At 68.6% G+C, this 55,570-nt stretch carries 52 protein-coding genes and 2 rRNA genes (2 of these 54 cut by a window edge); 23 read left to right on the forward strand and 31 right to left on the reverse strand.

Going from position 1 to position 55,570, the window contains the following annotated elements:
- Window positions 1-640, reverse strand: the 5' portion of a protein-coding gene (locus ICG51_RS04805; protein ID WP_190281886.1) for an AMP nucleosidase. It extends 137 nt beyond the left edge of the window; only the first 640 of its 777 coding nucleotides appear in the window; the start codon lies at window positions 638-640; the stop codon falls past the left edge of the window.
- Window positions 641-760: 120 nt separating this feature from the next.
- Between ICG51_RS04805 and ICG51_RS04810 the strand changes: the two genes are divergently transcribed.
- The 6 genes from ICG51_RS04810 to ICG51_RS04835 all read left to right on the forward strand — a co-directional run bounded on the left by ICG51_RS04810 (window position 761) and on the right by ICG51_RS04835 (window position 6,086).
- Complete coding sequence (locus ICG51_RS04810; RefSeq protein ID WP_190281887.1) at window positions 761-2,143, forward strand: amidohydrolase; 1,383 nt, start codon at window positions 761-763, stop codon at window positions 2,141-2,143.
- On the forward strand, window positions 2,140-3,450 hold the full coding sequence (locus ICG51_RS04815) for an amidohydrolase family protein (protein ID WP_190281888.1): 1,311 nt from the start codon (window positions 2,140-2,142) through the stop codon (window positions 3,448-3,450). Before ICG51_RS04810 ends, ICG51_RS04815 begins: the two co-directional genes overlap by 4 nt.
- Before the next feature lie 54 nt (window positions 3,451-3,504).
- Window positions 3,505-3,915, forward strand: coding sequence for a DUF1761 domain-containing protein (locus ICG51_RS04820; protein ID WP_190281889.1), 411 nt, complete (start codon window positions 3,505-3,507; stop codon window positions 3,913-3,915).
- A gap of 137 nt (window positions 3,916-4,052) precedes the next feature.
- On the forward strand, window positions 4,053-4,994 hold the full coding sequence (locus tag ICG51_RS04825; protein WP_190281890.1) for a DegV family protein: 942 nt from the start codon (window positions 4,053-4,055) through the stop codon (window positions 4,992-4,994).
- A 62-nt stretch (window positions 4,995-5,056) separates the two neighbouring features.
- Window positions 5,057-5,401, forward strand: a complete 345-nt coding sequence (locus ICG51_RS04830; RefSeq protein WP_190281891.1) for a hypothetical protein — start codon at window positions 5,057-5,059, stop codon at window positions 5,399-5,401.
- A 13-nt stretch (window positions 5,402-5,414) separates the two neighbouring features.
- Window positions 5,415-6,086, forward strand: coding sequence for an adenine nucleotide alpha hydrolase (locus tag ICG51_RS04835; RefSeq protein WP_190281892.1), 672 nt, complete (start codon window positions 5,415-5,417; stop codon window positions 6,084-6,086).
- A 31-nt stretch (window positions 6,087-6,117) separates the two neighbouring features.
- Here the strand turns inward: ICG51_RS04835 and fghA are convergent, their stop codons facing one another.
- The 4 genes from fghA to ppc form a co-directional block, all read right to left on the reverse strand.
- The gene (gene fghA, locus ICG51_RS04840; RefSeq protein WP_190281893.1) at window positions 6,118-6,948 is read right to left on the reverse strand and encodes an S-formylglutathione hydrolase; all 831 of its coding nucleotides are present in this window, start codon (window positions 6,946-6,948) and stop codon (window positions 6,118-6,120) included.
- 14 nt (window positions 6,949-6,962) lie between these two features.
- Complete coding sequence (locus tag ICG51_RS04845; RefSeq protein WP_190281894.1) at window positions 6,963-8,072, reverse strand: S-(hydroxymethyl)glutathione dehydrogenase/class III alcohol dehydrogenase; 1,110 nt, start codon at window positions 8,070-8,072, stop codon at window positions 6,963-6,965.
- Between the two features lie 18 nt (window positions 8,073-8,090).
- Window positions 8,091-8,375 carry a formaldehyde-responsive transcriptional repressor FrmR gene (frmR, locus tag ICG51_RS04850; protein WP_190281895.1) on the reverse strand — a complete coding sequence of 95 codons (285 nt, stop codon included), beginning with the start codon at window positions 8,373-8,375 and terminating at the stop codon, window positions 8,091-8,093.
- Between the two features lie 77 nt (window positions 8,376-8,452).
- Window positions 8,453-11,167, reverse strand: coding sequence for a phosphoenolpyruvate carboxylase (gene ppc, locus ICG51_RS04855; RefSeq protein ID WP_190281896.1), 2,715 nt, complete (start codon window positions 11,165-11,167; stop codon window positions 8,453-8,455).
- Window positions 11,168-11,276: 109 nt separating this feature from the next.
- On the opposite strand from ppc, the gene ICG51_RS04860 reads away from it, so the two are divergent.
- Entirely contained in the window at window positions 11,277-12,236 is a 960-nt protein-coding gene (locus tag ICG51_RS04860; protein ID WP_190281897.1) for a hypothetical protein, read from the forward strand.
- A 3-nt stretch (window positions 12,237-12,239) separates the two neighbouring features.
- Here ICG51_RS04860 and ICG51_RS04865 read toward each other — a convergent pair whose 3' ends face one another.
- Together ICG51_RS04865 and yihA are read right to left on the reverse strand one after the other, a co-directional pair.
- Window positions 12,240-13,604 (reverse strand): glutamate--cysteine ligase, encoded by a 1,365-nt coding sequence (locus tag ICG51_RS04865; protein WP_190281898.1) that lies wholly within the window; start codon window positions 13,602-13,604, stop codon window positions 12,240-12,242.
- Window positions 13,605-13,705: 101 nt separating this feature from the next.
- Window positions 13,706-14,317: a ribosome biogenesis GTP-binding protein YihA/YsxC gene (gene yihA, locus ICG51_RS04870; RefSeq protein ID WP_190281899.1), complete on the reverse strand. Its 612-nt coding sequence runs from the start codon at window positions 14,315-14,317 to the stop codon at window positions 13,706-13,708.
- A gap of 118 nt (window positions 14,318-14,435) precedes the next feature.
- On the opposite strand from yihA, the gene ICG51_RS04875 reads away from it, so the two are divergent.
- From ICG51_RS04875 to ICG51_RS04890, 4 genes are all read left to right on the forward strand, one after another.
- Window positions 14,436-15,203: a c-type cytochrome gene (locus tag ICG51_RS04875; RefSeq protein ID WP_190281900.1), complete on the forward strand. Its 768-nt coding sequence runs from the start codon at window positions 14,436-14,438 to the stop codon at window positions 15,201-15,203.
- Window positions 15,204-15,281: 78 nt separating this feature from the next.
- Window positions 15,282-15,980 carry a thioredoxin domain-containing protein gene (locus tag ICG51_RS04880; protein ID WP_190281901.1) on the forward strand — a complete coding sequence of 233 codons (699 nt, stop codon included), beginning with the start codon at window positions 15,282-15,284 and terminating at the stop codon, window positions 15,978-15,980.
- Window positions 15,981-15,998: 18 nt separating this feature from the next.
- Window positions 15,999-16,847 carry a thiol:disulfide interchange protein DsbA/DsbL gene (locus tag ICG51_RS04885; RefSeq protein ID WP_190281902.1) on the forward strand — a complete coding sequence of 283 codons (849 nt, stop codon included), beginning with the start codon at window positions 15,999-16,001 and terminating at the stop codon, window positions 16,845-16,847.
- A gap of 10 nt (window positions 16,848-16,857) precedes the next feature.
- On the forward strand, window positions 16,858-17,616 hold the full coding sequence (locus tag ICG51_RS04890; RefSeq protein WP_190281903.1) for an endonuclease/exonuclease/phosphatase family protein: 759 nt from the start codon (window positions 16,858-16,860) through the stop codon (window positions 17,614-17,616).
- Between the two features lie 7 nt (window positions 17,617-17,623).
- On the opposite strand, the gene ICG51_RS04895 is transcribed toward ICG51_RS04890, so the two are convergent.
- Window positions 17,624-18,424 (reverse strand): sulfite exporter TauE/SafE family protein, encoded by an 801-nt coding sequence (locus ICG51_RS04895; RefSeq protein WP_190281904.1) that lies wholly within the window; start codon window positions 18,422-18,424, stop codon window positions 17,624-17,626.
- A gap of 49 nt (window positions 18,425-18,473) precedes the next feature.
- Between ICG51_RS04895 and ICG51_RS04900 the strand changes: the two genes are divergently transcribed.
- Window positions 18,474-20,543 carry a lytic transglycosylase domain-containing protein gene (locus ICG51_RS04900; RefSeq protein ID WP_190281905.1) on the forward strand — a complete coding sequence of 690 codons (2,070 nt, stop codon included), beginning with the start codon at window positions 18,474-18,476 and terminating at the stop codon, window positions 20,541-20,543.
- A 42-nt stretch (window positions 20,544-20,585) separates the two neighbouring features.
- The gene (locus tag ICG51_RS04905; RefSeq protein ID WP_190282360.1) at window positions 20,586-21,815 is read left to right on the forward strand and encodes a multifunctional CCA addition/repair protein; all 1,230 of its coding nucleotides are present in this window, start codon (window positions 20,586-20,588) and stop codon (window positions 21,813-21,815) included.
- A gap of 53 nt (window positions 21,816-21,868) precedes the next feature.
- On the opposite strand, the gene ICG51_RS04910 is transcribed toward ICG51_RS04905, so the two are convergent.
- The 6 genes from ICG51_RS04910 to tsaD form a co-directional block, all read right to left on the reverse strand.
- Entirely contained in the window at window positions 21,869-22,204 is a 336-nt protein-coding gene (locus ICG51_RS04910; RefSeq protein ID WP_223809563.1) for a VanZ family protein, read from the reverse strand.
- Between the two features lie 82 nt (window positions 22,205-22,286).
- Complete coding sequence (locus ICG51_RS04915) at window positions 22,287-23,477, reverse strand: SAM-dependent methyltransferase (RefSeq protein ID WP_223809517.1); 1,191 nt, start codon at window positions 23,475-23,477, stop codon at window positions 22,287-22,289.
- Window positions 23,477-23,968 carry a 6-carboxytetrahydropterin synthase gene (locus ICG51_RS04920; RefSeq protein WP_190281906.1) on the reverse strand — a complete coding sequence of 164 codons (492 nt, stop codon included), beginning with the start codon at window positions 23,966-23,968 and terminating at the stop codon, window positions 23,477-23,479. The genes ICG51_RS04915 and ICG51_RS04920 overlap by 1 nt, the downstream gene beginning before the upstream one ends.
- Complete coding sequence (locus tag ICG51_RS04925; RefSeq protein ID WP_190281907.1) at window positions 23,965-24,669, reverse strand: SDR family oxidoreductase; 705 nt, start codon at window positions 24,667-24,669, stop codon at window positions 23,965-23,967. Before ICG51_RS04925 ends, ICG51_RS04920 begins: the two co-directional genes overlap by 4 nt.
- Entirely contained in the window at window positions 24,666-25,025 is a 360-nt protein-coding gene (gene folB, locus ICG51_RS04930; RefSeq protein ID WP_028840256.1) for a dihydroneopterin aldolase, read from the reverse strand. Before folB ends, ICG51_RS04925 begins: the two co-directional genes overlap by 4 nt.
- Window positions 25,026-25,136: 111 nt before the next feature.
- Window positions 25,137-26,153 carry a tRNA (adenosine(37)-N6)-threonylcarbamoyltransferase complex transferase subunit TsaD gene (tsaD, locus tag ICG51_RS04935; RefSeq protein ID WP_190281908.1) on the reverse strand — a complete coding sequence of 339 codons (1,017 nt, stop codon included), beginning with the start codon at window positions 26,151-26,153 and terminating at the stop codon, window positions 25,137-25,139.
- A 90-nt stretch (window positions 26,154-26,243) separates the two neighbouring features.
- On the opposite strand from tsaD, the gene rpsU reads away from it, so the two are divergent.
- The 4 genes from rpsU (at window position 26,244) to dnaG (ending at window position 29,330) form a co-directional block, all read left to right on the forward strand.
- Window positions 26,244-26,459, forward strand: coding sequence for a 30S ribosomal protein S21 (rpsU, locus tag ICG51_RS04940; protein WP_056134345.1), 216 nt, complete (start codon window positions 26,244-26,246; stop codon window positions 26,457-26,459).
- Window positions 26,460-26,559: 100 nt separating this feature from the next.
- Window positions 26,560-27,003: a GatB/YqeY domain-containing protein gene (locus tag ICG51_RS04945; RefSeq protein WP_190281909.1), complete on the forward strand. Its 444-nt coding sequence runs from the start codon at window positions 26,560-26,562 to the stop codon at window positions 27,001-27,003.
- Window positions 27,004-27,080: 77 nt separating this feature from the next.
- Window positions 27,081-27,584 (forward strand): GNAT family N-acetyltransferase, encoded by a 504-nt coding sequence (locus ICG51_RS04950; protein ID WP_190281910.1) that lies wholly within the window; start codon window positions 27,081-27,083, stop codon window positions 27,582-27,584.
- A gap of 21 nt (window positions 27,585-27,605) precedes the next feature.
- A complete protein-coding gene (gene dnaG / locus ICG51_RS04955; protein ID WP_190281911.1) occupies window positions 27,606-29,330 on the forward strand; it encodes a DNA primase in 1,725 nt (574 codons plus the stop codon).
- Window positions 29,331-29,333: 3 nt separating this feature from the next.
- On the opposite strand, the gene ada is transcribed toward dnaG, so the two are convergent.
- The 6 genes from ada to ICG51_RS04985 all read right to left on the reverse strand — a co-directional run bounded on the left by ada (window position 29,334) and on the right by ICG51_RS04985 (window position 34,323).
- Complete coding sequence (ada, locus tag ICG51_RS04960; protein ID WP_190281912.1) at window positions 29,334-30,185, reverse strand: bifunctional DNA-binding transcriptional regulator/O6-methylguanine-DNA methyltransferase Ada; 852 nt, start codon at window positions 30,183-30,185, stop codon at window positions 29,334-29,336.
- A 61-nt stretch (window positions 30,186-30,246) separates the two neighbouring features.
- Window positions 30,247-30,891: a DNA oxidative demethylase AlkB gene (alkB, locus tag ICG51_RS04965; RefSeq protein ID WP_190281913.1), complete on the reverse strand. Its 645-nt coding sequence runs from the start codon at window positions 30,889-30,891 to the stop codon at window positions 30,247-30,249.
- A complete protein-coding gene (gene cyoE / locus ICG51_RS04970; RefSeq protein ID WP_190281914.1) occupies window positions 30,888-31,817 on the reverse strand; it encodes a heme o synthase in 930 nt (309 codons plus the stop codon). The genes alkB and cyoE overlap by 4 nt, the downstream gene beginning before the upstream one ends.
- Window positions 31,818-31,819: 2 nt before the next feature.
- On the reverse strand, window positions 31,820-32,968 hold the full coding sequence (locus ICG51_RS04975; protein WP_223809518.1) for a COX15/CtaA family protein: 1,149 nt from the start codon (window positions 32,966-32,968) through the stop codon (window positions 31,820-31,822).
- A gap of 12 nt (window positions 32,969-32,980) precedes the next feature.
- Window positions 32,981-33,568, reverse strand: coding sequence for a hypothetical protein (locus ICG51_RS04980; RefSeq protein ID WP_190281916.1), 588 nt, complete (start codon window positions 33,566-33,568; stop codon window positions 32,981-32,983).
- Window positions 33,565-34,323: an SURF1 family protein gene (locus ICG51_RS04985; protein ID WP_190281917.1), complete on the reverse strand. Its 759-nt coding sequence runs from the start codon at window positions 34,321-34,323 to the stop codon at window positions 33,565-33,567. Before ICG51_RS04985 ends, ICG51_RS04980 begins: the two co-directional genes overlap by 4 nt.
- Window positions 34,324-34,389: 66 nt before the next feature.
- On the opposite strand from ICG51_RS04985, the gene ICG51_RS04990 reads away from it, so the two are divergent.
- Window positions 34,390-34,617 (forward strand): twin transmembrane helix small protein, encoded by a 228-nt coding sequence (locus ICG51_RS04990; protein ID WP_190281918.1) that lies wholly within the window; start codon window positions 34,390-34,392, stop codon window positions 34,615-34,617.
- 163 nt (window positions 34,618-34,780) lie between these two features.
- On the opposite strand, the gene ICG51_RS04995 is transcribed toward ICG51_RS04990, so the two are convergent.
- The 5 genes from ICG51_RS04995 to coxB are packed head-to-tail and all read right to left on the reverse strand — an operon-like array spanning window position 34,781 to window position 39,004.
- Complete coding sequence (locus ICG51_RS04995) at window positions 34,781-35,671, reverse strand: cytochrome c oxidase subunit 3 (protein ID WP_190281919.1); 891 nt, start codon at window positions 35,669-35,671, stop codon at window positions 34,781-34,783.
- 31 nt (window positions 35,672-35,702) lie between these two features.
- The gene (locus ICG51_RS05000) at window positions 35,703-36,281 is read right to left on the reverse strand and encodes a cytochrome c oxidase assembly protein (RefSeq protein WP_190281920.1); all 579 of its coding nucleotides are present in this window, start codon (window positions 36,279-36,281) and stop codon (window positions 35,703-35,705) included.
- Complete coding sequence (locus ICG51_RS05005; protein WP_190281921.1) at window positions 36,278-36,415, reverse strand: hypothetical protein; 138 nt, start codon at window positions 36,413-36,415, stop codon at window positions 36,278-36,280. Before ICG51_RS05005 ends, ICG51_RS05000 begins: the two co-directional genes overlap by 4 nt.
- 19 nt (window positions 36,416-36,434) lie before the next feature.
- Window positions 36,435-38,057, reverse strand: a complete 1,623-nt coding sequence (gene ctaD / locus ICG51_RS05010) for a cytochrome c oxidase subunit I (protein ID WP_190281922.1) — start codon at window positions 38,055-38,057, stop codon at window positions 36,435-36,437.
- Window positions 38,058-38,086: 29 nt separating this feature from the next.
- Window positions 38,087-39,004: a cytochrome c oxidase subunit II gene (gene coxB, locus ICG51_RS05015; RefSeq protein ID WP_223809564.1), complete on the reverse strand. Its 918-nt coding sequence runs from the start codon at window positions 39,002-39,004 to the stop codon at window positions 38,087-38,089.
- 317 nt (window positions 39,005-39,321) lie between these two features.
- Between coxB and putA the strand changes: the two genes are divergently transcribed.
- A complete protein-coding gene (gene putA, locus ICG51_RS05020) occupies window positions 39,322-42,537 on the forward strand; it encodes a bifunctional proline dehydrogenase/L-glutamate gamma-semialdehyde dehydrogenase PutA (RefSeq protein ID WP_190281924.1) in 3,216 nt (1,071 codons plus the stop codon).
- A 156-nt stretch (window positions 42,538-42,693) separates the two neighbouring features.
- Here putA and ICG51_RS05025 read toward each other — a convergent pair whose 3' ends face one another.
- Complete coding sequence (locus tag ICG51_RS05025; protein WP_190281925.1) at window positions 42,694-44,148, reverse strand: outer membrane protein transport protein; 1,455 nt, start codon at window positions 44,146-44,148, stop codon at window positions 42,694-42,696.
- Between the two features lie 180 nt (window positions 44,149-44,328).
- Here ICG51_RS05025 and ICG51_RS05030 point away from each other — a divergent pair, with 180 nt between their 5' ends.
- A complete protein-coding gene (locus tag ICG51_RS05030) occupies window positions 44,329-45,021 on the forward strand; it encodes a rhomboid family intramembrane serine protease (protein ID WP_190281926.1) in 693 nt (230 codons plus the stop codon).
- Between the two features lie 21 nt (window positions 45,022-45,042).
- Here ICG51_RS05030 and ICG51_RS05035 read toward each other — a convergent pair whose 3' ends face one another.
- The 3 genes from ICG51_RS05035 to gpmI all read right to left on the reverse strand — a co-directional run bounded on the left by ICG51_RS05035 (window position 45,043) and on the right by gpmI (window position 49,262).
- Complete coding sequence (locus ICG51_RS05035; RefSeq protein ID WP_190281927.1) at window positions 45,043-46,395, reverse strand: S41 family peptidase; 1,353 nt, start codon at window positions 46,393-46,395, stop codon at window positions 45,043-45,045.
- Window positions 46,396-46,497: 102 nt separating this feature from the next.
- Window positions 46,498-47,703 (reverse strand): peptidoglycan DD-metalloendopeptidase family protein, encoded by a 1,206-nt coding sequence (locus ICG51_RS05040; RefSeq protein ID WP_190281928.1) that lies wholly within the window; start codon window positions 47,701-47,703, stop codon window positions 46,498-46,500.
- Entirely contained in the window at window positions 47,703-49,262 is a 1,560-nt protein-coding gene (gene gpmI, locus ICG51_RS05045) for a 2,3-bisphosphoglycerate-independent phosphoglycerate mutase (RefSeq protein WP_223809519.1), read from the reverse strand. Before gpmI ends, ICG51_RS05040 begins: the two co-directional genes overlap by 1 nt.
- A gap of 112 nt (window positions 49,263-49,374) precedes the next feature.
- Between gpmI and ICG51_RS05050 the strand changes: the two genes are divergently transcribed.
- From ICG51_RS05050 to ICG51_RS05060, 3 genes are all read left to right on the forward strand, one after another.
- Window positions 49,375-50,058, forward strand: coding sequence for a hypothetical protein (locus tag ICG51_RS05050; protein ID WP_223809520.1), 684 nt, complete (start codon window positions 49,375-49,377; stop codon window positions 50,056-50,058).
- Between the two features lie 64 nt (window positions 50,059-50,122).
- Window positions 50,123-51,847 carry a M28 family metallopeptidase gene (locus tag ICG51_RS05055; RefSeq protein WP_190281930.1) on the forward strand — a complete coding sequence of 575 codons (1,725 nt, stop codon included), beginning with the start codon at window positions 50,123-50,125 and terminating at the stop codon, window positions 51,845-51,847.
- 69 nt (window positions 51,848-51,916) lie between these two features.
- Window positions 51,917-52,309 (forward strand): MAPEG family protein, encoded by a 393-nt coding sequence (locus ICG51_RS05060; RefSeq protein ID WP_190281931.1) that lies wholly within the window; start codon window positions 51,917-51,919, stop codon window positions 52,307-52,309.
- 167 nt (window positions 52,310-52,476) lie between these two features.
- Here ICG51_RS05060 and rrf read toward each other — a convergent pair.
- Both rrf and ICG51_RS05070 read right to left on the reverse strand, forming a co-directional pair.
- Window positions 52,477-52,589, reverse strand: a 5S ribosomal RNA gene (gene rrf / locus ICG51_RS05065).
- A gap of 142 nt (window positions 52,590-52,731) precedes the next feature.
- Window positions 52,732-55,570 (reverse strand): 23S ribosomal RNA (locus ICG51_RS05070); it runs 19 nt beyond the window's last position.

Here is a 55,570-nt window from a genome sequence, read left to right on the forward strand (position 1 = left end):
CCGGGATCATCGGCTGGTCCGACACCAGCAGCAGCGCGCCGCAGGGGATGCGGTTGGCGAAACCGGCGGCGAAGATGGTCGCGGTCTCCATGTCGATGGCCATGCAGCGCATCGCCCGCAGCCGGTCCTTGAACTCGTCGTCGTGCTCCCAGACCCGGCGGTTGGTGGTGAACACGGTGCCGGTCCAGTAGTCCAGCTCCATGTCGCGGATGCTGGTGGAGATCACCCGCTGCAGGGCGAACGCGGGCAGCGCCGGCACCTGCGGCGGCAGGTAGTCGTCGCTGGTGCCTTCGCCGCGGATCGCGGCGATCGGCAGCACCAGGTCGCCCAGCTGGTTCTTCTTCTTCAGCCCGCCGCACTTGCCCAGGAACAGCACCGCCTTCGGGCAGATGGCCGACAGCAGGTCCATGACCGTGGCGGCGTTCGGGCTGCCCATGCCGAAATTGATCAGGGTGATGCCGTCGGCGGTGGCGCTGGGCATCGGCCGGTCGACGCCGACCACCGGCGCGCCGGTCATTTCCGAGAAGTGCGACAGATAGCCGCCGAAATTGGTCAGCAGGATGTGCTGCCCGAAGCTCTCCAGCGGCACCCCGGTGTAGCGCGGCAGCCAGTTGTCGACGATTTCCTGTTTGCTCTTCATCGCGGTCCTTTTCCGTTTCCCGGATTCTAAGCCCGGCCCCATGACCTCGGTCATGTGGCGGCCCGGGCGCGATGACGCTAGGGTGCGTGCATCGTTTTTCCGCACCAGGGGAACCACCGCATGAAACCGTTGACCGCCGCCGTGCTGGCGGCGCTGCTGGCCGGCTGCGCCAGTGCGCCGCAGAAGCCGGCATCGCCCGCCAAGCCCTACGACTTCGCCGCCGACCCGTATCCCAGTACCTACCAGCGGATCGCCTCGCCGCCGGTGCTGCTGCAGGGCGCTACGGTGCTCATCGGCAACGGCCAGCGACTGGACAATGCGGACGTGCTGATGCGCGACGGCAAAATCGTCGCGGTCGGCAACGGACTTGAAACCACTGCCGACGCACTTCGCGTCGATGCCAGCGGCAAGTGGATCACGCCCGGCATCATCGACATCCATTCGCACCTGGGCGTGTACGCCAGCCCGGGCGCCAGCGCGCACAGCGACGGCAACGAGGCCACCGCGCCGGTGACCGCGCAGGTCTGGGCCGAACACTCGGTCTGGCCGCAGGATCCGGGGTTCCACGCCGCGCTGGCCGGCGGCGTGACCGCGCTGCAGATCCTGCCCGGCAGCGCCAACCTGATCGGCGGCCGCGGCGTCACCCTGAAGAACGTCTCCGCCACCACCTACCAGGGCATGAAGTTCCCCGGCGCGCCCTGGGGCCTGAAGATGGCCTGCGGCGAGAACCCCAAGCGCGTCTACGGCCAGCGCGGCGGCCCGTCCACCCGCATGGGCAACGTGGCCGGCTACCGCGCGGCGTTCGCCGATGCCGCCGACTACATGAAGAAGCGCAAGGCCGGCGGCAAGGACGCGGAGGCCAAGCGCGACCTGAAGCTGGACACCCTGGCCGGCGCCATCAACGGCGACATCCGGGTCAACATCCACTGCTACCGCGCCGACGAGATGGCGATCATGCTCGACCTCGCCAAGGAATTCGGCTTCAAGATCGCCGCCTTCCACCACGGCGTGGAGGCCTACAAGATCGCCGACCGGCTGGCCGCGGAAGGCGTCTGCGGCGCGCTGTGGGCGGACTGGTGGGGCTTCAAGATGGAAAGCTTCGACGGCATCCAGGAGAACATCGCGCTGGTCGACCGCGTGCCCGGCGGCTGCGCGATCGTGCATTCCGATTCCGCCGAAGGCATCCAGCGGCTCAACCAGGAGGCGGCCAAGGTGATCGCCAACGCCGGCCGCGTGGGCATCCGCATCAGCCCCGAACACGCGATCCAGTGGCTCACCCGCAACCCCGCCAAGGCGATGGGCATCGACGACCAGACCGGCACCCTGGAGTCCGGCAAGATGGCCGACGTGGTGGTGTGGAACGGCAATCCGTTCAGCAGCTTCGCGCAGGCCGAGCAGGTCTACGTGGACGGCGCGCGGCTGTACGACCGCCGCGATCCGGCGCGGCAGCCGACCTCGGACTTCCTGCTCGGGCAGGAGATCGTGTCGGGAGGTGTGCGATGAATGCCCGCATCATCAAGCGCCTCGCGCTGGCGTCGGCGCTGTTCGCCGCCTGCGGCCTGGCGCAGGCCCAGGACCTGCTGATCCGCAACGCCACCGTGCATACCGCCAGCGCGCGCGGCACCCTGCGCAACACCGACGTGCTGGTGAAGCAGGGCCGCATCGCCGCCATCGGCAGTGGCCTCGTCGCCGGCAACGCGCCGGTGGTGGATGCCCAAGGCCAGTCGCTGACGCCGGCGCTGTTCGGCGGCATCACCGACATCGGCGTGGAGGAGGTGTCCGGCGAATCAGGTACCGTCGACGCCACCCTGGCCCTGGGCGCCAACGCCGCCGACATGCAGGTGCGGCCTGAGTTCGACGTCACCCTGGCCTACAACCCGGAATCGGTGCTGGTGCCGGTGGCGCGGGTGGAAGGCATCGGCTGGACGCTGCTGGCGGCCGGCACTCGCCCCGGCGGCTCGCTGATCGGCGGCCAAGGCGGCCTGGTGCGGCTGGACGGCAGCCTCGACGCGGTCGGTCCGCGCGCGCTGTTCGTCACCCTCGGCAGCGCCGGTGCCAACCTAAGCGGCAGCTCGCGCGCGGCGCAGTGGATGCTGCTCGACCAGCTGATCGACGAGGCGCGCGGCCGCATCCCGGCCGACTCGCAGTTCGCCCTGCTCACCCCCGCCGGCCGCACTACCCTGGCGAAATACCTGGGCGGTGGCGGTCCGGTGCTGGCGCGGGTGCAGCGCGCGGCCGACATCGTCCGGCTGCTGCGCTGGGCCAGGCAGCGCGGCGTGCGGGTGGCGCTGGTGGGGGCGGCGGAAGGCTGGAAGGTGGCGCCGCAGATCGCCGCGGCCGGCGTGCCGGTGTTCGTCGACGTGCTGGCCAACCTGCCCGGCGACTTCGATGAAATCGGCGCGACCCTGGACAACGCCGCGCGCCTGCACGCGGCCGGGGTCAAAGTCTCTTTCTTCCAGGGCGGTGACGCTTCGCACAATGCACGCAAGCTGCGCCAGCTGGCCGGCAACGCGGTGGCCAACGGCCTGCCGTGGGAAGCGGGCCTGGCGGGCCTGACCTCGGTGCCGGCAGCAGCGCTGGGCGCAGGTGCGGACATCGGCGCGACCATCGCCGTCGGCCAGCGCGCCGACCTGGTGCTGTGGAGCGGCGACCCGCTGGACGTGGCCAGCGTCGCCCGGCAGCTTTGGCTGGACGGCCGCGCGATCCCGATGCGCAGCCGCCAGACGGAGTTGCGCGACCGTTACCTGCGCGCCGCGGGCACGCCCGAAGAAGGCCAGCTGCCGCGCGCCTATCCGGCCGACGCACGCTGACGCAGACTGGTCGCCGCGCCCGGGGCCACCGGGCGCGGATGCCACGAGGGAGAGATGACCATGGCGATGTTCGAAGGCATCAACTGGCTGGCCGTCCTGGCTGCGGCGCTGTCCGCCTTCCTGCTGGGCGGCCTCTGGTACGGCCCGCTGTTCCGGCGCGCCTGGTGCCGGGAAAACGGCATCGACCCGGATGCACCGCCCAGCGGGCATCCGGCGAGAGTGTTCGGGACCGCCTTTGTCGCGGCACTGGTCGCAGCGGCGGCGTTCGCCGTCCTGCTGCGGCCGGAGCCGCCGCTGCCGGTCGCCCTGCACGCAGGGTTCGTGGCCGGGCTGGCCTATGTCGCGATGGGCTTCGCCATCAACTACGCATTTGCCGGCCGCAGCTTGCGGCTGTGGCTGATCGACGGCGGCTACCACACGCTGCAGTTCACCCCGTACGGGCTGATCCTCGGCGCCTGGCACTGAATCCATCCAGCGCGCCGGCGCCCGCAGGCGGATGAACGGCGCCGCTCTCGGCGCGCGTCGTTGCCGCCCCGCCACATGCAAGCGCGTCCGACTTGCGGTACGGTCTTCGACAACTGAACGGGGGGCTGGAGGACAACATGCGCATCGGAATCATCGCGGATTCGGCCTGCGACCTGCCAACCGACTTCATCGAGCGCGAGAACATCACCATCCTGCCGGTAACCGTGCAGATCGGACAGGCGGTGCTGGCCGACGTGCGCAACGAGGAAGCGACGATGAACTTCCTCAGCGGCGAAACCGCCGCGCGGGCGTTCGAGGCGGAGACCACGCCATTCACCGTGCAGCAGGTGCACGACCTGTTCCTGGGCAAGCTGGTGCACGACTACGACTACGTGTTCTGCATCACCACCACCCGTACCCGCAGCGGCATCCACGACAACGCGCAGCAGGCCAGCTTCACCATCCTCAACGAATACAAGGCGGTGCGGGCCGCCTCCGGCAACAACACCCCGTTCTCGCTGCGGGTCATCGACAGCCAGAACGTGTTCGCCGGGGTCGGCGTGCCGGTGATCGAGGCGGTGCGCATGCGCGCCGCCGGCGAGTCGCCGCCGCGGATCCGCGCGCACCTGGAGTTCATCGCCAGCAAGACCCACGCCTACATGGTGGCCCCGGACCTGAACTACCTGCGCAACCGCATCAAGAAGCGTGGCGACAAGAGCGTCAGCTTCCTCAGCGCGACGCTGGGCACGGCACTGGACATCAAGCCGATCCTGCACTGCAACCAGGGCGAAACCGGCCCGGTGGCGAAGGTGAAGGGTTTTGCCGCGGCCAGCCGCAAGCTGTTCGATTTCACCGCCGAACGCGTGGCCTCCGGTCTGCTGACCCCCACCGTGAACCTCTGCTACGGCGGTGCGCTGGAGGAGATGCGCGCGCTGCCGGGCTACCAGCACCTGCGCGACGTGTGCAAGGACCGCGGCGTCGAGGTGTTCGAGAGCTTCATGGGCCTGTCAGGCCTCGTCAACGTCGGCCGCGGCGCGCTGGTAGTGGCGTTCGCGGCGCCGCCGCACCGCTTCGGCTGAGCAGTGACGGCGCCTCCACGGCCAGGCCACTAGCCTCTGGACTCATCTTTCCGGGATCGACCATGACCACTCGCTACTACATCCGCCTGCCCAATCCCGACGAGGCACGAGGCAACGACCCTGAACTGAGCTTCCGTTCGCGCGGCGCGGAAGGATTCGCCGAGGAGTTGCAGCAGGCACTGCGCGATGACGCCCTGTTCTTGCGCTGGCAGGCCAGGCAGGAAGAGCCTGACGATGTCGATCCGGCGCTGGCCGCCACCGACCCGGCCGCCCGCGTCACTGGCCAGCAGGACGACCTGCACATCGACCTGATCGTGGATACCCGCCTGTCCTCGGCGCTGCTGCGCCAGCGAATGGCGCTGCTGGCCGGCAGTCACTGGCAGCTGCGCGACGTCACCGCGGTCTGAGTTTTCCCACCGCATGATCCCGGCGCTGCTGTCATGGAGCGGCGGCAAGGACGCCGCATGGGCCCTGCACGCCCTGCGCAGGCACGGCGAAGTCGAGGTGGTCGGCTTGCTCACCACCCTCACCGAAGGCTTCGATCGTGTGTCGATGCAGGGCATCCGCCGCGACGTCCTGCACGCGCAGGCCCGCGCCGCCGGACTACCACTGATCGAAGCATGGATCCCGCAGGCCGCCGACAACGCGACCTACGTCACCAGCTTCACCGACGCACTGGCACGGGCGCAGGGGCAATGGCCGGGACTCGCCCATATCGCCTATGGCGACCTGCTGCTCGCCGACATCCGCAGCTGGCGGGAAGCGCTGTGCACGCGGCTGGGCTGGACGCCGCTGTTCCCGCTGTTCGACAGCGACACCGCACGGCTGGCGCGGGAGATGATCGAAGGCGGCCTGCGCGCGCACCTGTGCTGCGTGGATACCACCCAGCTCGATGCCGCATTCGCCGGCCGCGCCTTCGATGCCGCGCTGCTGGCCGAACTGCCGCCGGGTGTCGACCGCTGCGGCGAACACGGTGAATTCCACACCTGCGTGTCCGCCGGGCCGATGTTCGCCGCGCCGCTGGCGCTGCAGGCTGGCGACACCGTGCTGCGCGACGGACGCTTCGCCTATACCGACTTCAGGCTGGCCTGACTGGAGGCGCCCCGCAGCGTCGCGGACGATGCTATGCCTTCAACGCCGTGGCGTGATGGGCGATGTGCTCACCGATGAAGCTGGCGATGAAGTAATAGCTGTGGTCATACCCCGGCTGCATGCGCAGATACACCGGGTACCCGGCCGCATCGGCGGCGTCCTTCAGCCGCCACGGCTGCAGCTGGGCATCGAGGAACTCGTCGGCCTGGCCCTGGTCGACCAGCACCGGCAGCTTTTCCGCTGCCGTCCGGATCAGCTGGCTGGCGTCGTACTGCGCCCATGCCGCATGGTCCTCGCCAAGATAGGCGGCGAACGCCTTCTGCCCCCACGGCACTTGCGAGGGCGCAACGATCGGCGAGAACGCCGACACGCTGCGATAGCGCCCGGGATTGCGCAGTGCCACCACCAGCGCACCATGGCCGCCCATCGAATGCCCGCTGATCGCACGCGCGTCCGTCACCGGAAAATGCGCTTCCACCAATGCCGGCAGCTCGTCCGCCACGTAGTCGAACATGCGGTAATGCGCTGCCCACGGCGCCTGCGTGGCGTTGACGTAGAAGCCGGCGCCCTTGCCGAGGTCGTAGCCCTCGGCATCGGCCACGCCGTCGCCGCGCGGGCTGGTATCGGGGCAGACGATCGCGATGCCGTGCTCCGCCGCGTAGCGCTGCGCGCCGGCCTTGGTGATGAAGTTCTGTTCGCTGCAGGTCAGGCCCGACAGCCAGTACAGCACCGGCACCGGTCCGTCCTGCGCCTGCGGCGGCAGGTAGATCGCGAATGTCATGTCGCAGCCCAGCACCGCCGAGCGGTGCCGGTACACGTCCTGCCAGCCGCCGAAGCAGGCGCGGTGTTCGATGCGTTCCATCAGGCCATCCCCCTTTAGAAGCGCACCACCGAGCGGATCGACTTGCCTTCGTGCATCAGCTCGAAGGCTTCGTTGATCCCCTCCAGCCCCATGGTGTGGGTCACGAACGGCGCAAGCTGGATCTCGCCGGCCATCGCCTCCTCCACCATGCCCGGCAGCTGGCTGCGGCCCTTCACGCCACCAAAGGCGGTGCCCATCCACTTGCGGCCGGTCACCAGCTGGAACGGGCGGGTGGAGATCTCCTGCCCCGCACCGGCCACCCCGATGATCACGCTCTGGCCCCAGCCGCGGTGCGCGCATTCCAGCGCCGCGCGCATCACGTTGACGTTGCCGATGCACTCGAAGCTGTGGTCCACGCCCCAGCCGGTCATCTCCACGATCACCTGCTGGATGGGTTTATCGAAATCCTTCGGGTTCACGCAGTCGGTGGCACCCATATCGCGGGCCATGTCGAACTTCGAGGGATTGGTGTCGATGGCGATGATCCGCCCCGCCTTCGCCCGCCTTGCCCCCTGGATCACCGCCAGCCCGATGCCGCCCAAGCCGAACACCGCGACCGAATCGCCTTCGGCCACCTTCGCCGTGTTCTTCACCGCGCCAAGGCCGGTGGTGACGCCGCAGCCCAGCAGGCAGGCCTGCTCGTGGTTGGCCTCGGGGTTGATCTTCGCCAGCGAGACTTCGGCCACCACGGTGTACTCGCTGAAGGTGCTGCAGCCCATGTAGTGGTACAGCGGCTGGCCGTTGTAGGAGAAGCGGGTGGTGCCATCCGGCATCACGCCCTTGCCCTGGGTGGCGCGCACCGAGGTGCACAGATTGGTCTTGCCGCTCTTGCAGAACAGGCATTCGCCGCATTCGGCGGTGTACAGCGGGATCACGTGGTCGCCCGGCTGCACGCTGGTCACGCCCTCGCCCACTTCGACCACCACGCCCGCGCCCTCGTGGCCCAGCACGCAGGGGAACAGGCCTTCCGGGTCATCGCCGGACAGGGTGAACGCATCGGTGTGGCAGACGCCGGTGTGGGTGATCTTCACCAGCACCTCGCCGGCCCTGGGCGGGGCAACGTCGATCTCGACGATCTGCAGCGGCTGGCCAGCGGCGAAGGCAACGGCGGCGCGGGATTTCATGGCATGGCTCCGGTGGGTCTACTTGAGATAGGAACGCACCAGCGCGATCACCTGGTCGATGCTCTGCTGGTGCTGCTTGCGGATTTTCGGGTCGCTGGCGAGCTGAATGAATTCCCCGCGCAGATGGCTGTCCAGGATCTCTGCCATCAGCCCGTTCACCGCACCGCGCAGCGCGGCCAGCTGCTGCAGGATCGGCGCGCAGTCGGCGCCGGCCTCCACCGCGCGCTCCAGCGCATCCACCTGGCCGCGGATGCGGCGCAGGCGGGTGGTGGCGCGCTTCTTGTCTTCCGGGGAATGCGGCACGGCGGCACCCATCGATACTGCAGGGGAGTATAGGCGAAGCCGGCCCGGCACACACCCCGCGATGCCCGCAACGCCCCCTAACCGGTGTTCTGGATGCCCGCGGCGATGCCGTTGACGGTGGACACCAGCGTGCGCAGCAGGGCTTCGTCCTCGCGCCCGCCTTCGCGCCATCGCCGCAGCAGGTCCACCTGCAGCAGGCTGATCGGATCGACGTAGGGATTGCGCAGCCGGATCGACAGGCGCAGCCGGTAATCGTCGGCCAGCAGCGCGTCGCGCTGCTTGATCGCGAGGATCGCCTCGCGGGTGCGATCGAACTCCCCTGCGATGGGCGGGAAGAACACCGGATGCAGCCCGCCGGCCAGCGCGGAATAGCGTTCGAAGATGTCGATGTCGGACTTCGCCATCGCCATTTCCACGTCGTCGATCATCGCGGCGAAGAACGGCCAGTCGCGGGCCATGGCCGCCATCGCGTCCAGTCCGTGCACATCAATGCCGTGGCGCAGGGCGGTTCCGATGCCGTACCAACCGGTCAGGCCGGAACGGCTCTGCGCCCACGAAAACACCCACGGGATCGCGCGCAGGTTGGCGATGCCGCCATCGCGGCGGCGCGAGGGCCGCGAACTGATGTGCAGGCGCTCGATCACGTCCACCGGCGTGGCCGCACGGAAGTAGGCCGGGAAGTCCGGATGCTCGTGCACAAGCGCGCGGTAGTGCGCGCGCGAGACCTGTGCAAGCTCGGTGGCAAGCGCGCGCCAGCGGTCCTCGCGCGGCTCGGGTGGGCGCGGCCGCAGCGATGCGCGCAGCACCGCGCCGGTCATCTGCTCGAGGTTTCGCAACGCCAGCGCGCGGATACCGTACTTGCGGTGGATCACTTCGCCCTGCTCGGTGACGCGCATGCGCCCGGCCACGCTGCCGCGCGGCGCCGCCATGATCGCCCGTTCGGTCTTGCCGCCGCCGCGGCTGACAGAACCGCCGCGGCCATGGAAGAACACCAGCTGCAGGCCGGCCGAGCGCGCCACTTCCAGCAGCTCGACCTGCGCGCGCTGCAGCGCCCAGCGTGATGCCAGCAGCCCGCCATCCTTGGCGCTGTCGCTGTAGCCCAGCATCACCACCTGCCGCCCGCCGCGCGCGGCCAGGTGGCGGCGGTACAGCGGGTCGGCGAACAGCGCCCGCATCGTCGCCGGCGCCGCCGCCAGGTCGTCCACCGTCTCGAACAGCGGCGCCACGTCCAGCGGCACTTCGGCATCGACGACGCAGCCGGCGATGCGCGCCAGCGCCAGCACGGCCAGCGCATCGGCGGCATTGCGCGCCATGCTGATGATGTACGGCCCGAAGGCATGTTCGCCCAGCGCCGCGCGCAGTTCGCGCACGGTGCGGAACACCTCCAGCGTCGCCGTGGCGTCGGCTGCGCCCGCGTCGGCCGGTGCAGCGCCCGAGATCAGCGCATGCAAGCGCTCGATCCGCGCCGGCAGCGGGCGCGCGGCCCACTCGGCATCCGCTTCCAGCGCGGCCAGCGCCTGCTCGTGCACGGCGGAATCCTGGCGCAGGTCCAGCGCGGCCATGTGGAAGCCGAAGGTGCGCGCACGCCAGAGGATGCGCCGCAACGCGAAGCGGCCGGCATGGTCGCCGCGGTGCCGGGCCAGGCTTGCATCGATCAGCACCAGGTCGTCGATGAAGGCCGCTGCATCGGCATAGCCACCCGTCGCGCCTTCGCCGGTGGCCTGCAGGCGCGCGCGCATCGCCCACAGCAACTGCCGGTAGGGCATGTCGGCCAACCGTGGCCGGTTGCGCACCATGCCCTCCGGCAGCAGCGCCCGGTGTGCGGCGGCACGCGCCTCGATTTCCGCGTCGATGCCGGCATTGCCATGGCTCTGGGTGAGGATGTCGCCCAGCGCGCGCAGGTCGGCCAGGTAGCAGTCCAGCGCCAGCGCGCGCTGCGCGGCCAGCGCGTCGCGCACGCTGGCCGCGCCGACGTTGGGATTGCCGTCCATGTCGCCGCCCACCCAGCTGCCGAAGCGCAGCAGCGGCGGCAGCGCGATGCGTTCGCCGTAGGCGGCTTCCACCGCCTCGGAAAATGTCTCGTAGAACACCGGCAGCACGCGATACAGGACGCTGCCAAGGTAGAAGCCGACATGCTCGACCTCGTCGGCCACGCTGGGACGCTGCAGCGGCGCTTCGTTGGTCTGCCAGGCGGTGGTCAACGACTGGCGGATGCGGGCGTCGTCGGCGCGCCGCTCCGGCTGCGTGCGGGTGCGGTCGACATCGGCGATCAGCCGTTCGACCACGGTCTTTTCCTTCAGCAGCAGCGCGCGCCGCACCGCCTCGGTGGGATGCGCGGTGAACACTGGCTCCACGCACAGCCCGGCCAGCTGCGCCTGCAGTTCGGCCAGCGTCACGCCTTCGTCGCGCAGGCCGCGCAGCACCGCTTCCAGTCCACCCGGCTGCGGCGCCTCGCCCAACCGCTGGTAGTCGCGGCGCCGGCGGATGCGATGCACGCGCTCGGCCACGTTGGTGGCGCTGAAATAGGCCGCGAACGCGCGCACCAACGGCTCCGCCTGCGCCAACGGCACCTGCGCCAGCCGCTGCGCCAGCGCGTCCACGGGCTCGCCCTGCTCGCGCCGGGCAATCGCGATCCGCCGCAGCGTCTCGACCTGTTCCAGGAACACCGGCGCCACCTGCTCGGCCAGCATGTCGCCGACCATCGCGCCAAGGCGGCGCACATCGTCGCGCAGGGGGGTATCGGTGTCGGCGAATTCGAGCTGCTCGCGCAGCGGCGTGTCGGCGGACGTCATGGCCGCAGGCTAGCGCGATTCTTGCTGCATCGCGTCAACGGTTGCAGGTGCTACCGTTCCGGTCAATACCGTCATCCATGCACGATCGCCCACGCAGGGAGAGGCCTTGATGAAGCGATGGAAATGGTTCCTGGCAGCTTGCCTGCTGCCCACCGCGTCCGCTCTTGCCGGCGCTCCGGAAGCTGCCCGGCCGGATGCCGGCTGCGAGGCCGCCTATGCCGCCCTGCCCGAGGGCACGCTGCTCGACCTGCTTGACCCTGCCGCGCCTGAGCCGCGACGGCACGAGGCCCTGGCGGCGTACAGGCGCTTGTCCACGATGGCCGACTGCCCTGAATTCGGATACACCCTGGGCCAGCTCTATCGCCACGGTGAATATCTGCCGGGCAACTTGCTGCCGCAGGATCTGGACAAGGCGCGCGCACTCATCCAGCCGATGGCCGAGGCCGGCTACCTGCCCGCTTTCGCCGATCTGGCGGAAATGGAGATGCGCCATGCCAACGCGCGCGAAGCGATGCGCTGGACCCAGGTCTACCTGCACTACGTTGACCGGTTCCGCGACCCCGGCATGAGCGCCGACGACGCGCAGTACCAACGTTCGGCTTACAACGGCAATCTGCTCAACCGCGTGTCGCTGATCTGGCAACACGCCCCGGTCTACCTCCCGCGCAAACTGGTGGACCAGGACCTGCAGGCCTATCTGGACGCGAACGACAACCGGGTCGCGCGTCGGATCGACGAATATCGGCAGGGCCTGCACCGGCGGGCATCCGCGCAGGATGGCGGGCCGATCCGGGTCGCATCGCGACCGCAGCGCTGTTACGTGCAGCAGATCGACCGGCTCGGTGCCGCTGCCGCCACCTGGATCGTGGAGGTTCAGCCTTCGGGCCAGATGGGGAGGATCGTGTTGGAAAACTTCGTGCCCAGGCCGGAGGTGGCCGATGCGATGGTCGACTGCCTGCGGCAATACGTCTTCGAGCCATTTCCCGGCACGCAGCCGGCAACGATCCGCATCCCGATGGTGATGGGCTCCACTGAAGGCGCCAGCATCAGCCGCAAGCGAAGGCGCTGAGGGTCAGTAGGAAAACTCGCAGAACACCGGGTCGACACTGCCGCGCCATTCGCCGTGGAACAGCGCCAGCTTGCGCTCGGCCGGGGTCTTGCAGGACTCCACGATCTCCACCAGCGGATCGAGGAAGCCGGTCTCATCGGCGCCGCAGCGGTCCTGCACGGCGCGCCGGCGCAGGCCGGCGGCGGAAATCTCCAGCGCGCGGCGGGCCAGGTCGCGCAGCGTGCCGCCGCGGAACGGCAGCCCCAGCGCATGCTTCGGCACGCCATCGCGCAGGGCGTGGCGTTCGACCATGCTGAAATCCTTGACCAGGTCCCAGGCGGCATCCAGCGCCGCGTCGTCGTACAGCAGGCCCACCCAGAAGGCCGGCAGCGCGCACAGCCGGCCCCACGGGCCGCCGTCGGCACCACGCATCTCCAGGAACTTCTTCAACCGCACTTCCGGGAAGGCGGTGGTCATGTGATCGTTCCAGTCGCGCAGGGTCGGCAGCGCGCCGGGCAGCACGTCCAGGCGGCCCTGCATGAAGTCGCGGAACGATTTGCCGCTGGCATCGTGGTAGATGCCGTCGCGATAACTGAAGTACATCGGCACGTCGAGCAGGTAATCGACGTAGCGCTCGTAGCCGAAGCCATCCTCGAACACGAAGTCGAGCATGCCGGTGCGGTCGGCGTCGGTGTCGGTCCAGATGTGCGAGCGGTAGCTGAGGTAGCCGTTGGGCTTGCCCTCGGTGAACGGCGAGTCGGCGAACAGCGCTGTTGCTATCGGCTGCAGCGCCAGCGAGACGCGGAACTTCTTCACCATGTCCGCTTCGGACGCATAGTCCAGGTTGACCTGCACCGTGCAGGTGCGGGTCATCATGTCCAAGCCCAGGCTGCCGACTTTGGGCATGTAGTCGCGCATGATCTTGTAGCGGCCTTTCGGCATCCACGGCATTTCGTCGCGCCGCCACTTGGGCTGGAACCCCATGCCGAGGAAGCCGAGCTTGAGCTCGTCGGCCACTTCACGCACTTCGCGCAGGTGGCTGCCGACCTCCCTGCAGGTCTGGTGGATGGACTCCAGCGGCGCGCCCGACAGCTCCAGCTGCCCGGCCGGCTCCAGCGTCACCGACGCGCCATCGCGGGTCAGCGCGATCACCCGGCCGTTTTCCTCGTAAGGCGCCCAGCCGAACCGGACCAGCCCCTTCAGCAGCGCCTCGATGCCACGCTCGCCATCGAAGGTGGGCGGACGCAGGTCATCCAGCCGGAAGCCGAATTTCTCGTGCTCGGTGCCGATCCGCCACGCGTCGCGCGGTTTCTCGCCCGAAGCCAGCACCTCGGCCAGCTGGTTGCGGCCGGTGATCGGCGTGTCGCTGGCTGTGCTGGGTCCGGACATCGGCATCGCCTATCGGTTTGGCGAAGCAGGATAGCCGGCCCGCGGCGGCACCGCAGCAACGCCGTTGTGGCATCAGCGTTCCGTGATTGCGCGCAATTGGGCTATATCGCCAGCCAGCCGGCGACCACCGCGCGCAGTTCGTCAACGCCCTGCTTCGATTCGCCGGAGAACAGCTGCACGCTGACGCTGTCGGCGAACGACCGCGCCAGTTCCATCCGCACCGCCTGCAGGGTGTTGCCGGCGGCGCCGCGGCCAAGCTTGTCGGCCTTGGTCAGGATCACGTGCGCAGGCAACCCGCGGCGCATGGCGTATCCCAGCATCTGCCGGTCGTATTCCTTCAGCGGGTGGCGCACGTCCATCACCACCACCAGCCCGCGCAGGGCGTCGCGGCTGCCGAAATAGCCCTCGAGGAAGGCCTGCCAGTGCGCCTGCAGGTCCTGCGGCACCTTGGCGTAGCCATAGCCCGGCAGGTCGACCAGGTATTTGTTCTCGTGCGGCGGCAGGCCGAAGAACACCAGCTGCTGGGTGCGGCCGGGGGTCTTGGATACGCGCGCGAGCGCGTTCTGCTGGCAGAGCGCGTTGAGGGCGGAGGATTTGCCGGCGTTGGAGCGGCCGGCGAAGGCCACTTCGAAGCCGCCATCGGGCGGCAATTGCCGGTAATTGTGGGCGGCCAGCAGGTACTGGGCGCGCGCGAACGGATTGGGTGCAGCCATGGGCATAGCATGGCATGTCCGCGCGGATGTCGGTCCAGTTTGACCGCTCCGGGCGCGCCGACCATAATTTGCAGGTTGCGCGGCACCTGCCCGCGTCCTTATGCCAGTGGAGTTTCGCATGCGTCCTGTCCATGCCCTTGCCGGTGTTGCCTGTCTTGCTCTTGCCGCCGCTGCTTGGGCCCAGAGCGAAGCCGTCGCCGCACCCGACAATGCCCCGGTGCAGACCGCGCCGCTGGCCGAGAAGCCCGCCACCTGGGGTGATGCCAAGGCCGGACAGGCCAAGGCCGGCGCCTGCGCGGCCTGCCACGGTCTCGACGGCAACGCGATGCAGCAGAACGCGCCGCGCATCGCCGGCATGCCGGAGCGCTACATCGCCGACCAGCTGCACCTGTTCAAGAGCGGCCAGCGCACCAGCGGCATGGCCGCGATCATGGCCCCGTTCGCCGGCATCCTCAGCGCGCAGGATATGCGCGACGTCGGCGCCTGGTACGCCAGCCAGAAGGCCGGCACCGGCGTGGCCGATGACACCACGATTGCCGAAGGCCCCAATCAGGGCATGAAGTTCTACCAGGTCGGCGAGCGCCTTTTCCGCAGTGGCGACCCGGCCCGCGGCCTGCCGGCCTGCATGGCCTGCCACGGCCCGTCGGGTGCCGGCAACCCCGGTCCGGCCTATCCGACCCTGCACGGCCAGGACTCGGCATACGTGACGCGCCGGCTGGAGGAATACCGCACCGGCACCACCACCTACACCGCGCCGGCGCATTTCAACCTCATGGCCGCGGTCAGCAAGTCGCTGAGCGACGAGGAAATCCGTTCGCTGGCCAGCTACGTGCAGGGCCTGCATACCCGCGCCCCCGGCACCACCAAGGAAAGCATCGCCCGCTGAGCGATGCTTCACCATGCGTTGGCCCTGGCCCGTGCATGCTCGTCCGGGCCCACTGCTTGAACACCGGAGCCTGATTCGATGCGCGGACTGCTGTTGACGTTCGTCCTGCTTGCCGCCACCGCGTTTGCGCCCGCACAGGCGCAGCGCGCCCTGCCCGGCCTTGCCGAAGGCTTGCAGTACCGCTACATCGACAACGGGCAGCCCTACCGCGCGCTGCCGCCCGGCATGGTGGAAGTGGCCGAGGTCTTCGCCTACACCTGCCCGCACTGCGCGCACTTCTCGCCGATGCTGGAAGCCTGGGCCAAGCAGCTGCCCGCGCATGCCCGGCTGGTGCTGGTGCCTGGCGTGTTCAGCCGTGACGACCCGTGGTCGCGGGTGTTCTTCGCCGCGCAGGCCGCCAAGTCGTTGCAGGTCCTGCACCCGCGCCTGTTCGCCGCCGTCCACGAGACCGGCGAACTGCCGCGCAATGCCGATGCCGGCCAGATCCTCGCCTTCGCCGGCGGGGTCCAGGGCAGCAATGCCGCGGCACTGAAAGCGGCGATGGCGGACGACGCCGCGCTGCTGCCCAAGCTGAAGCAGGCCTACGATTTCGGCGTGCGCAGCCAGCTCGAGGGAACGCCATCGCTGGTGATCGCCGGCCGTTACCTGGTCCTCGGCAACAGTTACGAAAGCCTGCTGGCCAATGCGCGTGCGGTCGTCGACGCGCTGGCACCGAAGAAAAAGCCGGCCCCCCCGCGGGCCGCACCGGCGGCCAAACCCGCCGCCCCCCGATCCTGACCGACTGACGGAACCGCCATGACCGCATTGCGCCACGCCCTGCTCCTGCTCGTCCTGCTGCCGCTGGCCGCCTGCAAGAACGACGCGCCCGCGCCGGTCGCGGCCGGCGACGCCGCCCCGGCGGCTACGCAGGCCGCCACCAAGGCCGCCAGCGCCGAGGATCCGCAGCGCGCCGCACAGGCCGCAGCGGCGGTGCAGGCCGCGGCCGAGGCTGCCGCCAAGGCACCGCCGCCGGTGGAAGGCACCGACTACGTGACCATTCCCAACGGCCAGCCGTTCGACACCGCGCCTGGCCGCATCGAGGTGGTCGAGTTCTTCGGCTACGTCTGCCCGTTCTGCGCCGCCGTGCAGCCGCAGGTCTCGGCGATGAAGTCCAAGCTGCCGCCGGACGTGCATTTCGTCTACGTGCCGGCCGCGTTCGGCGCGATGTGGGACAACTACGCCAAGGCCTACTACGCCGCCGAAGCGATGGGGCTGGTGGACAAGACCCACGACGCGATGTTCCGGGCCATCCATATCGACCAGACCCTGAAGGGCGAGCGCGGCATGGACAAGCCGGAGGACATCGCCGCGTTCTACGCCAACTATGGCGCCAACCCCGGGCAGTTCCTCAACAGCATGCAGAGCTTCGCGGTGGCCACCAAGATGAACCGCGCCCGCCAGTACATGACCGAAGCCTTCGCCAATGGCGACCAGATGGGCACCCCGGCCTTCGTGGTCGCCGGCAAGTACCGGGTCAAGGGCAAGAGCGTGGACGACATGTTCCGCATCATCAACCAGCTGATCGTCGCCGAGCGCTCCAAGCTCGCCGCCTCGGCACCCGCGGCGGCGCCCAGCCCTGTGGCGACGGACGCGCCGCAGGGCTGATTCCCGCCCCATGGACAAACGCCGGCTGCGCCTGCTGAGCGCCAATATCCAGGCCGGCTCCAGCACGCGCGGCTACGGCGACTACGTCGCGCGCAGCTGGTCGCACGTGCTGCCGGCCGGCAACAAGCGCGGCGCACTGGACACCATCGCCGAACTGGCCGGCCGCCATGACATCGTCGGCCTGCAGGAGGCCGATCCCGGCAGCCTGCGCTCCGGGTTCACCAACCAGACCCATTACCTGGCCGAACGCGCCGGCTTCGCCTACTGGAGCCACCAGCCCAACCGCAGCGTGGCCGGCGTGGCTTCCAGCGCCAATGGCCTGCTCAGCAAGCTGGAGCCGCGGCTGGTCGAGGACCACCCATTGCCGGGCAGGGTCAAGGGCCGCGGCGTGCTCACCGCCACCTTCGGCGACGGCCGCGACGCGCTGACCGTGGCGGTGGCCCATCTCTCGCTGGGTAGCCAGTCGCGGCGCTCGCAGATCGACTTCATCGCCGACATCCTCGCCGGCCTGCCGCACGCAGTGCTGATGGGCGACTTCAACTGCGATCCGGAGCAGCCGGAGATGCAGCAGCTGTATCGCAAGACCCGGCTGCAGCCGCCCGACCGCTGCGTGCCCACCTTCCCCTCATGGCGCCCCCAGCGCGCCATCGACCACATGCTGGTGACGCCGGCGCTGGCACTGGCCACCATGCAGGCGCTGCCCGCCGCGCAGTCCGACCACCTGGCGCTGTCGGTGGAACTGGACGTACCGGAAACGGCGCTGCGCTGAAACGAGCCTAGGTTGCGCTGTACGCGAACGCGCTGCCGACCACCAGCAGGAAGACCGCGAACACCCGCTTCAGCGCGGGCCCGCTGAGCGCATGCGCGAGCCGGGTGCCGTAAGGCGCCGCCAGCACAGACGCCAGCGCCACGCCGATCGCCGCCGGCAGATAGACATAGCCCACCGCGCCCGCCAGCGGAAGCGCGCCTGCCGGCGCCTGCAATGCGTAACCCAGCGCGCTACCCAGGCCGATGAAGATGCCGCAGGCAGACGAAGTGCCCACCGCCTGCACCGGCACCACCCCGCGCCACACCAGCAGCGGCACGGTCAGGCTGCCACCGCCGATGCCGACGATGGCCGACACGATGCCGATCCCGCCACCTGCCAGCGTGTAGCCGGGGCCACGGGGCACCAGCGCGGCATCGCCGCCGGATTTCGGCTGCACCAGCAGCATCTGCGCCGCCACGATCCAGCAGTACGCCGCCACGCACCAGCGCAGCACGTTGCCATCCAATGTGATCGCGAAGCGGCTGCCCAGCCAGCCGCCCAGCAGCACGCCGGGCACCATCCAGCCCACCGTCGGCCACAGCACGCTGCCGCGGCGGTGATGCGCGCGCGCCGATGAGGCCGCGGTCAGCACGATGCTGGCCAGCGAACTGGCCAGCGCCGCGTGCATCGCCGCGTCCACCGGCACGCCTTGGGTGGGCAGCAGCCATGCCAGTGCACCCACCAGCACCAGCCCGCCGCCGATGCCCAGCAGCCCGGCCAGCACGCCGGCACACGCGCCCAGCGCCAGATAGAGAAGCAGGAACGACATCGCGCACCATCGAAAAAGACGTTCATCGATGCTCGGCTATAGTCGGGCGATGCACAAGATCGCGCCCTCGCTGCTGCTGTTGTCGTCGCTGGTTGCCGGCATCACCACCGTCCACGCGCAGTCGCCCACGCCGCGCCCGGCGCCGCTGCTGCAACCGGCCCCGGTGCGGATCGCGCCGCCCGATCCGGCACTGCGCGCCGCCTTCGACACCGCCGCCGGCAGCAGCGGGTTGGATGATCTGGCACTGGCGGGTTTTTCCAGCCAGCCGCTGGCCGGCTGGCTGGAGTACGTCGCCCTGCGCGGGCGCATGGATACGCTGCCGCTGGCGCGCGGCAATGCCTTCCTGGCGGCGCATCGGGGCGAGCCGGTGGCCGCGGCCTTCCGCAACGACTGGCTCAGCGCGCTGGCCCGCCGCAACGAATGGCAGGCTTTCCTGGACCAGTGGGATGCCGGCATCGACGGCGCCGCGCTGCGCTGCCTGCGCCTGCAGGCGTTGATGGCGGTCAATCGCGCGGATACGCAATGGACTGCCGACGCGCAGGCGCTATGGCGCAGCAGCGGCCGTTCGCTGCCGGCGCAATGCGACCCGCCGTTCGCGCTGCTGGCCGCGCAAGGCGGCCTGACGGATGCGCTGCGCTGGGAACGCTTCGACCGTGCCGCCGCCGACGCACAGGGCGGCGTGATGCGCGCGATTGCCGCCGGCCTGCCGTCGGCCGATGCGGCTCTGGCGCTGCAGTACGCGGCCTATCTGGATGCGCCGGAGGCCGCCGTGGACGCGTGGCCGAAAACCGCTCGCAGCCGGCTGGTGGCATCGACCGCGCTGGCCAAGCTGGCGAAGACCGACCCGGCTCGCGCCGAAATGCTGTTGCCGGGCGTAGCGAAGGCCCTGGCGTTCGGGGAGGACGACAACGCCCGCGTGCTCTACCAGGTCGCGCTGTGGTCGGTGGCGTCCTACCTGCCGGATTCCGCGCGCCGCCTCGCCAACGTCCCGGCGTCGGCCTATGACGACAGCCTGCACGAGTGGCGGGTGCGCGAGGCGCTCTCGCGTAGCGATTGGGCTGCCGCGCTGGCCGCGATCAAGCGCATGCCGGACGCGCAGCGTAACGATTCACGCTGGTTGTATTTCGCCGCCCGCACCAGCGAACTGACCGGCGACGTGGCCGCTGCCAAGTCGCTGTACGCGCAGGCCGCGCGCAAGCCCGACTTCCACGGCTTCCTCGCCGCCGACCGCCTCGACCAGCCGTACGCGCTATGCCCGTGGCTGCCCGCGCCGACGCCGGCGCTGAAGCAAGCGGTGGCCCGCGATCCGAACATCGTCCGCGCAGTGCAGCTGTTCCAGCTCGACCGCAGGGGCTGGGCCGCGCGCGAGTGGAACGCCGCGCTGGCGCGCTTCAGCGACGAACAGCGGCGGCTGGCGGTAGAGGTGGCGCAGGACAACGGCTGGTTCGACCGCGGCGTGTTCGGGCTGGTCAACGTCGATGGCAAGCGCTTTCCGGAAGAGCAGCACCTGTACCGGCTGCGCTTCCCGCTGCACCACGACGCAACGATCCGCCGCGAAGCCGCGCGCAACGGCCTCGACCCGGCGTGGGTGGCGGCTGAGATCCGCGCCGAAAGCGTGTTCGACCCCAGCGCCCGCTCCAGCGCAGACGCGCGCGGCCTGATGCAGGTCGTCCCGGCCACCGGCGCGGCGATCGCCGCGAAGATCGGCCAGCCCTGGAACGGCGCCGACACGCTGTTCGATCCCGACGCCAACATCGCCATCGGCACCGCCTACCTGCGCCAGCTGATGGACCGCTACGGCGGCAAGCCCTACCAGGTGATCGCCGGTTACAACGCCGGACCCACCCCGCTCAACCGCTGGGTTTCGCAGCGCCCGACGATGGACCCGGACTTCTGGATCGAGACCATCAGCTACAAGGAAACCCGCGAATACGTGGCGCGCGTCCTCAGCTTCAGCACGATCTACGACTGGCGCATGGACGGCAGCGCGCTGCGCCTGGGCGATCGCATGCAGGGGCTCACCAACGGCCCGCGCAAGGCGTTCGCCTGCCCGGTCGAGCCCGCGGCGGTCGCGCCGCTGGCGCCTGCGCCAGCGAAGCCCGGCAAGCGACGCAGGTAGCCGCTGGGGCATCATCCGCACATGCATGCGCTTGCGGACAACGTGAAGACCTACCTCGTCGGCGGCGCCGTGCGCGACGCGCTGCTTGGCCTGCCTGCAGGCGACCGCGACTTCGTGGTGGTCGGCGCCAGCGTGCAGCAGATGCTGGATGCCGGCTACCGGCAGGTGGGCCGCGACTTCCCGGTCTTTCTGCATCCCGAAACCGGCGAGGAACACGCGCTGGCACGCACCGAGCGCAAGTCCGGGCGCGGCTACACCGGCTTCGTGGTGCATGCCGACCCGTCGGTGACGCTGGAGGACGACCTGCGTCGCCGGGACTTCACCATCAACGCCATCGCCCGCGCCGGCGACGGCACGCTGGTCGATCCGTTCGGCGGCGCGCGCGACATCGAAGCGCGCGTGCTGCGCCATGTCGGCGACGCCTTCGTCGAGGATCCCCTGCGGGTGCTGCGCGCTGCGCGCTTCATGGCGCGCTTCGCGCCGCTGGGTTTCACCGTCGCCCCGGAAACGCTGGCGCTGATGCGGCAGATGGTCGCCAGCGGCGAGCTGGCCGAACTGGTGCCGGAGCGTGTCTGGCAGGAGCTGGCAAAGGCGCTGCGCGCCGCCGCCCCCGGCGCCTTCCTGCGCACCCTGCGCGAGGCCGACGCCCTGCGCGCGGTGCTGCCGGAAGTCGATGCGCTGTACGGCGTGCCGCAGCGCGCGGAGTACCACCCGGAAATCGATACAGGCCTGCACTGCGAGCTGGTCTGCGACATGGCCGCCCGCCTCGCGCCGGGGGACGACCTGGTCGGCTACGCCGCGCTGTGCCACGACCTCGGCAAGGCGCTCACCCCCGCGGACGTGCTTCCGAAGCACCTGATGCACGAGCAGCGTGGGGTCGCCCCCGCAATCGCCATGAGCCAGCGCCTGAAAGTGCCGAACGAACACCGCGAGCTGGCGGTGGCCTGCTGCCGCGAACACCTCAATGTCCATCGCATCGCCGAGCTGAGAGCCGCGACAGTGCACGAACTGATCGCCCGCTGCGACGGCTTCCGCAAGCCGGCCCGCATCGACCAGCTCGCCACCGTCTGCGAAGCCGACGCGCGCGGCCGTGCCGGCAGGGGCGAAGCCAACTATCCGCAGGCCGACACGCTGCGTCGCCTGCACGCAGCGGCCATGGCGGTGCGCGGTGCGGATATCGCCGCGCAGGGCGTCATCGGCCCGGCGTTCGGTGAGGCGCTGCGCAAGGCGCGGATCGCGGCGATTGCCGCCGCCCGCCAGCCCTCGGACTGAGAGAGCCCCCGGCGGAACAGGCGCAGCGCGCGATCTTGCTGGACCGGCAGGCGTCAGTGGCGCCGATCGAAGCGCAGCAGAAAATCGCGCAGCGGGGTGAATGCGGTGGCCAGCCCGATCAGGACGCCAAGCGTATTGGCCAGCGCATCGTTGCGGTCGAGCATCCGGCCCAGCTTCATCGACGCCTGCAGGTACTCCAGACCGATCCCCATCAATACCAGCAGCAGGCAGATGAAGCCCCACGACAGCCGCCGCGCGAACAGCTGCACCGCGCCCGCCGCCAGCGCCGCGTAGGCGGCGAAATGTTCCAGCTTGTCGCTGACCGGCAGCGGCGGCAGGTCCTTGCCAGGCAGCAGCGAACCGATCACCACGATGGCGATCGCCAGCATCCACAGTCCGGCCCACAGCCAAGGCCGCCTGAACGGCTTGAGCGAACGGCCGATACGTGGCACGCGGCTCACCGGCAGCAGCTCACAGGCGATGGCTCAGGTCGCCGACCAGGAAGGCCGCGTCGAGTTCGACGCCGCGCTGGAAGCCGATCGCCTGGAAGCGCTCGCCCATCTCGCTGGGCAGGGTCAGGATCTTGGCCTGCTGGCGCAGGTTGTGGCGCGCCACTTCATCGGCGGTCTGCGCTTCGGCAGCGGCAAGGTTTTCCTGCAACCGGTTGCCGAGCAGGAAGCTGGCCTGCGAGCAGTAACCGGAGAACTCGAAGCCCGCACCCACGCCGGCTTCGGCCAGCGCGGTGAAATCCACCGAGGCGGTGATGTCCTGTAAGCCGGGCCAGGCGAACACGTCATTGGTGACGTGGTGCTGGCGGAACGCGCGCAGGGTGCCATCGTCGCGACCTGGCTGGTAGTACTCGCCGCGCGAATAGCCATAGTCGATGAACAGCAGCGCGCCGTTGCGCAGGCCGCCGGCCACCGCCTGCAGCCAGTACGGCAGCTGCGCCAGCACCTCGCTGCGGTAACCATCGGCGAACGGCGCCGGCAACTGCGATTCGACGCGGCGCACGGCGGCCGCCAGCATCGGGTCGGCGGGTTGCTCGGCACGCACGAAGCGGCCTTCGCCATCCAGCGACACGCACTCCTCCAGCACCTCGCCAGCGCGAATGGCGAAGCGCGGCGTCGGCAGCGCATCGATCACCTCGTTGGCGAACAGCACGCCGTCCCACGGTTCCGAGATCGGCCCGTCCAGCCATTCCACCCGTGCGAACAGCTCCGCCGGCAGCCGCGCCTGCAGCCGCTCACGCTGGCGCTGGCGCAGGTCGGCGCTGGGCTCCAGGATCGCGTAGCGCGCCGGCGGCACGCCATCGGCCTGCAGCTTTTCCAGGCAGGCCTCGGCGAACGCACCGCTGCCGCCGCCCACCTCCATGAACACCGCACCCTTGCCGGCCTGCCGCAGCGCCGGCGCCAGCGCGTCAGCCACGCAGGCCGCGAACAGCGGCGAGCGCTCCGGCGCGGTGGTGAAGTCGCCGCCCGGGCCGAACTTGTGCGCGCCGGCGCTGTAGTAGCCCAGTCCCGGCGCATACAGCGCCAGCTCCATGAATTTCCAGAACGGGATGCGACCGCCGGCAGCGATGATCTGTTCCTGGATCACCTCGCGCAGGTGCGCGCTGTGCGCCTGCGCATCGGCGGATGGCATCGGCAGCGTGGACGCGGCCATCAGTCGAGCTCCATGCGCCGGCCGGCGCTCTGTCCCGGTCCGGAAAACACCCGCACCTCGATCGCCGCGATGGCGTGTGCACGCAGCGCGTCGCGGTCCTCGCACAGCCGCTGCAGGAACCAGTACGCGAACTCCTCCAGCGTGGCGTTCTCGATCGGCAGCAGCAGCACGTCGCCGCGCAGGAACGGGATGCGCTGGCCGTTGAAATGCGCATGCACGTGCTCGCCGGCTTCCTCGATGCGCAGGAATTTCGACCGCGTCGGCAGAATCGTCCACTCGTTCAGTTCGCGGCACAGCGCGACGACGCGATCCTTGTAGATGCCGTAGTCGAAGCACATGCCGTTGCCCAGCATGCGTGCATGGATGTCGACCTCCACGGTGAAGTTGTGGCCGTGCAGGCGTTCGCGTTCGGTCGCGTTGAAGATGGTGAAATGCGCCGCCGAGAACTTCATGTTCTGCTTGGCCAGGCGGATGACGACGGACGGGCTCATGGGAAATCCGCCTCTTCGATGTCGCCGAGCTGCGGGCGCATCAGGATGTCCTCGACCACCGTGCGCGCCGACAGCGACCACGCCGTCCACGCCATCTCCGCCACGTCCGCGGCCGGCATCAGCCGTTCCGGCGGCAGCGGCACGCCGTCCCACGAGGCGGTCAGGGTCGCGCCCGGCAGCAGCGCCACCACGCGCACGCCGTGCGGCTTCATTTCCTCGCGCAGGTTGCGCGAGAAGCCGTACAGCGCGTGCTTGGCGATGCTGTAGGAACCGCCGTTCGGGTAGGCGGCGATGGACGCGGTGCTGCACACGTTCAGCACCATGCCGCTGCGCCGTTCGACCATCTTCGGCAGCAGGCGCCTGGTCAGGCGGTAGGCGCCGAACAGGTTGGCCTGCAGCATGTCCAGCAGGGCGCCGTCGTCCTCGCCGGCGATCCCGCCGGGCCGGAACGCGCCGGCATTGTTCACCAGCAGGTCGACAGCGCCGTGCTGCGCGAGGACGTCGCGCGCCAATGCATCCACGGCGTCGCCGTCACGCATGTCGCAGGCATGGCATTCGACCTGCGGCAGTGCGGCGCGCAGCGCGTCCAGCGCCGCCTGTCCGCGCGCGCAGGCGATCACGGTGGCGTCTTCGCGGGCGAAGCGTTCGACGATGGCGCGGCCGATCCCGCGCGAGGCGCCGGTCACCAGCACCACGCTCATGCAAAACTCCCGCGCTCGATCTCCACGCCCACCGCCGCGGCGTTCGCCAGCGCGTCCGGCTTGGACAACTTCAGCCGCACCGCCTTGGCGCCGAATTCGGTCAGTATCAGGTCGGCGCAGCATTCGGCCAGCGTTTCCACCAGCATGAAGTCGGTCTGCGCAACGTAGTCGGCCAGCCGCAGGCTCACCGCCTCGTAGTCCAGCGCATCGGCCAGCGTGTCGCTGCTGGCGGCAATGCGGTTGTCGAAGCGCATGCGGATGTCCAGCAGCACCGGCTGGGTGGCGTGGCGCTCACGGTCGTGCACGCCGATCAGGGCGTCCAGGCGCAGGCCTTCGATGAAAACGGTGTCGGTCATGGGGCGTGTTCGCGTTCCCGGGGAACCGGATACCGCGGCGGAATGGGGATTGGATGCACAGCTTAACAACCCGTCCGTGCGTGCCGGCGCCGCCGCGCGGCGCCCGCCCGTTCACACCGCCGCGAGCGTCGCCATGTCCCAGCGCGGCACCGCGCGGATCGCGGCATCGTCGTGCTGGCCGGCGGCCAGCCGCAGCGCGCCGGCAAACGCGATCATCGCGCCGTTGTCGGTGCACAGCGCCGGGCGCGGGAAGCAGGCCCGGCCGCCGCGCTTCCCGCACATCTCCACCAGCTTGGCGCGCAGCCGCCGGTTGGCGCCCACGCCGCCGGCCACGATCAGGGTGTCTGTGCCAGCCGCATCCAGTGCGCGGCCACACTTGATCGCCAGCGTGTCCACCACCGCATCCTCGAAGCCTCGGGCGATGTCGGCGCGGGTCTGCTCGGACTGGTCGCTGTCGCGCCACGCCAGCAGCACCTGCGTCTTCAGGCCGCTGAAGCTGAAATCCAGCCCCGGCCGGTCGGTCATCGGCCGAGAGAATCTGAATTTCCCCGGCACGCCCTGCTCGGCCAGTCTGGCCAGCTGCGGCCCGCCCGGATACGGCAGGCCCATCATCTTGGCGGTCTTGTCGAAGGCCTCGCCGGCGGCGTCGTCCAGGGTTTCGCCCAGCAGCCGGTAGCTGCCGATCGCATCCACCGCCACCAGCTGGGTATGCCCGCCGGACACCAGCAAGGCCACGAACGGCGGCTGCGGTGCGTCTTCCTCGATCAGCGGCGCGAGCAGGTGGCCTTCCATGTGGTGCACGCCGATCGCCGGCACGTCCAGCGCCCATGCCAGCGAGCGGGCCACGCCCGCGCCGACCAGCAGCGCGCCCACCAGGCCGGGCCCGGCGGTATAGGCCACGCCATCGATGTCGGCGGTGGACAGGCCGGCTTCGGCCAGGGTCTGGCGGATCAGCGGCAGCAGCTTGCGCACGTGGTCGCGGCTGGCCAGCTCCGGCACCACCCCGCCGTATTCGGCGTGCAGGGCGATCTGGCTGTAGACCGCATGGGCGCGCAGGCCGCCTGCGCCGGTGTCGTAGACCGCGACGCCGGTTTCGTCGCAGGAGGATTCGATGCCAAGGACGTTCATCCCCCTATCTTGCGCCGAAACCTGGGCTGCTGCTATCATGCGCGGCTCGCCCACTTGTCCGGGCGAATTCTCCAGTCACGAGATTCCCCGATGCCCAGCGTCAAAGTCCGCGAAAACGAACCGTTCGAGTTTGCCCTGCGCCGCTTCAAGCGCACCTGCGAGAAGGCCGGCGTGCTGGCCGAGACCCGCAAGCGCGAGTTCTACGAGAAGCCGACCCAGGAGCGCAAGCGCAAGGCCGCTGCCGCCGTCAAGCGTCAGGCCCGTCGCAGCTCGCGCGACGTCACCAAGCGCCAGCGCCTGTACTGAGCGCGGTGGTTGGCTGCGGAAGCCGGCACGCGCGAGCGTGGCCGGCTTTTCGCGTTTCTGCAATCCAGCTTCCTGTGAAGCACGCCCGATGGAGCAAGCCATGAGCCTCAAGCAGCAGCTTACCGACGACATGAAAGCCGCGATGAAGTCCGGCGAGAAGGATCGTCTGGCCGTGATCCGCCTGATCAATGCCGCCATCAAGCAGAAGGAAGTCGACGAGCGCGTGGAGATGACCGACGCGCTGGTGCTGGCCGTACTGGAAAAGATGGTCAAGCAGCGCAAGGACTCCATTACCCAGTACGAAGCCGCCGCCCGCGAGGACCTCGCCGCGGTGGAGCGCTACGAGTTGGGCGTGATCGATGCCTACCTGCCGGCCAAGCTCGACGAGGCCTCGATCCTGGCCGAGATCGATAAGGCGATTGCCGCCACCGGTGCGGCCTCCGCCGCCGACATGGGCAAGCTGATGGGAGTGTTGAAGCCTGCGCTGGCCGGCCAGGCCGACATGGGCCTGGTGTCGAAGCTGGTCAAGCAGAAGCTCGGCTGAGACGCCCCGCGCCTCCGCCGGCGGCGTGCCGGCGGATCGGGGATGATGTCCATCCCGGCGCCATCCCGAGGACCACCATGCCAGCCACCACGCCCGTGCTCTCGATCCGCCCGGCCACGCCGGACGACGTGCCGCTGATCCGCCAGCTGATCGCCGAGCTGGCCGACTACGAACGGCTGGCGCATGCCGCGGTCGCCACCGATGCCGACCTGCGCGCGCAGCTGTTCGGGGAGAGGCCCGCCGCCGAGGTGCTGATCGGGGAGTTGGATGGCGAGCCAGCCGGCTTCGCCCTGTTCTTCCACAACTTCAGCACCTTCCTCGGCAAACGCGGCCTGTACCTCGAGGACCTGTTCGTGCGCCCGGCCGCACGCGGCGCCGGCCTCGGCAAGCACCTGATGGCCGCGCTGGCGCGCATCGCCGTGCAGCGCGATTGCGGCCGCTTCGAATGGAGCGTGCTGGACTGGAACGCTCCTGCCATCGGCTTCTACCGCAGCATCGGTGCCACAGGCATGGACGAATGGACCGTGCAGCGGCTGGAGGGCGCCGCGCTGCACGCGCTGGCCGCCCGCGACGAGCTGTGAGCCGGACCACCGCCTGATCCGATGGCCCGCATTCCCGACGCCTTCATCGACGATCTCCTCGCCCGCTCCGACATCGTCGAAGTGGTCGGCGCGCGGGTGCCGCTGAAGCGGCAGGGCAAGGAATACGCGACGCGCTGCCCGTTCCACGACGAGCGCAGCGCCAGCTTCACCGTCTCGCCGACCAAGCAGTTCTACCACTGCTTCGGTTGCGGCGCGCACGGCACCGCGATCAGTTTCCTGATGCAGTACGACCGGCTGGAATTCCTCGACGCGGTCGAGGAACTGGCCCGGCGCGTCGGCCTGGAAGTGCCGCGCGACACCGCACAGCGCAACGCCAATCCCGAGACACGCGACCTGTACGGCGCGATGGAAGCGGCCTCCACCTTCTTCCGCACCCAGCTGGCGCGCAGCGACAAGGCGCGTGCCTACGTGGACAAACGCGGCATCGCCGCGGAGATCGTCGAGCGCTATGCCATCGGCTATGCGCCGGACGGCTTCTCCGGACTGCGCGACGCGCTGGGCACCGACCCGCAGCGCATGCAGCTGCTGGAGCGCGGCGGGCTGTTCTCGAAGAACGACAAGGGCCACGTCTACGACAAGTTCCGCGACCGGCTGATGTTCCCGATCCACGACCGGCGCGGGCGCACGATCGCCTTCGGCGGCCGGGTCATCGACCCCGAGGATTCGCCGAAGTACCTCAACTCGCCCGAAACCGCGCTGTTCCACAAGGGTCGCGAGCTGTACGGGCTGTGGCAGGCCAAGCAGGCCAACCAGAAGCTGGAACGGCTGATCGTGGTCGAGGGCTACATGGACGTGGTGGCGCTGGCCCAGTACGGCGTGTCGCAGGCAGTGGCCACGCTGGGCACCGCGACCACGCCGGACCACGCCGAGCTGCTGTTCCGCAACGCACCGGACGTGTATTTCTGCTTCGACGGCGACCGCGCCGGCCGCAGCGCCGCATGGAAAGCGCTGGAGTCGGTGCTGCCGCGCATGAAGGATGGCCGGCAGGCTCTGTTCCTGTTCCTGCCGGATGGCGAGGACCCGGATTCGCTGGTGCGCCGCGAGGGCGTGGCCGGCTTCGACGCGCGCCTGCGTGATGCCACCCCGCTGTCGGAATTCTTCTTCGCCCAGCTGTCGGCGGACGTGAACCTGGGAAGCCTCGACGGCAAGGCGCGCCTGGCCGAGCGCTGCAAGCCGTTGCTCGCGCAGATCCCCGACGGCGCCTTCGGCGACCTGATGCGGCAGCGCCTGACCGAACTCACCGGCGTCGGCGCACGCGCCAGCGCGCAGCAGGCCCAAGCGCCCGTGCAGCGTGCGAACCGCGGCGGCCCTGCGCAGAAGCCCAGCCTGGTGCGCGCGGCCATCACCCACCTGCTGCACCGCCCCGCCTTCGCGCTGGAGCTGCAGCCGCCCTACCGTTTCGCCACGCTGCGCCAACCCGGCATCGAGCTGCTGTCCGAGCTGGTGCTGCTGGTGCGCGAACGTCCGGACATCACCACCGGTGCGCTGCTGGAGCACTTCGAAGGCCGCGACGAACTGGCGGCGCTGCAGAAGCTCGCCGTGCTGGAGCTGCCGGGCGAGGAGCCCGAGCTGCGCATGGAGTTCACCGACGCGATCGGCCAGCTGGAAAAGCAGGTGCAGCAGCAGCGCATCGAGGAACTGCAGCAGCAGCAACGCGACGGCGCCCTGGGCGATGCGGAGAAGCAGGAGTTGCGCGCCCTGCTGCAGGCGATGCTGCAGCGCTGAAATTCACTCCGCGCCGCTCTCGCGCGCAAGCAGCAGCTGCTTGCGCGCAATGCCCCAGCGATAACCGGACAGCGCGCCGTCGCTGCGCACCACCCGATGGCAGGGAATCGCCACCGCAAGCGTGTTGGCCGCGCAGGCCTGCGCCACCGCGCGTACCGATCTCGGGCTGCCGATGCGCGCGGCAATCTCCGCATAGCTGACCGTCTCGCCCGCCGGCACCTTGCGCAGTGCCTCCCAGACCCGCTGCTGGAAGGCGGTACCGCGGATGTCCAGCGGCAGGTCCAGGCCCAGCCGCGGTGCTTCCACGAAACCGACCACCTGCGCCACCAGCCGCTCGAACCCGCCGTCGCCACCCACCAGTTCGGCCCGCGGGAAACGCTCCTGCAGCTCCCGCAACAGGGCTTCGGGATCGTCGCCCAGCGAGATCGCGCACAGGCCGCGCCCGCTGCGCGCCACCAGCAGCGCACCCAGCGTGCTCTGCGCGATGGCGAACATGATCCGCGCATCGGCGCCGCCGTCGCGGTACTGCGCGGGCTTCATGCCCAGCAATGCGTCGGCGCTGTCGTAGAAGCGGCTGCTGGCGTTGAAGCCGGCATCGAACGCGGCATCGACGACCCGCGTGCCCGGCCTGGCCAGCGCATCGCGCAGCGCCTTGCCACGCTGCGCCTGTGCGTAGGCGCGCGGCGTCAGCCCGGTGATGGCCTTGAACAGGCGGTGGAACTGGTGCGGACTGAGCCCCGCATCGCGCGCTAGCGCATCCAGCACGGGCGGCGCTTCCGCCCGTTCGATGCGGCGGCAGGCGGCGGCGACCAGCGCAGCATCGCGGCGGGCTTTGGCGGTGGAGGGAGCTTGCATGGCGCCACTGTAGTCCGGCCCCGCGCGGCGCACATCCCGGTTCTTGCGCAGTCCGGCCGGCTCAGCGCACCTTGCGGAAGGTCAAGTTGAGCCGATATCCGCCGGTGTCGGGATGCAGTCCCGGCGGCACCGGCAGCACACCGTGGAAGCGCATGCGGTCCGCCCCGCCCCAGACAACGACGTCACCATGCATGAGCGGCACCCGCACGCTCCTGTCACCGCGCGCGAAGCCGCCGAAGAGGAAGGTCGCCGGCAGCCCCAACGACACCGAGACGATTGGCGCCACCCGATCGTCTTCGTCGCGATCCTGGTGCAGCGACAGGCGGGTACCCGGCGCATAGCGATTGACCAGGCAGGCATCGGGCCGGTAGCCGGGAAACCCCGCCGCTTCCGCGGCTTCGCCGGCGAGGGCCAGGAAGGCCGGCGGAAACGCCGGCCACGCCTGCCCCGTCTGCGGATCGACCGGGTCGTAACGGTAGCCACGTCGATCGCTGCACCAGCCGAAGTGGCCACAGTTGGTCATCGCCACCTGCATCACGTGGCCGCCCGGCGTGACCAGATGGCGGAACGGGGCGGCGGCGGTGACCGCCTCGATTCCGGCCAGCAGTGCGTCCGCGAACGGCAGCGCATAGCCGTGCAGCAGGCAGGCCTGCGGCCCCAGCGCGGTGCTCCGGCCCTGTGCCTGCGCGGCGAACAGGTCGCTCACGGCGCTGGCGCGAACTCCAGCGCCGGCACGGCGTCGAACAGAGGCAACAACCAGTGGTCGACCAGCAGGAAAGCGAACAGCGCCATCAGGTAGACGATGGAGTAGCGGAAGGTACGCATGGCGAAGAACTCGTCCGGCGGATCCAGCAGTTTCCACGCGTACCACAGGAATACCGCGCCCAGCACCAGCGCGCCGGCGAGGTAGAACACGCCGCTCATGCGGGTGGCCCAAGGCAGCACCGTCACCACCACCAGCAGCACCGTGTAGAGCAGGATCTGCCAGCGCGTATAGGTCACCCCGTGGGTCACCGGCAGCATCGGCACCAGCGCGCGCGAATAATCCTCGCGACGGAAGATCGCCAGCGCCCAGAAATGCGGCGGCGTCCACACGAAGATGATCAGCACCAGCAGCAGTGCGTGCGCCCAGTCCCACTCGCGCTGCATGCCGGTGACCGCAGCCCAGCCCAGCAGCGGCGGCACCGCGCCGGCCAGCCCGCCGATCACGATGTTCTGCGGCGTGGCGCGCTTGAGGAAGCCGGTGTAGATGATCGCGTAGCCGATCAGGCCACCGAACGTCAGCAGTGCGCAGATCCAGTTGACCCACAGCACCAGGATCGCCATCGACAGCGCGCCCAGCAGCAGGGCGAAGCCCAGCACCTGTCCCGGCCGCAGCGTGCCGGTGGCCAGCGGGCGTTCGGCCGTGCGCGCCATCAGCTTGTCGATGCGCGAATCCAGCAGGTGGTTGATCGCCGCCGCGCTGGCCGCGGCCATCCAGATGCCGATGCTGCCCGCCAGCAGCCGCGACCACGGCCATGCCTCGCCGGGACGGATCGCCAGCAGCATGCCGATGATCGCGGTGAACACGATCAGCGCCACGATGCGCGGCTTGGTCACCGCCCAGTACTGCGACCAGCGCGGGCCGGCCATGCTCAGGCCTCCGGCAGGCGCAGGCGCGCCAGCAGCGTGACCAGCACGAACAGCAGCGCCACTGCGCCGGCGTTGTGAAGCACCGCGATCTTGAGCGGCAGCGACAGCACGACGTTGGCAATGCCCAGCCCGAACTGGATGCAGACCAGCAGCGCCAGCGTGCTGCCCCAGCCGCGCAGCCCCGGCATGCGCAACAGGCGTACCGCCATGAACAGCAGGTAGCAGGCCACCACCACCGCCATCATCCTGTGCGCCAGCTGGATCGCCACGCGCGCGGCGTTGTCGAGGATGCCGCCTTCGTAATCCACGCCGATGCCGCGCCACAACACGAAGCCCTCGGCGAAATCATGCGACGGCCACCATGCACCGGCGCACTTCGGGAAATCGGTACCGCAAGCCAGCGCCGCGTAGTTGGCCGAGGTCCAGCCGCCCAGCGCGATCTGCACCGCCAGCAGCGCCAGACCGACGCCCAGCAGCAGGCGCAACCGGCGCGCATCGCCGCTGACGATCGGGATGCCGGTCGCCCGCCATGCGATCCAGACCAGCAACGCGAACGTGGTCAGCCCGCCCAGCAGATGGCCCATCACCACGATGGGCTTGAGCAGCCAGGTCACCGTCCACATGCCCAGCAGGGCCTGGAAGATGATCACCGCCAGGGTCAGGGTGCTGGCGCGCGCCATATCCACGTTCGACCAGCGCAGCGCCCCGACCAACAGCAACGTCTCGCCCACCACCGCCAGCGCGGAGGCGGACACGTGCATGCCGCGCATGTACAGCGGGATCGCCACCGCCACCGCGGTGGCCGCACCCAACACGTGCAGCCAGCCGCGCGGCCGGCGGCGCGTGGCCAGCAGGGCCAGCGACAGCACCAGCACGCCCAGCAGGCCGGCGATCATGCGGTGGAACTGCTCGCGCCAGGCCTTGCTCGGCTCCACCGGGCGGATTGCGGTAGCGACGTGGTCCACGACCTGGTCCGCATGCGTCGGCCATGCGGCCTTGCCGTAGCAGGTGGGCCAGTCCGGGCAGCTCAGGCCGGCGTTGGACAGCCGCACGAAGGCGCCGAACACGATCACGCAGGTCGCCAGCAGCACCGCCAGCCAGGCGATGCGGTGGAAATGGCGGTACAGATAGGAGGCTTGGGGGGTAGGCATTGCATTCATGGGTCAGTTGATCCTCAGCAGCCGCGCAAGATCGCTGCGCAGGTCACCCGGATCGGAACCGCCAGCGTAACGCAGCACCACGAAACCGTTCGGGTCCACCAGCCAGACCGGGTCACTGTCCGCGGCGTCCCTGCCGCTGCGCACCAGCACTTCACGCAGGCGTTGATCGACGCGGACCAGATGGACCTCGCGCAGCGTGCCCACGTCCACCGGGGGCGCGCCGGCCCAGAGCACGTGCACGCGGTCGGCGTTGCGGCCCATCAGCCGCCAGACCTTGTCCAGGTCGCCGAGCAGTCGGGTACAGGCCTCGCGACGTGCGCCATCGCAGTCGCGCGGCATCGCCACGATCCGCCAGGTGCGCGGATCGTCGTGCCACGCATAGGGCCGGCCATCGGCCAGCGTCGGCGAATACCCGCGCAAGTCGACATAGGGCTGCAGCATCTCGCCCTTGTTTTTCATCCCGTCCGGGCGCCAGCCGGAAAACCGCAGTGCGCCGGCGACCAGCATGCCGCCGAAGAACATCACCAGGACCACCAGCAGGGCGGCGCGGTTGCGGCGTTGCGCCGCGGGCGCCGGATTGGATTCCGTCATGTCGCCTTCTTCTTCATTCTGAACGTGAGGGTGGCGGCGACGACCAGCACGGTCAGCGCCAGACCGAACCATTGCACCGCATAGCCGAGGTGGCGCTCCGGCGGCATCGTGTTGGGCAGGATGTCGAGGTCCCGCTCGCCGGATGCCGCCATCACGCCGCCATCGCCAGGTTGGCGCTGCGGATCCAGCCGCAGCACGCGCGGCGCGATCGCCACGCGCAGGCCCAGCGCCTTCGCGACTGCCGGCAGATCCATCCGCGAAGCCAGCCAGCGCTTGCCCGCCTGTTCCGCAAGCGCATCGCCATGCGCAAGGCCGGGCGTCGGCGGCGGCGCCAGCAGCCCGCGCACGGCCTGGCCGCCACCCGCGGGACAAGCGGCTTCCGGCAGCTGGCGATCGCCCGCAAGCGGCCACCAGCCGGCATCCACCAGCACCGCCTGCGCGCCATCGTCCGGCAGCAACACGCAGTACAGCCGCACGCCGACGCGGCCACCACGCTGCTGGGCATCCAGCCACAGGCTGTCATCGAGCAGCGTGCCGCCTCCGGCCGCCCAGTCGTAGCCCTGCGCGCGCGCCGGGTCCAAGGCCAGCAGCAGCGGCTGTGGATGCGCATGGTCCAGCGCCGAGGACGCCGCCGCCAGCATGGTCTCCTTCTCGTGCATGCGCGCCAGCTGCCAGCGACCCAGCTGGGCGAAACCCGCCGCCACCAGCAGGGCCAGCAGCCACCAACCCAGCAGCCGTCGCGCGCCGGGGTTCACCGCCGGGCGCCCCGCTGCTGCGATAATGGCGCACGGGCACGCGGTGTCCGAGGTACGGAGCAATACATGAGCGATTCGCTGAAAACCCTGCTCATCGTCGGGATCCTGATTCTCATCCTGTGGAACCTGGGCGCGGGCCTGTACTACATGCTGGCGGACAAGGGCCAGACCAAGCGCACCGTCAATTCACTGACCAAACGCATCGCCCTGAGCGTCGCGCTGATCCTGTTCGTCGTGCTGGCCATCCATCAGGGCTGGATCACGCCTCACGGGGTGGGCCGAAGCCCGGTCTGACCCCGGCTGGGGCCCCAGAACAAAGGCCGGCAATGCCGGCCTTTGTCTTTCCTGTCCCGCGCGCCGCGGGAGGCTCGGGATGAAGGCCCGGGACCAACGAACGGTTCCCGGACCCGCATCCGGCGCTTCGCGCCGCCTTCCCCGGGCAGGGGAAGGAAAACCGTCAGAGCACGTAGACGAACAGGAACAGACCCAGCCATACCACGTCGACGAAGTGCCAGTACCAGGCCACCGCCTCGAACGCGAAGTGGTCATCCTTGCTGAAGTGGCCCTTCAGGCAGCGCAGCCAGATGATCGCCAGCATGATGGTGCCGAGGGTCACGTGCGCGCCATGGAAGCCGGTCAGCATGAAGAACGTGGAGCCGTAGATGCCCGACCCGAGGGTCAGGTTCAACTCGGTGTAGGCGTGGATGTATTCCTCGGCCTGGAAGAACAGGAACACGCTGCCCAGCAGCACGGTCAGGCCGAGGAACAGCAGCAGCGTGCCGCGCTTGCCCGCCTTGAGCGCGTGGTGGGCAATGGTCACGGTGACGCCGGAAGCCAGCAGGATCAGCGTATTGAGCAGCGGCAGGCCCCAGGCCGGCACGGTCTGGTAGGTGCCGCCGATCGCGCCCGGGCCGTTGCTCGGCCAGCCGCCGGCGAAACCGGGCCACAGCAGGCTGTTGGTCACCGCGCCATGGCCTTCACCGTTCAGCCACGGCAGCGCGAACTGGCGGGCGTAGAACAGCGCGCCGAAGAAGGCCGCGAAGAAGAACACTTCCGAAAGGATGAACCACACCATGCCCATGCGGAAGGACACGTCGACCTGCTTGTTGTAGTGGCCGGCCACCGACTCGCGGATGACGTCGCCGAACCACTTGAACAGGATCGCCAGCAGGCCGGCGATGCCGACGAAGAACACGGTGCGTCCCCAGCTGACTTCATTCAGCCAGGTGGCGAAACCGACCATGGTGGTGAACAGGGCGACCGAGGCGAACAGCGGCCACTTGCTGCTGTGCGGGACGAAATAGGTGTCCTGGTCGTGGCTGCCTTGGGCGGCGTGGGCATTGGCCATGGCGATTTTCCGGTTGGGTCTTGGCGGAGGATCAGGGCGCGGAACGGACCGCGCCCGCGTGGCCCGTCATTGCCGCGAGTGCGGCGGTCTGGGCGTCGTTCTTGTAGAAGGTGTAGGACAGGGTCAACGTCTTCACCCCGGCCGGCAGCGCCGGATCGATGATGAAGCGCACCGGCATGTCGCGGGATTCACCCGGCGCCAGCGTCTGCGCGGTGAAGCAGAAGCATTCGGTCTTGTTGAAATAGCCGGAGGCGCGCGCAGGTGCGACCGAAGGTACGGCGCTGCCGACGATGGCGCGGTCGGCGGTATTGCGGGCGAAGTACAGCGCCTCGTACTGTCGGCCCAGCTGCACCCGCATCGAGCGCTGCTCCGGCGCGAACTGCCAGGGCAGCTTCGAGTTCACGCCGCCGTCGAACTGCACGGTCACCCAGCGTCCGTCTTCGCCCGCGCCACTGGCGCCCTTCGCGGCCACCGGGCCCTGTTCCAGGCGCACCCCGAACACCTTCTCGCAGGCGATCCGGTACAGCGGCACCAGCGAGAAGGCGAAACCGAACGCGGCCACCGCCACGCCGACCATCTTCCAGACGCCGAAGGTGCGCGAGGTGCTCATCGCCCCGTCACCCCGGACAGGAAGAACAGCGCGTACACCGCCACCGCGATCACCGCGCAAAGCAGCGCGGTGCGGCGGGCGCGCTTGCGACGCGCTGCCAGGGTGGGATCGACGGTGGCGGGATCAACGGGCATCTGCGGGTTCCGGGCGGCGTCAGTGGCTGACGTCGCCGTGGGCGAGGTCGCCGTCCTTGATGACCGGCGGGCGCTCGAAGGTGTGATGCGGGGCCGGCGACGGCACCGTCCACTCCAGGCCGCGCGCGCCTTCCCAGGCACGGGCTTCAGCCACGGCGCCATGCTTCTTCGAGCGCAGCAGCACGAAGGCCATCATGAACGGGGTCAGGAACATGCCGAACGCACCGATCGAGCTGACCAGGTTCCAATCCGCGAACACAACGTTGTAGTCCGGGATGCGGCGCGGCATGCCGGCCAGGCCCAGGAAGTGCTGCGGGAAGAACAGCAGGTTGACGAACACCATGGTCCACCAGAAATGGAACTTGGCCAGGCCTTCGCTGTACATGCGGCCGGTCCACTTCGGCCACCAGTAGTAGATCGCGGCGATGATCGCGAACAGCGCGCCGGTCACCAGCACGTAGTGGAAGTGCGCCACCACGAAGTAGGTGTCGTGGTACTGGAAGTCGGCCGGCACGATCGCCAGCATCAGGCCGGAGAAACCACCGATGGTGAACAGCACCACGAAGGAGATCGACCACAGCATCGGCGCTTCGAAGGTCAGCGAGCCGCGCCACATGGTGGTGACCCAGTTGAACACCTTCACGCCGGTCGGGATCGAGATCAGCATCGTGGCGAACATGAAGTAGACCTCGCCACCCAGCGGCATGCCCACCGTGAACATGTGGTGGGCCCACACGATGAACGACAGGAACGCGATCGCCGCGGTGGCATACACCATCGCCTGGTAACCGAACAGCGGCTTGCGGCTGAAGGTCGGGATGATTTCCGACACGATGCCGAACGCCGGCAGGATCATGATGTAGACCTCGGGATGCCCGAAGAACCAGAAGATGTGCTGGTACATCACCGGGTCGCCGCCGCCGGCCGCGTTGAAGAAGCTGGTGGCGAAGAAGCGGTCGGTCAGCAGCATGGTCACCGCGCCCGCCAGCACCGGCATCACCGCGATCAGCAGGAACGCGGTGATCAGCCAGGTCCAGCAGAAGATCGGCATCTTCAGCAGATCCATGCCCGGCGCGCGCATGTTCAGCACGGTGGCGATGATGTTGATCGCGCCCATGATCGAGCTGATGCCCATCATGTGGATGGCGAAGATCGCGAACGCCAGGTTGCTGCCGCCCTGCAGCGACAGCGGCGGGTACATGGTCCAGCCACCGCCGGGCGCACCGCCCGGCAGGAAGAAGGTCAGCAGCAGCAGCGCGAACGCGAACGGCATGATCCAGAAGGACCAGTTGTTCATGCGCGGCAGCGCCATGTCCGGCGCGCCGATCTGCAGCGGGATCATCCAGTTGGCCAGGCCGACGAAGGCCGGCATGATCGCGCCGAAGATCATCACCAGCGCATGCATGGTGGTGAGCTGGTTGAAGAACTCGGGCTTGACGAACTGCAGGCCGGGCGTGGCCAGCTCGGTGCGGATGCCGACCGACAGCGCGGCGCCCACGATCGCCATCAGGAAGGCGAACACCAGGTACAGCGTGCCGATGTCCTTGTGGTTGGTCGAGAAGAACCAGCGCTCGATGAAGCCCTGCTTGTGATGGCCGTGGGCGTCGTGCTGGCCGACGGCGTCTGGATGCGTGGCGGACATGGGGAAACCTTCTGGATGCTATGCGTGGATCAACCGGCCTGCGCGGCGGCGGGCTGGGCGGTTTGCGGGGCGGCGGCGGTGGCCTCGGGCGCGGCTTCGGCTTCGGCAGCCGGCGCGGCCGGAGCCGCTTCCGGAGCCGCCGGGGCGGCCGGCGCGCGCTTGGCCTTCTCTTCGGCCAGCCACTGCGCGAACTCTGCCTTGCTCACGGCCTTCACCACGATCGGCATGAAGCCGTGGTCCTTGCCGCACAGCTCGGCGCACTGGCCGCGGTAGATGCCCGGCTTCTCGATCTGCGCCCAGGCCTCGTTGACGATGCCCGGCACGGCGTCCTGCTTCCAGCCCAGCGCCGGCACCCACCAGGAGTGGATCACGTCGTCGGCGGTCAGCACGAAGCGCACCTTGGTATCGACCGGCAGCACCAGCACGTTGTCGACGTTCAGCAGGTAATGCGGGTCGTCGGCCTCGGTCACGACCTTGCCGCTCTGGCGCAGCTCGTCGTGCTTGCGGTCGAGACGGCTGGTGAAGGACACGTCCTCGCCCAGGTACTCGTACTTCCACATCCACTGGTAGCCGGTGACCTTCACCGTCATCGCCGAATCGCGCACGTCGTACATGCGCATCAGGCCGCTGGTGGCCGGGAACGCCAGGCCGATCAGGATCAGCACCGGGATCGCCGTCCACACCGCTTCCAGCCTGGTGCTGTGGGTGAAGGTGGTATCCGGCACCGCGCCCTTGGACTTGCGGAACTTAAAGATCGCCACGGCCATCGCGCCGAACACCAGCACGCCGATCACCACGCAGACCCACAGCACCACCATGTGGGCGTCGTAGGCGGCCTGCGAGGTCGGGGTGACGCCCGGCCCCATGTTCAGCTGCCAGCGATGCGGGTCGGCGGGACCGGCCGCGGCATCCTGCGCATGGACCGCCAGCGGCATCGCCACGGTCATCGCGGCGGCCAGCGCCAATTGTTTGAAACGACGGGATGTCATCACACCGAGCCCCACATGTCCTGATTCGATTCCGGGATGGATGGCCGCGCAACGGATGCCCGGGCTGCAGGCAGCCTGGGAATCCGTATCCGCGCCCGACAGGTCACTAGTAAACAGCAACCCGTTTTGACTTGGATCAAGTCTGCGCAGGGATCGCGCACGGACTTGATCTGAGTCAAAGATTACTGGCGCAGCGGGGCCACGGCAACCGGCGCATGCCTGTTTGGTGCCGCCGATCTACACTATGGCCCCCTGCGAACACTGCCTGCGGGCGCATGAGCATCGATTCCCCGACCGTTTCCGTCGCTCCCATCCTGTCCCCGGAGCTGGCCCCGCCCGCGCCGGATTCCCGCGCCGCGATCACCGCCGGCTGGATCCGCGACGAGGCCACCCACGTCCGCGAACTGCTGGAACAGGCCCGCCTGCCCGCCGCGGAGCGCGACGCCGCCCAGGCGGTGGCCGCCGACCTGGTCCGCCGGGTGCGCGCCCGCGCCCGCAACCAGGGCGTGGTGGAAGCCTTCATGCGCCAGTACGACCTTGGCAGCGAGGAGGGCGTGCTGTTGATGTGCGTGGCGGAGGCGCTGCTGCGCATCCCCGACCAGGCCACCGCCGACGCGCTGATCCGCGACAAGCTGGGTGACGCCAACTGGAAGCGCCACCTTGGCCAGTCGGACTCGGTGCTGGTCAACGCCTCCACCTGGGGCCTGATGCTGACCGGCAGGCTGGTCGACCTGGCCGACGACACCAAACGCGACGTCCACGGCGCATTCCAGCGTCTGGTCGGCCGCGCCGGCGAGCCGGTGATCCGGCTGGCCGTGCGCCAGGCGATGAAGATCATGGGACACCAGTTCGTGTTGGGTCGGACCATCGACGAGGCGCTGGCGCGCAGCCGCAAGGGCGACGGCGCGAACTACCGTTATTCCTTCGACATGCTGGGCGAAGGCGCGCTGACCACCAGGGATGCGCTGCGCTACCAGGAAGCCTACCGCAGCGCCATCCATGCGATCGGGCGCGACTACGCGCCGCACCGCCAGACCGCGCCCGACGCGGTGTTCGGCGCGCCCAGCATCTCGGTCAAGCTGTCCGCCCTGCACCCGCGCTATGAGCACGCCAAGCGCGCGCGCGTGCTGGACGAGCTGGGCGGCCGCCTGCTGGAACTGTCGCAGCTGGCCAAGCAGTACGACATCGGGCTGACCATCGACGCCGAGGAAACCGACAGGCTCGAACTCTCGCTGGACCTGATCTTCCAGGTGCTGGCGGACGCGTCGCTGCGCGGCTGGAACGGCTTCGGTATCGTCGTGCAGGCCTACCAGAAGCGCGCGCCGTTCGTGATCGACCACATCGCCGCCATGGCCGGCCAGCTGGGCCGGCGCATCCCGGTGCGGCTGGTCAAGGGCGCCTACTGGGATGCCGAGGTCAAGCGCGCGCAGATGGACGGGCAGGCCGGCTACCCGCTGTTCACCCGCAAGCAGAACACCGACGTCAGCTACATCGCCAATGCGCGCCGGCTGCTCGATGCGGGCGACGCGATCTACCCGATGTTCGCCACCCACAACGCGCAGACCATCGCCACCGTGCACCGGATGGCGCGGGCGATGCGCGGCCGCCGCGACTTCGAGTTCCAGAAGCTGCACGGCATGGGCGACGACCTGTACGCGGAAGTGATTCCGGCCGACCGGCTGGACGTCCCCTGCCGCGTGTACGCCCCGGTCGGCAGCCATGAGGACCTGCTGCCCTACCTGGTGCGCCGCCTGCTCGAGAACGGCGCCAACTCCAGCTTCGTCAACCGCATCACCGACGAGAGCATCCCGGTCGAGGAACTGATCCGCGATCCGGTGGAATTCGTGTCCTCGCTCGAACACATCCAGCACCCCCGCATCCCGCTGCCGGTCAACCTGTACCGCAGCCAGAACCAGCATCGAGACAATTCCATGGGCATCAACCTGGCCAATGACGACGCGCTGCGCGACCTTGCGGCGGCGATGAACAGCGCCGGCGCCGGCAGCTGGACCGCCGGCCCGCTGGTACCGGGCACCCAGCCCGCGGGCGAGAAGATCGCGGTCACCAACCCGGCCGACCGCCGCGAGGTGGTGGGCCACTGGCAGGCCAGCACCAGCGCCGAGGTCGAGCGCGCGCTGGCCAATGCGGTGGCCGCGCAGCCCGGCTGGGACGCCACCCCGGCCAGCTCGCGCGCCGCCCTGCTGGAACACGCCGCGGACCTGCTGGAGGCGCGCATGCCGGCCTACATGGCGATGTGCACCAAGGAAGCCGGCAAGACGCTGGCCGACGGCATCGCCGAAGTGCGCGAGGCGGTGGACTTCCTGCGCTACTACGCATTGCAGGCGCGCGAGCACTTCGCCCCGGTCGCCCTGCCCGGCCCCACCGGCGAATCCAACCAGCTGCAGCTGGCCGGGCGCGGCGTGTTCGCCTGCATCAGCCCGTGGAATTTCCCGCTGGCCATCTTCCTCGGCCAGATCGCGGCCGCGCTGGCCGCCGGCAATACCGTGATCGCCAAGCCGGCGGAGCAGACCAACCTCATCGGGTTTGCCGCGGTGAAGCTGCTGCACGAGGCCGGCATCCCGCAGGACGTGCTGCAGTACCTGCCCGGCGACGGCGCCACCGTCGGTGCCGCATTGACCCGCGACCCGCGCGTGGCCGGGGTGTGCTTCACCGGCTCCACCGAAACCGCGCGCCTGATCAACCGCGCGCTGGCCAGCCGCGAGGCCGGCCCGATCGCCACCCTGATCGCCGAGACCGGCGGCCAGAACGCGATGATCGCCGACAGCTCCTCGCTGCCCGAGCAGGTGGTCAAGGACGCGCTGGGTTCGGCCTTCACCTCCGCCGGCCAGCGCTGCTCGGCGGCGCGGGTGCTGCTGGTGCAGGACGACATCGCCGACAAGGTGATCAGCATGCTGGCTGGCGCGATGGCGGAGCTGAAGGTGGGCGACCCCGGCCTGCCGTCCACCGACGTCGGCCCGGTGATCGACACCGATGCCAAGTGCGTGCTCGACGAACACGCCAGCAGGATGCAGGGCTCGGCGAAATTCATCGCCCAGGCCACACTGGGCGAAGGCACCGAACACGGCACCTTCTTCGCGCCGACCGCGTGGGAGCTGCAGTCGATCGCGCAGCTGGACCGCGAGAAGTTCGGCCCCGCCCTGCACGTGGTGCGCTGGAAGGCGGACGAACTGGACGCGCTGATCGACACCATCAATGCCACCGGTTACGGCCTGACCCTGGGCATCCATTCGCGCATCGACGCCACCATCGACCGCATCGTGGCGCGCGCCAAGGTCGGCAACATCTACGTCAACCGCAACCAGATCGGCGCGGTGGTCGGGGTGCAGCCGTTCGGCGGCCAGGACCTGTCCGGCACCGGCCCCAAGGCCGGCGGCCCGCACTACCTGCCGCGCTTCGCCACCGAGAAGACGGTGACCGTCAACACCACCGCCGCCGGCGGCAACGCCAGCCTGCTGACCCTGGGCGACTGATCCGCCGCCCCGCGTCCCTTGCTGCAATCGAACGCCCCGCTACGGCGGGGTTTTTCATGCGCGCATTGCGAGAATGGAACGGGCGCCCTGTTGCATCGACGCGCAAAAAAGAAGCCCCGCTTGCGCGGGGCTCCCAGTCTTGCGGGGACGCGAAGATCAGAACTTGTAGTTCATGGAAGCGCCCAGCACGTCGCCCTGCACCTTGTACTTGCCGCTCAGCACGTTGCCGGTGGCGGTGACGGCGTTGACCGACGGATCGTTGGTCAGCAGGTGGGTGTAGCCGAAGTTGAACTCGGTCTTCTCCGACGGCATCCAGCCCAGGCCGAACGACAGCCAGGTGCGGGTGGTGTCGGGCACGCGGACGTCGCGGTGCGCGTTGTTGGTGGGGGTCTGGTCGTAACCCACGCCGCCACGCAGGGTGATGGTGTCGGACAGCTTGTACTCGGTGCCGATCGACGCGAAGGTGGTGTCGTCGTAACCGAACTCCAGCACGTTGTTGGGCTGGTTGGAGTCGAAGTCCACCGTCACCTGGTCGAACGACGGCGCCCATGCGGTGCGCGACACGTCGCCCATCACCGTCCAGCGGTCGTTGACGCGGTGGGTGATGCTGAGCGTGGCCGAGGCCGGCAGGGTCAGCGTGGCCTTGCCGCCGGAGTTGACGAAGGTGCCCGGCGCCTGCGTGGCCAGGAACGCCGCCACGTTGGCCGGCATGTCGAAGGTGGCCTTGCCGTTGCTGATGTCGTGCTCGACCTTGGAGCGGTAGCTCAGCGCGATGTTGGTGTCCTCGGTCACGCTGAAGGTCGCGCCCAGCACGTAGCCCCAACCGTTGTGGCTGCCTTCCAGGCTGGCGAAGCCGTCGGCGCTGCCCGGGTAGAAGCCCAGCAGGGCCATCTGCTGCGACGCGGCGGCGGCGGCGGCCTTGGCCTGCGCCGGCGAACCGCCACCCTGCAGCACCGCGGCGGCGGCCTTCTGCTGCGCGGAACCGTTGATCACCGCGCCCATGTCCACCGCATTGCTCAGCTCGATGGTCAGGTGTTCGTAGAACACGCTGGCGCCGAAGGAGACGTAGGGATTGACGTCATAGGAGAACGCCGCGCCCAGGTCGACCGCCTTCAGGTCGGTCTTGACGCCGTGGTAGCGGCCCACCCAGTCCTTGTCGTATTCGGTCTTGAAGCCGAACGGCGCGGTCAGCGACACGCCGAAATGCATGTTGTCGTTCTCGCCGAACGGCAGGTGGAAATACGCGGCCGGCACCGGCGCGATCATGCCGGCGTCGCCACCGTTGCCGCCGGAGATCGCGGTGCCCGTGCCCGGGCCGGTGGGGCCGTTGTTGCGCGCGCTGTAGCCATCCTGCAGCTTGGCCGAGAAGCTGATGGCGCTCAGGTCGGTCTGGAACTGGCGGCCGTTGAGCAGGCGCATCGAAGCGGGGTTGGTGGCCACCACGGAGGCGTCGCCCCAGGCGCTGGTGGAACCGGCGAACGCGCGGCCGAGGCCCTTGGCGCTGTTCTCCTTGAGCTGGAACGCGGCGGCATCGGCATGACCCCAGGCGAGGACGCCCGCGATGCCGACGGCCAGAGCGGTGAGACGGGCGAGCGTGGAAGCAGTATGCATGGCAGGAACTCTCTCCGATGGTGTTGGTTTTATGGGCATTGCACGCGCATCAACCGGCACAATTGCAGGTCTTCTGCATGCCCGGGCGAGCGGTACCCGCCCGACATACGACGCCGTATGTGACTATATCGCAATTTAACCGCCCTATAACATCCCGCCACCGAGTCCTCAATCAACACCATGTTCGTCGGCATCCGCCCGCGCCAGCACCGGCTCATCCTGTGGGCCACCCCGCTGCTGTTCGCCAGCCTGTGGCTGAGCTACGTGGTGGCGACGCTGCGCGCGCCCGCCGGGCGCGCCGCCACGGCGCTGGACTGGGGCGTGCTCACCGGCGGCCTGAACAGCGTGGAGGCCTGGCGGAACGCGTTGGCGGATGGCAGCGTGCTGCGGCTGTTCTCGGGCCTGTTCCTGCACGCGGACTGGCTGCACCTGCTCGGCAACCTGGTGTTCCTGCTGATCTTCGGCCTGCCGGCGGAGCGCACCATGGGCGGCTGGCGCTTCCTGCTGCTGTTCCTGCTCGGCGGCGCGTTCTCCAACCTGGCGGCGGTGCTCGCCATCGGCGCGCCGGACCGGGTGGTGATCGGCGCCAGCGGCGCGGTATCGGCGCTGATCGGCGCCTATCTGGCGCTGTTCCCGGGCGCGCGCCTGGGCGTGGTGCTGCCGCTGGGGCTGTTCCTGCAGTTCGTGCGGGTGCCGGCGTTCCTGCTGATCGGCATGTGGGCCCTGCTGCAGTTCGGCTTCGCCTACAGCGGACCGGCGTTCGGCGCGGTGGCCTGGCCGGCGCATGTGGCCGGCTTCGTGTTCGGCGTGCTGTTCGCCCTGCTCACCCGCGCCGCCATCGCGCGCCGGCTGCGCCGCAGCCGCGGCTACTAGCCCGACAGATCCCGGTCCGACTCAGGGCTTGCTGGCGGGCTTGGGCGCCTGCGTCATCCCCGCCATGCGCTTCAGTTCAACCAGCGCGGCCTCGATCGGCTTGGCGCCGGGCAGTACTTCGCCCGCGTTGTCGCCTTCCATCGCCCCGGTCTCGGCCGCCAGGTGGCCCGGCAACACCGCTTCGCTGACCGGCGCAGGCCGCCGTTGCCCGCCCTCCGGATGCAGGACCACGTCCGGCTCGATGCCGCGTGCCTGGATCGAATGCCCGCTGGGCGTGTAGTAGCGCGCGGTGGTGAGCTTGATCGAATCGCCGTTGTCCAGCGGCAGCAGGGTCTGCACGGAGCCCTTGCCGAAGGTTCGGCTGCCGACCACGCGCGCGCGCTTGTTGTCGTGCAGCGCGCCGGCCAGCACCTCGGCGGCGCTGGCCGAACCCGCGTCCACCAGCACCACCACAGGCGCACCATGCAGGCGGTCACCGGGCGTGGCATCGAAGCGGCTGTCGCCGATGGTTTCGCGCCCGCGTGTGCTGACGATGCCACCGTTTTCCAGCAGCTCGTCGGCGATCTGCACGGCGCCGATCAGCAGCCCGCCCGGGTTGCTGCGCAGGTCCAGCAGCAGGCCGCGCAGCGGCGCGTCCTTCTGCAGCGCGTCCAGCTGCTTGTTGAAGTCGGCCGCGGTCGAGGCTTGGAAACTGGAGATGCGCAGATAGCCAAGGCCCGGCTCGAGCATGCGCGAACGCACGCTGGTGGCGCGGATGGTGTCGCGCATCAGGGTCAGGTCGAACGGTTCGCGCACGCCCTCGCGCAGCACCTTCACCACCACCTTGGTGCCGGCCTTGCCGCGCAGCGGCGCGGAGGCATCGCTTTGCCCGGTCTTCAACATCTTGCCGTCGATGGCGACGATGCGGTCGCCGCTGCGCAGCCCGGCCCGCGCGGCGGGGCTGTCGTCCAGCGGCGCGATGACCCGCAGGGTGCCGTCCGGCAGCTGCTGCAGCTCGACCCCCACGCCGTCGTAACTGCCGCGGGTCTGCTCGTCGAACTGCTCCGCGTCGGCCTTTTCCAGATATGCGCTGTGCGGGTCGAGATCGAACAGCAGGCCGCGCACCGCCGACGCCATCAACTCACGGTCGTTGACTGGATCGACATAGGCTTGGCGGATCGCGTTGAACACGGTGACGTAGCGGCGGATCTCGTCCAGCGGCACCTTGGCAGCCTCCGCCTCCACCGCGTCCGGATCGTCGCTGGCGCGCGCGGCATCCTGCGCCGCGTCCGGGGTTGCGTCCTCCGCTGGTGGCTGCGCCGGCGCCTCCTGCGCAGCCACCAACGGGGCATACAGGGCGACCGAGATCAGAAGGGAAAGAAGCCAGGCCCGCATGCGTTGCTCCGTGTGGCTGCGTCGGTGGATCCGTCGGACGGTTCGGCCCGCGCCAACCGGCCCGGGTTCCCCATCATGCCTGCGAACCGCGCGCAGGCGGCGTCATTGCCGCGTCAACCAGCCGGACGGGTTCACCGGCGTGCCGTTGCGGCGCAGCTCGAAATACAGTGCCGGGCGCTCCTGTCCCCCCGAGCTGCCCACGGCGGCCAGTGCGTCGCCGCGCCGGACCGCATCGCCCGCCGCGCGCAGCAGGCTGTCGTTGTGCGCGTACAGACTCATGTAGCCATTGCCGTGGTCGATGATGAGGATGTTGCCGTAGCCGGTCATCCAGTCGGCGAACACCACGGTACCGTCGGCTACCGCCTTGACCGCGGTGCCGGCGGGCGCGGCGATCAGCACGCCGTCGCTGCGCCGGCCATCCGGCAGGCGGCCACCAAACGCGGCCAGCAGGCTGCCCGACACCGGCCAGCTCAGGCCGCCCACGCGCATCGCCGGTGCACTGGCGACCGCGTTGCGCTTCGGCGCCGGCTTGCCGGTCGACCTGGCCTGCCGCTCCGCCTCGCGACGGGCGCGCTCGGCCTCGCGTGCAGCCTTCGCCGCGGCGGCGCGCAGCTGCGCCAGCAGGTTCTGCAACGCCTTTGCATCCCGGCCGAGGGCTTTCTCGCGCTCGGTGCGATCACGGTACTGCTGGTCAAGCTGGGCCAACAGGCCGGCGCGCTGCTGGCGGGCGGCCTGCAGCTGCGCGAGCTGCTCGGCCTGCCTGCGGCCTGCCGCATCCAGCGCGCTGCGACGCTGCAGGATCTCGTCCTCCAGCGCCTGCAGCCGTGCGATCTCCGCGCCGAGTACGCGGATGCGTTCGACCTGGGCGCGCTGCAGGTAGCCCTGATAGGTCAACGCACGCTCGGCTTCGGCCACCCGGTCCTGCGCCAGCAGTGCCTTCAGCGGCGCCGCTTCGCCGGCGAACTGCGCCGCCCGCAGCAGTTTCGCCAGCTCCGCGCGCTTGTCCGCGAGATCGCCGGCATGCCGCTGGCGCTCTTCCTGCAACTGCACCAACGCCTCCGCGTCCCGGCGCATCTGCACGCGGGTCTGTTGCAGGGCGCGCTCGGTGCCGCCTACCTGCTGGTCGGCCTCGCGCAGCTTGCGGCTGGCGTCGCCACGCTGGCCCTCCAGCCTGCGCCGCTGCGCGGCAACCTCGCGCAGCTCGCCGCGCACGCTCTGCAGGCGCTTCTCGGCGTCCTTCGCGTCCTGCGCACGCAGGCCGCCGGCGAGCGCCAGCAGGCAGGTGGCAACGGCGACGACCAGGCGCATCAGGCCGGCAGCAGCAGGCTCTGCCCGCTCATTTCCGCGGGCTGCCGCAGCCCCAGCAGATCGAGCAGGGTGGGTGCGACGTCACGCAGGGCGCCGCCCTCGCGCAGGGTGGCGTGGCGCTCACCCACGTACACCAGCGGCACCGGGCCGACGGTATGCGCGGTGTGCGGCTGGCCGGTGGCGGGGTCGCGCATCATCTCGAGGTTGCCGTGGTCGGCGGTGATCAACACCGCGCCACCGGCCGCGCGCACCGCCGCCACGATCTGGCCGATCGCCACGTCCACCGCCTGCGCGGCAAGGATGGCGGCCTCGAGGATGCCGCTATGGCCGACCATGTCCGGATTGGCGATGTTGCACACGATCGCGTCGAAGCCACCGCCATTGATGGCATCAACCAGCTTGGTGGTCAGTTCGGGGCAGCTCATTTCCGGCTGCAGGTCGTAGGTGGCCACCTGCGGGCTGGGGATCAGGATGCGCTGCTCGCCGTCGAACAAATCCTCGCGGCCGCCACTGAAGAAGAAGGTCACATGTGCGTATTTCTCGGTTTCGGCGATGCGCAGCTGGGTCCTGCCGGCGGCGGCCAGCACTTCGCCAAAGGTATGGCGCAGGTCGTCCGGAGCGAACGCCAGCGATGCAGGCAGCTTGGCGTCGTATTCGCTCAGGCAGACGAAGCGCACCAGCGCCGGGCGGCGCGCGGCAAAACCGTCGAAGCCCGGCTCGACGAACGCGGCGGTCAACTGGCGGGCGCGGTCGGCGCGGAAGTTCATGAACACCACCGCGTCGCCATCGCGCATCGGCTGCGCGCCGTCCAAGACCGTCGGAGCGACAAATTCATCGTTTTCGCCGCGCGCATAGGCCGCTTGCAACGCCGCCAGCGCATCGGCAGCGTGCTGCCCGCTTTTGCCTTCGACGATGGCATCCCAGGCGCGACGCACGCGGTCCCATCGCCTGTCGCGATCCATTGCGTAGTAGCGCCCACCGACCGTGGCGACGTGCGCATTGCCGAGCCTGGCGCACAGCGCCTGCAGGGTGCGCAGGCTGGGCTCGGCCGATTGCGGCGGCGTGTCGCGCCCATCCAGGAACGCGTGCACTGCAACCCGCGCTACGCCGGCGCGCTGGGCCAGCTCCAGCATCGCGAACAGGTGCTGCTCGTGGCTGTGCACGCCGCCGGGCGACAGCAGCCCCATCACGTGCAGGGTGCCGCCACTGGCCTTCACCGCATCGCAGGCGGCATTGAGTTCGACGTTCGCGAAGAAGCTGCGGTCCTCGATCGCGGCGTCGACGCGGGTCAGGTCCTGGTAGACGATGCGGCCGGCGCCGAGGTTCATGTGGCCGACCTCGGAATTGCCCATCTGCCCGTCCGGCAGGCCGACGAAACGGCCTTCGGTGTGGATCAGGGTGTGCGGGCAGGTCGCCAGCAGCTGGCGCCAGTGCGGCAGGTCGGCCAGCGCCAGCGCGTTGTCGGCGGTTTCCTCGCGGTGGCCCCAACCGTCCAGGATCAGCAGGACAACCGGCCTGGGGGACCCGGTTGCTCCGGGATGCGACGGGATCGTGGACACGTGGTTCCTGCGGGCTGTGCGATGGTGGGGGAAATCGAATTGTACCGGCGTGTAAACCCTGCGCCTGCAGGACGCATCCCAGTGGTATCCCCAACAGGCCCCGGAGGCCCGGATGAACCGTTTCCTGATCTGCACCATCCTGGTGGCGGCCAGCGCCGCTGCCTTCGCCTCGCCCCAGGCCATCGACACCCGCCGCGACATCGACAAGGTCAATGGCGGCATCACCGCCGAGGCCGGCCGGGCCTATGGCGACCTCGGCACGGTGAACGGCGGTATCCAGCTGGACCGCGGCGCCAGCGCCGATGAGGTGGAGACGGTCAACGGCGGCATCACCGCGGGCGACGAGGTCAGCGCGAGCGAGGTGTCCACGGTCAACGGTGGCATCCGCTTCGGGCGCGACGGGCGGATCAGCGGCAACCTGGAAACGGTGAACGGCGGCGTCTTCGCCGACCGCGGGACGCGGGTGGGTGGTGACGTCAGCACCGTCAATGGCGCGATCGGGCTGGTCGGCACCACCGTGGATGGGCGCATCGAAACGGTGAACGGCGACGTCACCGTCGGTGCCGATTCGCGGGTGGCGCTTGGCATCCGCATCGAGAAGCCGAAGGGCAACTTCGGTCTCAATTTCGGCAAGCACAAGACCCCGCGCGTGGTCATCGGGCCGAATGCGGTGGTCGAGGGGCCGATGGTGTTCGAACGCGAGGTGAAGCTCTACGTGCACGCCAGCGCCCGCATCGGCAGCGTCAGCGGTGCTACCCCGGTGCGCTACGACGGCGCCACCCCGCCGAAGGACTGACCGGCCCGCCGGGCGGCCACCCCGGCTTGGATAGAATCGCGGGACATCCGAACGGAGTCCCGCGATGCTGCGTGCCACCTCGTTGTCCATTGTCCTGCTGGCGCTGTGCGCCTGCGGGTCCCGCGCCCCCGCACCGCAGGCTGCGGGCGTCGCTGCGCCGGATGCGCGCGGCCCCACCGCCAACGCCGGCAACCATGCCTTCCAGGACGCCATCACTGCGGACGATTTCGCCGCCCACGTGCAGGCGCTGGCCTCCGACGATTTCGCCGGCCGTGGGCCAGGCAGCATCGGCGAGGAGCGGACGGTCGACTACATCAAGGCGCAGTTCGCCCGCATCGGCCTGCAGCCCGGCAATGGCGGCGACTGGTTCCAGACCGTACCGATGATGGAAACCACCGCCGATGAATCAGCCGTGCTCGGGCTGGAGGTCGGCGGCACTCACCAGCAGCTGAAATTCGGCGACGACATGGTGGTTGGCACCCGCACCGGCCAGGCCCGCGTCAGCCTCAAGGACAGCCAGCTGGTCTTCGTGGGCTACGGCGTGGACGCCCCGGAACGCAACTGGAACGACTACGCCGGCGTCGACGTCAAGGGCAAGACCGTGGTGATGCTGGTGAACGACCCCGGCTTCCACGGCCACGACGCGCGCCTCTTCGATGGCGACCGGATGACCTGGTACGGCCGTTGGACCTACAAGTTCGAGGAAGCCGCGCGCAAGGGTGCGGCTGCGGCGCTGATCATCCATGACACCGCCGGCGCCTCCTACGGCTGGGATGTGGTGCGCAACTCCTGGTCCGGCCCACAGTACGACCTGCCGGCGAAAGACGACCCGGCGCCGCGCCTGCCGGTGCAGGGCTGGATCACCGGCGAGGCCGCCGACGCGCTGTTCAAGGCGGCCGGGCAGGACCTCGCCAGATTGCGCGCCGCGGCCGGACGGCCGGGCTTCCGGGCGGTGCCGCTGGACGCCAGCGCTTCGATCGAGCTGGCAAGCCGCAGCGTCGAAAAACGTTCGCGCAACGTGCTTGGCCTGTTGCCGGGCAGCGAAAAACCCGACGAAGCCATCGTCTACATGGCGCACTGGGATCACCTCGGTACCCACGAGGGCGAAACCGGCGATGCCATCTACAACGGTGCCGTGGACAATGCCACCGGCGTGGCCGGCATCCTCGAGATTGCCGAGGCCCTGCGCAAGGCGCCCACCCCGCCCAAGCGCTCGGTGCTGTTCCTGGCGGTGACGCTGGAGGAATCCGGGCTGCTCGGCTCGAAGTACTACGTGGCCCATCCGGTGATCCCGCTCGCGCAGACCGTGGCGGTGATCAACCTTGACGCGATGGCGCCGGTTGGAAAAGCGCGAGACCTCACCGTGGTCGGGAAGGGCAGCTCGCAGCTGGAAGACCTGCTGAAGGCTGCCACCGACCGGCAGAAGCGCCGGCTGGTGGAGGAGTCACACCCCGCCGCCGGCTACTACTTCCGTTCCGACCACTTCAACTTCGCCAAGGCGGGCGTACCGGCGCTGTACATCGGCAGCGGCAGCGATCTGGTCGAAGGCGGCGCCGCGGCGGGCGAAGCCGCGAGCCGCGATTACAACGAACAGCGCTACCACAAGCCCGGCGACCAGTACGACCCGGCCAGCTGGAAGCTGGACGGCATCGTGGAGGACCTCGAAGCGGTGCGGTCTGTCGGCGAGACCCTGGCAAACAGCGGCCAGTGGCCCAACTGGCGCGATGGCAACCCCTTCAAGGCCGCCCGCGACGCAGCGCGTCCGACGGCAACGACCATCGCCAGGTAATTGCGCCCGCCATCCCGGTCCTGTCACGCCCGGGCTAGACTCCCGGCATCCACCTGCCGGGAGTTCCTCATGCTCATCGCCTACGGTTGCATCATCGTCGCGGCCTGCCTGCCCTACCTGTGGGCGGTGCTGGCCAAGACCTCCGCCCCCGGCTACAACAACAAGGACCCGCGCGGCTGGGTCGCCAGGCAGGAGAGCTACCGGGTGCGCAATGCGTACGCCGCCCACCTCAACGCCTTCGAAGCCTTTCCCGCGTTCGCCGCTGCGGTGCTGATGGCGCAGTTCGCCCAGGTCGATGCCCAGCATGTCGCCTGGCTGTCGATGGCGTTCATCGCCTTCCGCATCCTCCACGGCATCTTCTATCTGGCCGCCCTGCAGGCACTGCGCAGCCTTGCCTGGCTGGGCGGATTCGCCAGCGTGATTGCACTGATGCTGCTGGCAGCGCTGAACGTCGGCGGCTGAAAACCAGCATTGCAACCAGTACCGGATCATGCGCGCCGCAAACTAGAAAAAGAAGCTCCTGCTACGACCGCCGTCATCCCCGGCTGTTTATCCGGGTGTTTGTGGATATTGGGGTGCAAGAAAGACAAAACCCCAGCTCGATGAGCTGGGGTTTTGCGGGATAAAGACCCTGGCGATGACCTACTCTTGCATGCGGATGCACACTACCATCGGCGCAGCTGTGTTTCACTTCCGAGTTCGGGATGGGATCGGGTGGTACCACAGCGCTGTTATCACCAGGGAGAGGGTGGAGGGTCGCTGGCCGTCTATACGGTAGCGCCACGCTCTCAAGGGGGGGAAGAAGAGTGAACGAGCGTTTGGAGCAAGCCATCAACGTGTTGAGGCCAAGGGTTACTTCGCGAGGCGAAGCAACTTGAGGTGATATGGTCAAGCCACACGGATCATTAGTACAGGTAAGCTCAACGCATTACTGCGCTTACACACCCTGCCTATCAACCACCTGGTCTTGATGGTTCCTTCAGGGGGCTTGTGCCCCGGGAGATCTCATCTTGAGGCGCGCTTCCCGCTTAGATGCTTTCAGCGGTTATCGCTTCCGAACATAGCTACCCGGCAGTGCCACTGGCGTGACAACCGGAACACCAGAGGTTCGTCCACTCCGGTCCTCTCGTACTAGGAGCAGCCCCTCTCAAATCTCCAACGCCCATGACAGATAGGGACCGAACTGTCTCACGACGTTCTGAACCCAGCTCGCGTACCACTTTAAATGGCGAACAGCCATACCCTTGGGACCGACTACAGCCCCAGGATGTGATGAGCCGACATCGAGGTGCCAAACACCGCCGTCGATATGAACTCTTGGGCGGTATCAGCCTGTTATCCCCGGAGTACCTTTTATCCGTTGAGCGATGGCCCTTCCATACAGAACCACCGGATCACTAAGTCCTAGTTTCCTACCTGCTTGATCCGTCGATCTTGCAGTCAAGCACGCTTATGCCTTTGCACACAGTGCGCGATGTCCGACCGCGCTGAGCGTACCTTCGAGCTCCTCCGTTACTCTTTGGGAGGAGACCGCCCCAGTCAAACTACCCACCATACACGGTCCCCGACCCGGATTACGGGCCCAGGTTAGAACGTCAAGCACATCAGGGTGGTATTTCAAGGTTGGCTCCATGCCAGCTAGCGCCGACACTTCACAGCCTCCCACCTATCCTACACAGACGAACTCAACGTTCAGTGTAAAGCTATAGTAAAGGTTCACGGGGTCTTTCCGTCTTGCCACGGGAACGCTGCATCTTCACAGCGATTTCAATTTCACTGAGTCTCGGGTGGAGACAGTGCCGCCATCGTTACGCCATTCGTGCAGGTCGGAACTTACCCGACAAGGAATTTCGCTACCTTAGGACCGTTATAGTTACGGCCGCCGTTTACCGGGGCTTCGATCAAGAGCTTCGCTTTCGCTGACCCCATCAATTAACCTTCCGGCACCGGGCAGGCGTCACACCCTATACGTCCACTTTCGTGTTTGCAGAGTGCTGTGTTTTTGATAAACAGTCGCAGCGGCCTGGTTACTTCGGCCTCCTTCAGCTATTCACCATAGGAGGCGCACCTTCTCCCGAAGTTACGGTGCTATTTTGCCTAGTTCCTTCACCCGAGTTCTCTCAAGCGCCTGAGAATTCTCATCCTGCCCACCTGTGTCGGTTTACGGTACGGTCTGTGCAAACTGAAGCTTAGGAGCTTTTCCTGGAAGCGTGATATCAGCAGCTCTGTCCAATTGGACTCGTCCTTGGTCTCAACGTTGCGCTCCCGGATTTGCCTAAGAGCACCGCCTCAACCCTCTCACCGGGACAACCAACGCCCGGCCTGCCTAACCTTCTCCGTCCCTCCATCGCATTTGCACGAGGTGCTGGAATATTAACCAGCTTCCCATCGACTACGCATTTCTGCCTCGCCTTAGGGGCCGACTCACCCTGCGTCGATTAACGTTGCGCAAGGAAACCTTGGGCTTTCGGCGTGCGGGCTTTTCACCCGCATTATCGTTACTCATGTCAGCATTCGCACTTCCGATACCTCCAGCAGACTTTACAATCCACCTTCGCAGGCCTACGGAACGCTCCTCTACCGCGCATACAAAGTATGCACCCCAAGCTTCGGTTTACCGCTTAGCCCCGTTAAATCTTCCGCGCAGACCGACTCGACCAGTGAGCTATTACGCTTTCTTTAAAGGGTGGCTGCTTCTAAGCCAACCTCCTGGCTGTCTGTGCCTTTCCACATCGTTTTCCACTCAGCGGTAATTTGGGACCTTAGCTGTGGGTCTGGGTTGTTTCCCTTTTCACGACGAACGTTAGCACCCGCCGTGTGTCTCCCGTACAGTCCGTCTCGGTATTCGGAGTTTGCAATGGTTTGGTAAGTCGCGATGACCCCCTAGCCATAACAGTGCTCTACCCCCGAGAGGATACATACGAGGCGCTACCTAAATAGCTTTCGAGGAGAACCAGCTATCTCCGGGTTCGATTAGCTTTTCACTCCTAATCACACCTCATCCCCGACCTTTGCAACGGGCGTGGGTTCGGGCCTCCAGTACCTGTTACGGTACCTTCACCCTGGGCATGACTAGATCACCCGGTTTCGGGTCTACTGCCCGCGACTATGCGCCCTTATCAGACTCGGTTTCCCTTCGCCTCCCCTATACGGTTAAGCTCGCCACGAACAGTAAGTCGCTGACCCATTATACAAAAGGTACGCCGTCACCCTTGCGGGCTCCGACTGCTTGTACGCACACGGTTTCAGGGTCTATTTCACTCCCCTCGCCGGGGTTCTTTTCGCCTTTCCCTCACGGTACTGGTTCACTATCGGTCGGTCAGGAGTATTTAGCCTTGGAGGATGGTCCCCCCATGTTCAGACAGGGTTTCACGTGCCCCGCCCTACTCAATTTCATCGATCAGGCCCTTTCGCATACGGGGCTATCACCCGCTATGGCCACACTTTCCAGAGTGTTTTGCTAAAACAAGATCGACTTTTGGGCTAGTCCGCGTTCGCTCGTCGCTACTTACGGAATCTCGGTTGATTTCTTTTCCTACGGTTACTTAGATATTTCAGTTCACCGCGTTCGCCTTGCATGGCTATGTATTCACCATGCAATACCCTTGCGGGTGGGTTTCCCCATTCGGACATCGCCGGATCAAAGCTTATTGCCAGCTCCCCGACGCTTTTCGCAGGCTATCACGTCCTTCATCGCCTCTGACCGCCAAGGCATCCACCGTG

This window comes from Thermomonas sp. XSG, assembly GCF_014678725.1.
Classification (GTDB): Bacteria; Pseudomonadota; Gammaproteobacteria; order Xanthomonadales; family Xanthomonadaceae; genus Thermomonas.

Bases quoted from the DNA above. Each gene is read 5' to 3' on its own strand.
- ICG51_RS04810 (WP_190281887.1), top strand. From the start codon at position 761: ATGAAACCGTTGACCGCCGCCGTGCTGGCGGCGCTGCTGGCCGGCTGC.
- ICG51_RS04815 (WP_190281888.1), top strand. From the start codon at position 2,140: ATGAATGCCCGCATCATCAAGCGCCTCGCGCTGGCGTCGGCGCTGTTC.
- ICG51_RS04820 (WP_190281889.1), top strand. From the start codon at position 3,505: ATGACCATGGCGATGTTCGAAGGCATCAACTGGCTGGCCGTCCTGGCT.
- ICG51_RS04825 (WP_190281890.1), top strand. From the start codon at position 4,053: ATGCGCATCGGAATCATCGCGGATTCGGCCTGCGACCTGCCAACCGAC.
- ICG51_RS04830 (WP_190281891.1), top strand. From the start codon at position 5,057: ATGACCACTCGCTACTACATCCGCCTGCCCAATCCCGACGAGGCACGA.
- ICG51_RS04835 (WP_190281892.1), top strand. From the start codon at position 5,415: ATGATCCCGGCGCTGCTGTCATGGAGCGGCGGCAAGGACGCCGCATGG.
- fghA (WP_190281893.1), bottom strand. From the start codon at position 6,948: ATGGAACGCATCGAACACCGCGCCTGCTTCGGCGGCTGGCAGGACGTG.
- ICG51_RS04845 (WP_190281894.1), bottom strand. From the start codon at position 8,072: ATGAAATCCCGCGCCGCCGTTGCCTTCGCCGCTGGCCAGCCGCTGCAG.
- ppc (WP_190281896.1), bottom strand. From the start codon at position 11,167: ATGACGTCCGCCGACACGCCGCTGCGCGAGCAGCTCGAATTCGCCGAC.
- ICG51_RS04860 (WP_190281897.1), top strand. From the start codon at position 11,277: ATGAAGCGATGGAAATGGTTCCTGGCAGCTTGCCTGCTGCCCACCGCG.
- ICG51_RS04865 (WP_190281898.1), bottom strand. From the start codon at position 13,604: ATGTCCGGACCCAGCACAGCCAGCGACACGCCGATCACCGGCCGCAAC.
- yihA (WP_190281899.1), bottom strand. From the start codon at position 14,317: ATGGCTGCACCCAATCCGTTCGCGCGCGCCCAGTACCTGCTGGCCGCC.
- ICG51_RS04875 (WP_190281900.1), top strand. From the start codon at position 14,436: ATGCGTCCTGTCCATGCCCTTGCCGGTGTTGCCTGTCTTGCTCTTGCC.
- ICG51_RS04880 (WP_190281901.1), top strand. From the start codon at position 15,282: ATGCGCGGACTGCTGTTGACGTTCGTCCTGCTTGCCGCCACCGCGTTT.
- ICG51_RS04885 (WP_190281902.1), top strand. From the start codon at position 15,999: ATGACCGCATTGCGCCACGCCCTGCTCCTGCTCGTCCTGCTGCCGCTG.
- ICG51_RS04890 (WP_190281903.1), top strand. From the start codon at position 16,858: ATGGACAAACGCCGGCTGCGCCTGCTGAGCGCCAATATCCAGGCCGGC.
- ICG51_RS04895 (WP_190281904.1), bottom strand. From the start codon at position 18,424: ATGTCGTTCCTGCTTCTCTATCTGGCGCTGGGCGCGTGTGCCGGCGTG.
- ICG51_RS04900 (WP_190281905.1), top strand. From the start codon at position 18,474: ATGCACAAGATCGCGCCCTCGCTGCTGCTGTTGTCGTCGCTGGTTGCC.
- ICG51_RS04910 (WP_223809563.1), bottom strand. From the start codon at position 22,204: ATGCTGGCGATCGCCATCGTGGTGATCGGTTCGCTGCTGCCTGGCAAG.
- ICG51_RS04915 (WP_223809517.1), bottom strand. From the start codon at position 23,477: ATGGCCGCGTCCACGCTGCCGATGCCATCCGCCGATGCGCAGGCGCAC.
- ICG51_RS04920 (WP_190281906.1), bottom strand. From the start codon at position 23,968: ATGAGCCCGTCCGTCGTCATCCGCCTGGCCAAGCAGAACATGAAGTTC.
- ICG51_RS04925 (WP_190281907.1), bottom strand. From the start codon at position 24,669: ATGAGCGTGGTGCTGGTGACCGGCGCCTCGCGCGGGATCGGCCGCGCC.
- folB (WP_028840256.1), bottom strand. From the start codon at position 25,025: ATGACCGACACCGTTTTCATCGAAGGCCTGCGCCTGGACGCCCTGATC.
- tsaD (WP_190281908.1), bottom strand. From the start codon at position 26,153: ATGAACGTCCTTGGCATCGAATCCTCCTGCGACGAAACCGGCGTCGCG.
- rpsU (WP_056134345.1), top strand. From the start codon at position 26,244: ATGCCCAGCGTCAAAGTCCGCGAAAACGAACCGTTCGAGTTTGCCCTG.
- ICG51_RS04945 (WP_190281909.1), top strand. From the start codon at position 26,560: ATGAGCCTCAAGCAGCAGCTTACCGACGACATGAAAGCCGCGATGAAG.
- ICG51_RS04950 (WP_190281910.1), top strand. From the start codon at position 27,081: ATGCCAGCCACCACGCCCGTGCTCTCGATCCGCCCGGCCACGCCGGAC.
- dnaG (WP_190281911.1), top strand. From the start codon at position 27,606: ATGGCCCGCATTCCCGACGCCTTCATCGACGATCTCCTCGCCCGCTCC.
- ada (WP_190281912.1), bottom strand. From the start codon at position 30,185: ATGCAAGCTCCCTCCACCGCCAAAGCCCGCCGCGATGCTGCGCTGGTC.
- cyoE (WP_190281914.1), bottom strand. From the start codon at position 31,817: ATGGCCGGCCCGCGCTGGTCGCAGTACTGGGCGGTGACCAAGCCGCGC.
- ICG51_RS04975 (WP_223809518.1), bottom strand. From the start codon at position 32,968: ATGCCTACCCCCCAAGCCTCCTATCTGTACCGCCATTTCCACCGCATC.
- ICG51_RS04980 (WP_190281916.1), bottom strand. From the start codon at position 33,568: ATGACGGAATCCAATCCGGCGCCCGCGGCGCAACGCCGCAACCGCGCC.
- ICG51_RS04990 (WP_190281918.1), top strand. From the start codon at position 34,390: ATGAGCGATTCGCTGAAAACCCTGCTCATCGTCGGGATCCTGATTCTC.
- ICG51_RS04995 (WP_190281919.1), bottom strand. From the start codon at position 35,671: ATGGCCAATGCCCACGCCGCCCAAGGCAGCCACGACCAGGACACCTAT.
- ICG51_RS05000 (WP_190281920.1), bottom strand. From the start codon at position 36,281: ATGAGCACCTCGCGCACCTTCGGCGTCTGGAAGATGGTCGGCGTGGCG.
- ICG51_RS05005 (WP_190281921.1), bottom strand. From the start codon at position 36,415: ATGCCCGTTGATCCCGCCACCGTCGATCCCACCCTGGCAGCGCGTCGC.
- ctaD (WP_190281922.1), bottom strand. From the start codon at position 38,057: ATGTCCGCCACGCATCCAGACGCCGTCGGCCAGCACGACGCCCACGGC.
- coxB (WP_223809564.1), bottom strand. From the start codon at position 39,004: ATGACCGTGGCGATGCCGCTGGCGGTCCATGCGCAGGATGCCGCGGCC.
- putA (WP_190281924.1), top strand. From the start codon at position 39,322: ATGAGCATCGATTCCCCGACCGTTTCCGTCGCTCCCATCCTGTCCCCG.
- ICG51_RS05025 (WP_190281925.1), bottom strand. From the start codon at position 44,148: ATGCATACTGCTTCCACGCTCGCCCGTCTCACCGCTCTGGCCGTCGGC.
- ICG51_RS05030 (WP_190281926.1), top strand. From the start codon at position 44,329: ATGTTCGTCGGCATCCGCCCGCGCCAGCACCGGCTCATCCTGTGGGCC.
- ICG51_RS05035 (WP_190281927.1), bottom strand. From the start codon at position 46,395: ATGCGGGCCTGGCTTCTTTCCCTTCTGATCTCGGTCGCCCTGTATGCC.
- ICG51_RS05040 (WP_190281928.1), bottom strand. From the start codon at position 47,703: ATGCGCCTGGTCGTCGCCGTTGCCACCTGCCTGCTGGCGCTCGCCGGC.
- ICG51_RS05050 (WP_223809520.1), top strand. From the start codon at position 49,375: ATGAACCGTTTCCTGATCTGCACCATCCTGGTGGCGGCCAGCGCCGCT.
- ICG51_RS05055 (WP_190281930.1), top strand. From the start codon at position 50,123: ATGCTGCGTGCCACCTCGTTGTCCATTGTCCTGCTGGCGCTGTGCGCC.
- ICG51_RS05060 (WP_190281931.1), top strand. From the start codon at position 51,917: ATGCTCATCGCCTACGGTTGCATCATCGTCGCGGCCTGCCTGCCCTAC.